Origin of the sequence: Hungatella hominis, from assembly GCF_014288005.1 — a bacterium.
GTDB classification, from domain to species: Bacteria; Bacillota; Clostridia; order Lachnospirales; family Lachnospiraceae; genus Hungatella; species Hungatella effluvii.
The window spans coordinates 288,358-346,028 of the sequence record NZ_JACOPB010000001.1; the positions used below are offsets into that span (position 1 = coordinate 288,358).

51 protein-coding genes (2 of these 51 only partly in view) are annotated in these 57,671 nt (G+C 49.3%); 47 read left to right on the plus strand and 4 right to left on the minus strand.

Features of this window, described 5'->3' with window-relative positions; translation table 11 throughout:
• From H8S75_RS01315 to H8S75_RS01335, 5 genes are all read left to right on the plus strand, one after another.
• Nucleotides 1–391, plus strand: partial view of a hybrid sensor histidine kinase/response regulator gene (locus H8S75_RS01315; RefSeq protein WP_187018728.1) — the final stretch only. The gene continues 2,216 nt to the left of window position 1, outside the view; only the last 391 of its 2,607 coding nucleotides appear in the window; its start codon lies off the left edge, out of view; it ends in the stop codon at nt 389–391.
• Nucleotides 354–1,829 carry a GntR family transcriptional regulator gene (locus H8S75_RS01320; RefSeq protein WP_187018731.1) on the plus strand — a complete coding sequence of 492 codons (1,476 nt, stop codon included), beginning with the start codon at nt 354–356 and terminating at the stop codon, nt 1,827–1,829. Before H8S75_RS01315 ends, H8S75_RS01320 begins: the two co-directional genes overlap by 38 nt.
• A 148-nt stretch (nt 1,830–1,977) precedes the next feature.
• Nucleotides 1,978–3,516, plus strand: a complete 1,539-nt coding sequence (locus H8S75_RS01325; protein WP_432764168.1) for a DUF1538 domain-containing protein — start codon at nt 1,978–1,980, stop codon at nt 3,514–3,516.
• Nucleotides 3,517–3,574: 58 nt separating this feature from the next.
• Nucleotides 3,575–4,270: a P-II family nitrogen regulator gene (locus H8S75_RS01330; protein ID WP_187018735.1), complete on the plus strand. Its 696-nt coding sequence runs from the start codon at nt 3,575–3,577 to the stop codon at nt 4,268–4,270.
• Nucleotides 4,271–4,288: 18 nt separating this feature from the next.
• A complete protein-coding gene (locus H8S75_RS01335; RefSeq protein WP_187018737.1) occupies nt 4,289–5,305 on the plus strand; it encodes a transglutaminase domain-containing protein in 1,017 nt (338 codons plus the stop codon).
• Here H8S75_RS01335 and H8S75_RS01340 read toward each other — a convergent pair.
• Nucleotides 5,302–6,057 carry a GntR family transcriptional regulator gene (locus tag H8S75_RS01340; RefSeq protein WP_187018739.1) on the minus strand — a complete coding sequence of 252 codons (756 nt, stop codon included), beginning with the start codon at nt 6,055–6,057 and terminating at the stop codon, nt 5,302–5,304. The two genes, H8S75_RS01335 and H8S75_RS01340, sit on opposite strands and share 4 nt — an antisense overlap.
• Nucleotides 6,058–6,187: 130 nt before the next feature.
• On the minus strand, nt 6,188–6,964 hold the full coding sequence (locus H8S75_RS01345; protein ID WP_187018741.1) for a GntR family transcriptional regulator: 777 nt from the start codon (nt 6,962–6,964) through the stop codon (nt 6,188–6,190).
• Nucleotides 6,965–7,293: 329 nt separating this feature from the next.
• Between H8S75_RS01345 and H8S75_RS01350 the strand changes: the two genes are divergently transcribed.
• The 32 genes from H8S75_RS01350 (at nt 7,294) to H8S75_RS01505 (ending at nt 41,977) form a co-directional block, all read left to right on the plus strand.
• A complete protein-coding gene (locus H8S75_RS01350; protein ID WP_187018743.1) occupies nt 7,294–8,949 on the plus strand; it encodes an ABC transporter substrate-binding protein in 1,656 nt (551 codons plus the stop codon).
• 10 nt (nt 8,950–8,959) lie between these two features.
• The gene (locus H8S75_RS01355; RefSeq protein ID WP_187018745.1) at nt 8,960–9,928 is read left to right on the plus strand and encodes an ABC transporter permease; all 969 of its coding nucleotides are present in this window, start codon (nt 8,960–8,962) and stop codon (nt 9,926–9,928) included.
• On the plus strand, nt 9,909–10,766 hold the full coding sequence (locus H8S75_RS01360; RefSeq protein WP_187018747.1) for an ABC transporter permease: 858 nt from the start codon (nt 9,909–9,911) through the stop codon (nt 10,764–10,766). Before H8S75_RS01355 ends, H8S75_RS01360 begins: the two co-directional genes overlap by 20 nt.
• A gap of 22 nt (nt 10,767–10,788) precedes the next feature.
• Complete coding sequence (locus H8S75_RS01365) at nt 10,789–11,790, plus strand: ABC transporter ATP-binding protein (RefSeq protein WP_187018749.1); 1,002 nt, start codon at nt 10,789–10,791, stop codon at nt 11,788–11,790.
• A 1-nt stretch (nt 11,791) separates the two neighbouring features.
• Complete coding sequence (locus H8S75_RS01370; protein ID WP_187018751.1) at nt 11,792–12,751, plus strand: ABC transporter ATP-binding protein; 960 nt, start codon at nt 11,792–11,794, stop codon at nt 12,749–12,751.
• A 118-nt stretch (nt 12,752–12,869) separates the two neighbouring features.
• On the plus strand, nt 12,870–14,090 hold the full coding sequence (locus tag H8S75_RS01375; protein WP_187018754.1) for an MFS transporter: 1,221 nt from the start codon (nt 12,870–12,872) through the stop codon (nt 14,088–14,090).
• The gene (locus H8S75_RS01380; RefSeq protein WP_187018756.1) at nt 14,090–15,322 is read left to right on the plus strand and encodes an alpha/beta hydrolase family protein; all 1,233 of its coding nucleotides are present in this window, start codon (nt 14,090–14,092) and stop codon (nt 15,320–15,322) included. Before H8S75_RS01375 ends, H8S75_RS01380 begins: the two co-directional genes overlap by 1 nt.
• A 365-nt stretch (nt 15,323–15,687) precedes the next feature.
• Complete coding sequence (locus H8S75_RS01385; RefSeq protein ID WP_187018758.1) at nt 15,688–16,689, plus strand: LacI family DNA-binding transcriptional regulator; 1,002 nt, start codon at nt 15,688–15,690, stop codon at nt 16,687–16,689.
• A 53-nt stretch (nt 16,690–16,742) separates the two neighbouring features.
• Nucleotides 16,743–17,198 carry a ribose 5-phosphate isomerase B gene (gene rpiB, locus H8S75_RS01390; protein WP_187018760.1) on the plus strand — a complete coding sequence of 152 codons (456 nt, stop codon included), beginning with the start codon at nt 16,743–16,745 and terminating at the stop codon, nt 17,196–17,198.
• Nucleotides 17,179–18,081, plus strand: a complete 903-nt coding sequence (locus H8S75_RS01395; RefSeq protein ID WP_243270148.1) for a sugar phosphate isomerase/epimerase family protein — start codon at nt 17,179–17,181, stop codon at nt 18,079–18,081. The genes rpiB and H8S75_RS01395 overlap by 20 nt, the downstream gene beginning before the upstream one ends.
• A gap of 22 nt (nt 18,082–18,103) precedes the next feature.
• Entirely contained in the window at nt 18,104–18,961 is an 858-nt protein-coding gene (locus H8S75_RS01400) for a transketolase (RefSeq protein ID WP_187018761.1), read from the plus strand.
• Nucleotides 18,942–19,871: a transketolase family protein gene (locus H8S75_RS01405; protein ID WP_187018764.1), complete on the plus strand. Its 930-nt coding sequence runs from the start codon at nt 18,942–18,944 to the stop codon at nt 19,869–19,871. Before H8S75_RS01400 ends, H8S75_RS01405 begins: the two co-directional genes overlap by 20 nt.
• A 19-nt stretch (nt 19,872–19,890) precedes the next feature.
• On the plus strand, nt 19,891–21,234 hold the full coding sequence (locus H8S75_RS01410; protein ID WP_187018766.1) for an ABC transporter substrate-binding protein: 1,344 nt from the start codon (nt 19,891–19,893) through the stop codon (nt 21,232–21,234).
• A 168-nt stretch (nt 21,235–21,402) separates the two neighbouring features.
• On the plus strand, nt 21,403–22,155 hold the full coding sequence (locus H8S75_RS01415; protein ID WP_187018769.1) for a carbohydrate ABC transporter permease: 753 nt from the start codon (nt 21,403–21,405) through the stop codon (nt 22,153–22,155).
• Between the two features lie 16 nt (nt 22,156–22,171).
• Nucleotides 22,172–22,999, plus strand: coding sequence for a carbohydrate ABC transporter permease (locus tag H8S75_RS01420; RefSeq protein WP_187018771.1), 828 nt, complete (start codon nt 22,172–22,174; stop codon nt 22,997–22,999).
• 57 nt (nt 23,000–23,056) lie between these two features.
• Entirely contained in the window at nt 23,057–23,950 is an 894-nt protein-coding gene (locus H8S75_RS01425; protein ID WP_187018773.1) for a nucleoside hydrolase, read from the plus strand.
• The gene (locus H8S75_RS01430; RefSeq protein WP_187018775.1) at nt 23,947–24,849 is read left to right on the plus strand and encodes a TIM barrel protein; all 903 of its coding nucleotides are present in this window, start codon (nt 23,947–23,949) and stop codon (nt 24,847–24,849) included. The genes H8S75_RS01425 and H8S75_RS01430 overlap by 4 nt, the downstream gene beginning before the upstream one ends.
• Before the next feature lie 5 nt (nt 24,850–24,854).
• Nucleotides 24,855–25,841, plus strand: coding sequence for a D-2-hydroxyacid dehydrogenase (locus H8S75_RS01435; RefSeq protein WP_187018777.1), 987 nt, complete (start codon nt 24,855–24,857; stop codon nt 25,839–25,841).
• 246 nt (nt 25,842–26,087) lie between these two features.
• Complete coding sequence (locus H8S75_RS01440; protein ID WP_187018779.1) at nt 26,088–26,819, plus strand: class I SAM-dependent methyltransferase; 732 nt, start codon at nt 26,088–26,090, stop codon at nt 26,817–26,819.
• 144 nt (nt 26,820–26,963) lie between these two features.
• A complete protein-coding gene (locus H8S75_RS01445) occupies nt 26,964–28,646 on the plus strand; it encodes a bifunctional diguanylate cyclase/phosphodiesterase (protein WP_187018782.1) in 1,683 nt (560 codons plus the stop codon).
• A 206-nt stretch (nt 28,647–28,852) separates the two neighbouring features.
• Complete coding sequence (locus tag H8S75_RS01450; RefSeq protein ID WP_187018784.1) at nt 28,853–30,370, plus strand: efflux RND transporter periplasmic adaptor subunit; 1,518 nt, start codon at nt 28,853–28,855, stop codon at nt 30,368–30,370.
• A 13-nt stretch (nt 30,371–30,383) separates the two neighbouring features.
• Entirely contained in the window at nt 30,384–31,178 is a 795-nt protein-coding gene (locus H8S75_RS01455; protein WP_187018786.1) for an ABC transporter ATP-binding protein, read from the plus strand.
• Complete coding sequence (locus tag H8S75_RS01460; protein WP_002603143.1) at nt 31,169–32,377, plus strand: ABC transporter permease; 1,209 nt, start codon at nt 31,169–31,171, stop codon at nt 32,375–32,377. The genes H8S75_RS01455 and H8S75_RS01460 overlap by 10 nt, the downstream gene beginning before the upstream one ends.
• 17 nt (nt 32,378–32,394) lie before the next feature.
• A complete protein-coding gene (locus H8S75_RS01465) occupies nt 32,395–33,612 on the plus strand; it encodes an ABC transporter permease (RefSeq protein WP_187018789.1) in 1,218 nt (405 codons plus the stop codon).
• Nucleotides 33,613–33,788: 176 nt separating this feature from the next.
• Nucleotides 33,789–34,217: a hypothetical protein gene (locus H8S75_RS01470; protein WP_187018791.1), complete on the plus strand. Its 429-nt coding sequence runs from the start codon at nt 33,789–33,791 to the stop codon at nt 34,215–34,217.
• Nucleotides 34,214–35,161: an ABC transporter permease gene (locus H8S75_RS01475; protein WP_187018793.1), complete on the plus strand. Its 948-nt coding sequence runs from the start codon at nt 34,214–34,216 to the stop codon at nt 35,159–35,161. Before H8S75_RS01470 ends, H8S75_RS01475 begins: the two co-directional genes overlap by 4 nt.
• Before the next feature lie 30 nt (nt 35,162–35,191).
• Nucleotides 35,192–36,064 carry a diadenylate cyclase CdaA gene (cdaA, locus tag H8S75_RS01480; RefSeq protein WP_187018795.1) on the plus strand — a complete coding sequence of 291 codons (873 nt, stop codon included), beginning with the start codon at nt 35,192–35,194 and terminating at the stop codon, nt 36,062–36,064.
• Nucleotides 36,042–37,382 carry a CdaR family protein gene (locus H8S75_RS01485; RefSeq protein ID WP_187018797.1) on the plus strand — a complete coding sequence of 447 codons (1,341 nt, stop codon included), beginning with the start codon at nt 36,042–36,044 and terminating at the stop codon, nt 37,380–37,382. The genes cdaA and H8S75_RS01485 overlap by 23 nt, the downstream gene beginning before the upstream one ends.
• 31 nt (nt 37,383–37,413) lie before the next feature.
• Nucleotides 37,414–37,677, plus strand: a complete 264-nt coding sequence (locus H8S75_RS01490) for an HPr family phosphocarrier protein (RefSeq protein WP_002603149.1) — start codon at nt 37,414–37,416, stop codon at nt 37,675–37,677.
• Between the two features lie 32 nt (nt 37,678–37,709).
• Nucleotides 37,710–39,416: a phosphoenolpyruvate--protein phosphotransferase gene (ptsP, locus tag H8S75_RS01495; protein ID WP_187018799.1), complete on the plus strand. Its 1,707-nt coding sequence runs from the start codon at nt 37,710–37,712 to the stop codon at nt 39,414–39,416.
• Between the two features lie 152 nt (nt 39,417–39,568).
• Nucleotides 39,569–40,861, plus strand: a complete 1,293-nt coding sequence (locus H8S75_RS01500; RefSeq protein ID WP_187018801.1) for an O-antigen polymerase — start codon at nt 39,569–39,571, stop codon at nt 40,859–40,861.
• Between the two features lie 102 nt (nt 40,862–40,963).
• Entirely contained in the window at nt 40,964–41,977 is a 1,014-nt protein-coding gene (locus H8S75_RS01505; protein ID WP_187018803.1) for a nucleoid-associated protein, read from the plus strand.
• Between the two features lie 40 nt (nt 41,978–42,017).
• Here the strand turns inward: H8S75_RS01505 and H8S75_RS01510 are convergent, their stop codons facing one another.
• Nucleotides 42,018–43,070, minus strand: coding sequence for a DUF4349 domain-containing protein (locus H8S75_RS01510; RefSeq protein WP_187018805.1), 1,053 nt, complete (start codon nt 43,068–43,070; stop codon nt 42,018–42,020).
• 316 nt (nt 43,071–43,386) lie between these two features.
• Between H8S75_RS01510 and H8S75_RS01515 the strand changes: the two genes are divergently transcribed.
• Entirely contained in the window at nt 43,387–44,172 is a 786-nt protein-coding gene (locus H8S75_RS01515; protein WP_187018807.1) for a choline-binding protein, read from the plus strand.
• Between the two features lie 105 nt (nt 44,173–44,277).
• On the opposite strand, the gene H8S75_RS01520 is transcribed toward H8S75_RS01515, so the two are convergent.
• Entirely contained in the window at nt 44,278–45,117 is an 840-nt protein-coding gene (locus H8S75_RS01520; RefSeq protein ID WP_002603155.1) for a helix-turn-helix domain-containing protein, read from the minus strand.
• 144 nt (nt 45,118–45,261) lie between these two features.
• On the opposite strand from H8S75_RS01520, the gene H8S75_RS01525 reads away from it, so the two are divergent.
• The 9 genes from H8S75_RS01525 to H8S75_RS01565 form a co-directional block, all read left to right on the plus strand.
• Nucleotides 45,262–46,287 carry a D-alanine--D-alanine ligase family protein gene (locus tag H8S75_RS01525; protein ID WP_187018809.1) on the plus strand — a complete coding sequence of 342 codons (1,026 nt, stop codon included), beginning with the start codon at nt 45,262–45,264 and terminating at the stop codon, nt 46,285–46,287.
• Nucleotides 46,284–47,141, plus strand: coding sequence for a diaminopimelate epimerase (gene dapF / locus H8S75_RS01530; RefSeq protein WP_187018811.1), 858 nt, complete (start codon nt 46,284–46,286; stop codon nt 47,139–47,141). Before H8S75_RS01525 ends, dapF begins: the two co-directional genes overlap by 4 nt.
• 224 nt (nt 47,142–47,365) lie before the next feature.
• Nucleotides 47,366–50,839, plus strand: a complete 3,474-nt coding sequence (locus tag H8S75_RS01535) for an EAL domain-containing protein (RefSeq protein WP_187018813.1) — start codon at nt 47,366–47,368, stop codon at nt 50,837–50,839.
• 183 nt (nt 50,840–51,022) lie between these two features.
• Entirely contained in the window at nt 51,023–52,213 is a 1,191-nt protein-coding gene (locus tag H8S75_RS01540; RefSeq protein WP_187018815.1) for a pyridoxal phosphate-dependent aminotransferase, read from the plus strand.
• 14 nt (nt 52,214–52,227) lie between these two features.
• Nucleotides 52,228–53,280, plus strand: coding sequence for a histidinol-phosphate transaminase (gene hisC, locus H8S75_RS01545; protein WP_187018817.1), 1,053 nt, complete (start codon nt 52,228–52,230; stop codon nt 53,278–53,280).
• 145 nt (nt 53,281–53,425) lie between these two features.
• Nucleotides 53,426–54,559 (plus strand): sporulation integral membrane protein YtvI, encoded by a 1,134-nt coding sequence (ytvI, locus tag H8S75_RS01550; protein WP_187018819.1) that lies wholly within the window; start codon nt 53,426–53,428, stop codon nt 54,557–54,559.
• 190 nt (nt 54,560–54,749) lie between these two features.
• The gene (locus tag H8S75_RS01555) at nt 54,750–55,703 is read left to right on the plus strand and encodes a glycoside hydrolase family 25 protein (protein ID WP_187018821.1); all 954 of its coding nucleotides are present in this window, start codon (nt 54,750–54,752) and stop codon (nt 55,701–55,703) included.
• Nucleotides 55,704–55,740: 37 nt separating this feature from the next.
• Nucleotides 55,741–57,114 (plus strand): MATE family efflux transporter, encoded by a 1,374-nt coding sequence (locus H8S75_RS01560; protein WP_187018823.1) that lies wholly within the window; start codon nt 55,741–55,743, stop codon nt 57,112–57,114.
• A gap of 135 nt (nt 57,115–57,249) precedes the next feature.
• Nucleotides 57,250–57,671, plus strand: partial view of a hypothetical protein gene (locus H8S75_RS01565; protein ID WP_187019606.1) — the 5' portion only. 403 nt of this gene lie beyond the right edge of the window; the window shows 422 of its 825 coding nt (coding positions 1–422); the start codon lies at nt 57,250–57,252; the stop codon falls past the right edge of the window.

Here is a 57,671-nt window from a genome sequence, read left to right on the forward strand (position 1 = left end):
GGAGATTGCTGTGGAATTGTTAGAGATTTCCGGCGCGCAGATTATAACCGCTGTGGATGGCAGAGATGCTGTTGAACATTTTTCTTCCTCACCGGAGGGATTTTATGATATTATATTAATGGATGTACAGATGCCTGTACTGGATGGACTGAGCGCTTCGAGGGAGATCCGGGGGCTGCCAAGGAAGGATTCCGCATCGGTGTCAATCATTGCAATGACAGCCAATTCATTTCAGGAGGATATTAAACAGTGCCTGGACAGTGGAATGGATGGCCATATTGCAAAACCGTTTATGTTGGATGATGTTTACCGGTGCTGTGATGAAGTGTTAATGAAGAAAAGCGGGGAAAAGGATGAAGAACGGCGTAGTAAAATACGAACGAGTCTATGAAATTTTGAAAAACAAAATAATATGCGGCCTGCTGTCCCCGGGTACGACGCTGCCTGGGAGGGCCAATTTATGCAGGGAATTTGATACCTCTGAACGGACCGTGAGACGGGCGGTGGAGATGTTGGAGCAGGAAGGTTTTTTGGAGGTAGTTCCAAAGAAGCGGCCTGTAGTTGCTGCTGATTATATGAACAGATGGCAGGAGGGGAAGGAAGAACGGAAACAGGTCGATGCCGTTGCAGCCAACGATATCTTAAAATCGGGTATTCTTCTATGCTATCCGGTTAACCGCCGTGGAATGTTCCTGTGTAAAGGCGATGACTGGAAAATTCCCGAGACGATAGTGGAAAACATGGATGTAGATGACCCAATTGGATTCTGGCGTTTGTCCAACCGCTTATGGCGCTTCTTTATTTCCAGAAATGAAAATGAGCTGGCACTGCGTGCTGTGGACAGTCTTGGGCTGGGAGAAGTCGATCCTCTGCCGGCTGCAAGGAAAAACAGGGTTGATTATCTGGAAGGCTTAAAAAAATTGATAGAGACAGTAAAGTGTGGCGGCAGACCGGAGGAAGTTCATTTTGATGCGCTTTTTTCGATTTATGGTATTGTTTTAGATCGAATTGAGGGAGAACCGGTCTGCCGTGTCACTCCGGATTCTCCTTTAAGAGTGGGAACGAAGAATTTTGAACGTCAGTTCAGAAAATCACAGGAACGGTATTCCAGCGTCTATTTAGACATTTTAGGCCAGATATCCATAGGGCGCTGCCAGCCAGGCGACAGGCTTCCGACACATGAGGAACTTCAGAAGATATATGGTGTCAGTATTGATACGACTATCAAAGCAATCAGAATTTTACAGGACTGGGGAGTGGTGACTGCATCACCAAGAAACGGAATTTTTGTGGCAAAGGATTTAGAGGGACTGCAGAAAATCTGTATTGAACCGGAACAGATCGCCAGCCACGTAAGACGTTATTTCGACAGCCTGGAGCTTGTGGCGATGACTGTTGAGGGAGTGGCAGAGCATGCGGCGGAAAACGCCAGTCCTGATGACGCGCGCAGGCTGTGGTCGGTTATGAACAGTCAGTGGAACGATCCTTTTTATCATCAGCTTATTCCACTTACACTGTTAGAATTTATTGCAGACCATATTCACTACAATGCTCTTAAGGCTGTTTATGATTTGCTGCTTAAAAATTACAGCATAGGGAGAGGGATTCCCAAGCTTGTACAAAAAGATAAAACCCCTGTAAACAGTGAACTGTACCGACAGTGTATGGAAGTGACCAGAATGCTGGCAAAAGGTGATAAGAAGCTTTTTGCTGCTCATGCATCCGCTGTATTTCAGAAGATTCATTGGCTGGTTATTCAGGAATGCAAAAGGCTGGGGTATTGGGACAGTGCGATGAACGTGTATGACGGAACCGCATTATGGAAGTGATTTAACTGGTCTGTTTCGGGACTGCTGTTAAAAAAATGTTAAAAAATGCTTCAAAAAAGCGATGGCTGTAATAAAAGGTTACGGCAGAAGCTGTTTCATGTTATACTGTAACAGTCAATTTATTATAGAAAGGACTGAGGTTTACCTATTGAAAAATTCCCTGCTAAAATTGAGAGAGAAACTGACGGAAGCGCTTAATTCCGTACTCCCGATCATCGGAATTGTCATGATTCTGTGCTTCACGATCGCTCCCATTTCCCCCAGTATTTTACTGTGCTTTCTGATGGGTGCTGCCATGATCATCGTAGGCACCATGTTCTTCACGCTCGGGGCGGAGATCAGTATGACTCCCATGGGCGAAAGGCTGGGCACGGCCATTACGAGGAGTAAAAAACTGAGCATTATCGTTATACTGGGATTCGTACTGGGATTCATCATCACGATTTCGGAACCGGATCTTCAGGTGCTGGCGGAACAGGTGCCGTCCATACCGAACCGGACTCTGATCCTGTCGGTGGCGCTGGGCGTTGGTGTATTTCTCGTCATTGCACTTCTGCGTATGCTGTTTAGCATTGCGCTGCCTCACATGCTGATTGTATTTTACATTCTGGCATTTGTTCTTACACTGTTTGTTCCGCAGAGCTTTCTGGCAGTGGCCTTTGATTCCGGCGGCGTGACGACGGGCCCTATGACGGTGCCGTTTATCATGGCTTTTGGTATCGGTATTTCCGCCATACGTAATGACCGGCATGCGTCGGACGACAGCTTTGGCCTGGTGGCACTCTGCTCCATAGGCCCGATTCTTGCAGTACTTATCCTTGGAATGATTTACAGGCCCAATGAAAGTGCCTATATTCCGCCGGTCCTTCCGGAGATCAGCAATTCCGTAGAATTATGGGAGCTGTTCCGCGTCGGACTTCCTGCCTATATTAGAGAAATTGCCGTATCGCTTTTTCCCATAATCCTGTTTTTCGGTATTTTCCAGATCGCAGTTCTCAAACTTTCAAAGAGAAATTTAAGAAAAATCATTGTAGGTCTCGTCTATACGTACATCGGCCTCGTGCTGTTTCTGACTGGTGCCAATGTGGGCTTTATGCCGGCCGGTAATTACCTTGGACAGGTGATCGCCTCCCTGGATTACAACTGGATTATTGTTCTGATCGGTATGCTGATTGGATTCTTTATCGTCAAGGCGGAACCGGCTGTTTACGTATTGAACAAACAGGTGGAAGAGATCACGGATGGCGCCATTCCGGCCAGAGCGATGAGTATCAGCCTTTCCGTTGGCGTGGCCGTATCCATCGGAATCGCCATGCTGCGGGTTTTGACGGGAATCTCCATCCTGTGGTTCATTATCCCGGGATATGCGATTGCGCTGGGACTTTCTTTCTTTGTGCCGAAGATATTTACGGCCATCGCCTTTGACTCCGGGGGGGTGGCTTCCGGCCCGATGACCGCCACATTTCTTCTGCCGTTTGCGCAGGGAGCCTGTACCTCGGTGGGCGGAAACATTGTCACTGACGCCTTCGGCGTGGTCGCCATGGTTGCCATGACTCCGCTGATTACCATACAGATTCTGGGCATGATCTATCAGATGCGGCAGAGATCCGCACCGAAAGACCAGACATTTTCCGAGCCGGCACTGGACTTCGACCAGCTTGACGATGATGCGATCATCGAACTTTAATGGCAGTATAGCTGCAATAAAGCAGCACAGATAAGATTCCGAAAGAAAGGACTGCAGTATGAGCGAACTGTATTTAATGGTTACAATCACGGAAAGAACCGCGGTAAAAAAGTTTCATACTCTGTACGGCCATCACGGGGCGGATGTCGCCTTTATAACCGTGGGTAACGGGACCGCGGTCAGCGATACCCTGGACTATTTAGGGCTGGAGGAGACGGAGAAGGCTGTCATACTGTCTGTGGTGACTGGCTCCGTATGGAAAGAAATAAAATCAGATCTACAGAAGCATTTAAAAATTGACGTTCCGGGCACGGGCATAGCCTTTATTATTCCGCTCAGCAGCATAGGAGGCAAGAAGCCTCTGCTGTTCCTGACGGAGAATCAGAATTTTGAAAAAGGGGAGGAAAGCTCATTGAAAGACACGAAATATGAACTCCTGATTGTGATTGCCAACCAGGGATATACCAACATGGTTATGGACGCAGCCCGGGAGGTGGAGGAAGTCGGAGGAACCGTGATCCACGCCAGAGGCACAGGCTTAGAGCGTGCGGAGAAGTATCTCGGCGTCTCCCTCGTGGCGGAAAAGGAGATGGTGTTCATCGTCGTAAAGAGTGGCATGAAGAGCCTTGTCATGAAAAATATCATGGAAAAAGCCGGTCCGGCAAGCAAAGCACGGGCCGTAGCGTTTTCGCTCCCCGTGACGAGCACGGCGGGCATGCGCCTCATGGAAGAGGCAGAGGACGATAACGATTAGGCAGGAGAGCGAAAGACCATGGAACCATACTATTACAGCCAGATGAACAAGACAGAGCAGAGCGCATATCACGCCATGAAAACCGGTCTGACGGCGCTCGCTCCGTCCTTTGCGGTTCCGCGGCTGGAAAACCGGGAACTGGCGGATATCTTTTTCAAGCTCCGCCTGGACCGCCCCGAACTGTTTTACGGTACCGGATTCCACTACCGTTTTTACCAGAATTCCGGCAGCGTGGAGATGATACCGGAATACTTATTTGACAAGGGAAAGGTGAAAGAACATCAGAAGGCGATGAACGCCAGAACGGCCAAGCTGGTTCGCCCGGCCGAATCTATGACAGAGTGGGAGAAAGAACGGTATATTCATGATTTTATCTGTACCAGCGTCCGCTACGACAAGCTGAAGAAGCCGTATTCCCATGAGATCATCGGCCCCCTGGGTCAGGGCGTGGGCGTCTGTGAGGGGATCGCCAAGACGGTGAAGATTCTCTGTGATGCCCTGGGAATCTGGTGCATGATAGCTATATCCGAAGCCAATCCGGAAAAGGGTATCAAATACCGCCATGCCTGGAATATCGTGAAAATCGGCGGCCGGTATTACCATCTGGATGCCACCTTTGACAACAGCCTGGGCCATGGAGAGACCATCCGCTACGACTACTTTAACCTGGGGGATAAGCAGCTGTTCCGCGACCACGAGCCGGTGCTTTATCAGGCCCCGCCATGCGGCGACGGAGACCATTTCTATTACAGGGAAAATAAGCTTTCCTTTACAAAGACGGAGGACGTGGCCAAACGCGCCGCGCAGGCAGTCAAAAAAGGAAAGCCGCTTATTTTCCACTGGAGAGGCGGTTATCTGACACGGGACACGGTGACGGAACTCTTAAATCTGATGGAGGAGGCCGCAAGGCAAAAGGGGAAACACGTCCGGGCGGGACTCAACTGGCCCCAGGCGGTTTTTTTTGCTGAATTCACCGAGGTATTGCCGGAAGAAGAACTGCTGATGGAGAATGCGAATGAAGGGGAGGTACTCTAATAATAAGAATTCGGCGAAGACGCAAAGCTGTCTACCACCAGCTCCAGAAGATCTCCGCGGTTGATACTTTCCGAGTATTCGAATGGTATGCCGCGCTGGTACGTCGTTCTGTTAAAGATCAGCAGAGGGGCTCCCGGATTGACATTCAGCAGCCGTGACTCCATGAAGCCGGCGATTCCGGCCGAGATGATGTCTTTGCCGTTTTCAAAATTGATATCATATTGTTCCTTCAGAAACCGATATAAAAAGTAGATTTCCCCGTTGTGCCGCTCCAGGCCGGGCGCGATCTCCGGCAGCACGTAGCTGACCACATAGGCGAAAATCGTATCGTTTACCATCTTGACGCGCTGGAGACGGTACACGTCGCTTCCGTTCTCGATGTTTAAGGCCCTGGCCACTTTCAGTTCGGCCGGAATCATGTCGATCACGGCGCCCTGGGCGCTGACGGAACAGTCGCCTTCCAGACGGAACTGCGTGGTCACGGAGGCCTGGTTTTTAACGCTGAGAAACTTATAGGGTGTGATGGATTTTGCCGCCTGGAGTACCTTTGTGCCTCTCCCCTGATGAACTTCCACGATATGCTCGTCCCTGAGCAGGTTGACGGCGTTCCGTATGGTGGTCCGGCTGACGCCGTAGATCTCCATCAGTTCATTTTCCGGAGGAAGAAAGGAATCCGTCGGATATTTTGACGACAAGATATCTGCCTTGATCGCATTGTAAACCGATACATATTTTGGTGCGTTTTTATCCAAGATCATTGCCTCCTGTCTGTGTTTTCTACCGAACAAAAAAGCTGTCCATCAGGTCATTATAAAAGACGTACCAGGGAAAGTCAATAGATTACGGGAATAAAAGATATGTTTTGAATACCTTTGCAGCGCTCTAAGAAAGCTGATCTGCGCTTGTCCATTCAAACGGTCCCTCCATGGTCACCGCGATTTGATAGACGTCCGGCCGGAAGCTGGACTCGGAATACTCCATAATCCCACCTTCCCAGTAGGCGGTCCGCTGAAACGTAAGGAGCGGAGACCCGGGAGCGACTCCCAGCAGACGCGATTCCAGAAAGCCGGAACCAGCCGAGGATATCGTTTCCTCCACCTTCGCAACAGTGAGTCCGTAATTTTCCTGCAGACAGCGGTACAGAATGAAGAATTTCCCACTGTGCTGCTCCAGGCCCGGGGCCAGAGGGCGCGGCACATAGCTGGTGACGTAGGCAAACACCATATCATTTAAGCTTTTTATACGCTGAATCCTGTAGACTTCGGAGCCGACGGCTACGGAGAGGACCCCGGCGATCTTTATTTCCGCAGGTACCACATCAACGAGGGCTTCCTGAGTGATGATCTCCCCCTCCACCAGCGGAGCTCCCCGAAAATCGGTTATGTGATTAAAATTTCTGAATTCCTGGAAGGGATAAGGCCGCGACCATTTCTTGGGACTGATCACCTCAGTACCCTTTCCCTGCACGGATTTTACAAGCCCATCCTCCTGAAGGAGGGCGATCGCTTTTCTTATCGTAGTGCGGCTCGCCGAATACAGCTGCGTGAGCTCACCCTCCGTGGGAAGAAGACTGCCTGCACCATAGTTTTCGGAAGCAATCCTTTCTTTTATATCACTGTAAATTTCCATATATTTTAATTTGTTCTTAGTCTGTATCATCAAACAATACCTCCATAAAATAAAACATGATGAATTACATGGAAACAAAAAGGTATGATTTTAATACCTTTTATAATCCTATACATATCACAAAATAAATACAAATACAAGAAATAAGAGGAGAAAACCGTGACAAAATCGATAAAATAGCAAATTACATAAAAATAAACCGGCATAATTGTGAAAAAATACCATTGAAAAATGGCGTTAATATGGTAATCTTGTGTAAGATGAATTAGATATGAATTTGTATTTGAAATGTATCTTGAACATCGGAGAAGCCAAACACAGGCGGTCACAATCGTGATCAGAACAAGGAGGAAGGTATAATGAAGCTGAAAAAAGTATTGGCAGCGGCTATGGCGGTGACCATGCTGGGCAGTCTGACAGCATGCGGAGGCAATGGGGGGAGTGGTGAAGCAGCGGCGGCAAAGGCTCCGGCGGGGAAGGAAGCTTCCACAGATGGATCTAAAACCGTCAACATTGCAATGACAACTACAATGGGGGACTTAGACCCGTTTGCACCGCCCACACAGGGGCGCAATTTCCTGCGGTATGCAGTCTATGACAATATCGCCATATTTAAGGATTTCGGAACCAGTTGGGATCAGATGCAGTGGGTTTTGGCAAAGAACATCGAGCAGAAGGATGATGTAACCTTCGAGATCGAGCTTTACGACTACATACACGATGCGTTGGGGAATCCGATTCATGCGAGTGATGTGGTGTTCTGTTTAAACAGCATTTCCGAATCGGGCAACTTCACGAGGTTTACAAACTACATGGAATCGGCCACTGTGATCGACGACAATCATCTGGAGGTCAAGCTAAAGACAACTACCGTTGGCGCCTTTGAATATATGCTGGCCCAGTGCTGTATCGTGAGCCAGAAGACGTATGAGGAACATAAAGATCAGTTTTCCACAAAGCCTATCACCTCAGGAGCCTACCAGGTGACAGAATGTGTCTCTGGTTCCTATTACATGCTGGAGAAAAATCCGGATTACTGGCAGACGGATAAGAACTTAAGGAGCTATACAGCCAACGCGTATGACCAGGGCGTGGACAAGCTTGTTTACAATGTTGTCACAGAGGCCAGCCAGGCGACCATTGCCCTTCAAATGGGAGAGAACGACATCATTACCGTCTGCAATAACGCGGAGATCGGTTACTTCATGAACCAGGACGGCACGCCAACCGATGGCTATAGTGTAAACAAGGTATTATCCTCAGCCCCTATGCTTCTCGCGTTCAACATGGATGAAGGCCAGATGTTTGACGGTAACCTGGCGCTGCGTCAGGCCATCTGCTACGCCATCAATCAGGAAGATATCATTGCCGGCGGCTTAAGAGGTAACGGCGAGGCAATCAAGGATTTAGGGGATAAGCTGTGCGGCGATTACAATCCGGAATGGAATGAGGAAGATTACTATGATTTCGATCTGGACAAAGCGAAAGCCATGCTTGAAGAGGCGGGATATCCGGGAGGAATTGATCCGGCGACGGGAGCGCCTCTCCATATCCGCCTTATGATCGACCAGCAGTACAAGGACACCGCTGTGGTGATCCAGAGCCAGTTAATCGCAGCAGGACTGGATGCAGAAATCAATGCCTACGATAACTCTCTGCTGGCAGCGTATCAGTATGACCCGGCCCAGTGGGATTTATACGTATTCATTCAGGGAACCGAGTGCTACGTAACGAGTATTTACGATGGAATTTTTGACGCGGGCGCGGATGGGAAAGCTCCGAAGTGCTTCGTAAAGGATGAAACACTGCAGGGGCTGGTAGAAGCGGCCCATGAAATCAGCACGCACGGCGACGAGACGGTAGAAGCGCTCCATGATTACGTCCGTGACAATGCATACGCATATGGACTCTATCAATCCTATACCTTCTCCGTAGGACGCGATACCATCGGTCTCGTCAATCACCCGTGGGGACAGCTGGTAGGACCGGCGTGCGACTATACGAATTTTAAGTGAGGTCTATTCTATGGGTAAATATATTGCAAAAAGAATTCTGTGGCTGATTCCGGTTGTTGTGGGCGTGACCTTCCTGATCTTCACGATTATGTTCTTCATTCCCGGCGATCCGGTGGCCATCATGCTTGGGTCCAGTGCAACACAGGCGGAGATTGAACAGGCGAGGGAGATGCTGGGCTTAAACGGCTCGTATCTCCACCGGTTCTGGAATTACGCCAGCGGAGTATTTTTACGCTTTGACCTGGGAACGTCCTTTCAGTACGGAACCAGCGTGACAGCCGATATGCTGACGCGCTTTCCCAGAACATTTACGCTGGCCGTGGCCAGTATGCTGATTTCCGTCTGTGTGGGGGTGCCGCTTGGGGTTATCGCGGCAACCCACCAGAATACGGTTTCCGACCGTGCTTCCATGATCGTCGCTATGTTTGGCGTATCCATGCCATCCTTCTGGCTGGCGATTCTGCTGGTACTTTTATTTTCCATGAAGCTGGGGCTGCTCCCCTCTTATGGAATCGGAGGATTGAAATTCTATATCCTTCCGGCTATCGCCAACTCCTTCGGCGGAATCGCCGGATTCGCCAGACAGACGCGGTCCAGCGTGCTGGAGTGCATCCGGGCGGATTATGTAACGACGGCGAGGGCCAAGGGAGTAAGTGAGAAGAAGGTCCTTATGGGGCATATTCTTCCGAACTCCATGATTCCGATTATCACCTACGCAGGCACACAGTTCTCCGGACTTTTAGGAGGTGCTATTGTCATTGAAAACGTATTTACAATTCCCGGAATCGGCACCTATATGGTGCAGGCAATCAATTACCGCGATTACGGGGCGGTACAGGGATCCGTCATCTTCTCGGCGATCACCTTCAGTGTGGTCATGCTGATCGTGGATGTCATCTACGCCTATGTCGACCCCAGAATCAAAGCCCAGTATGAGAATAAGCAGAGGAGTACAAAGAATGGGAAAAATAAAGAGTGAATCCATGTTTTCGATCTTTTTGAGAAGAATGGTAAAGCGGAAAGAAGCCATGTTCGGCCTGTCCATTCTGATTATCCTGGCGGTCCTGGCTATCCTGGCCCCCTATATCTGCCGCTATAACTACGCGGAAATGAATCTGCAGAATGCCTTTGCCCCGCCTTCAAGGGATCACTGGCTGGGAACGGATTCCATGGGCAGAGATATGCTTTCGAGAATTTTATACGGCGGACGCTTCTCCCTTTCTGTCGGTATTGTATCCGTGGCCATCTCGGGAACCGGCGGCTTGATTCTGGGCTCCATTGCCGGGTTCTTTGGAGGAAAGGTGGATAACTTAATTATGCGTTTCCTGGATATATTCCACTCCATTCCCCAGGTGCTCATGGCTATCTGCGTGTCCTCCGTTCTGGGAGCTGGGTTCTTTAAGACGGTTCTGGCAGTGGGAATCGCGGGAATCCCCAACTTTGCCCGGACGATCCGCGCCAATATCTTAGCCATCCGCGGACTGGAATACATAGAGGCGGCGGAGTCCATCAACTGCGGAAATGCGAGAATCATCTTCCGGCACGTCATCCCCAATGCTATCACGCCGTTCATCGTCCACTGCACCCTGGCGATCGCCGGCGGCCTGATCGTCTCAGCGACCTTAAGCTATATCGGTCTTGGCGTTCAGCCGCCGCTTCCAGAATGGGGAGCCATGCTGTCCGATGCCAGATCCTACGTGCGGCAGTACCCGTATCTGATGATCTGTCCCGGCGTGTTTATTATGATTGTCGTCATGTCGTTTAACCTGATCGGGGACGCGGTCCGTGATGCACTTGATCCGAAGCTGAATAAGTAACTCATAACAAAGAGGTGTTTATATGAAAAATGAAAAGATCGAAACAGATTCCTTCCTGTCGGTAAAGGATCTGGTCGTGGAATATACGATGGAGGGAGAAGTCGTACATGCGGTGAGCAGCGTCTCCTTTCATTTGGAAAGGGGGAAGACGCTGGCGCTGGTCGGAGAGACGGGAGCCGGCAAGACTTCCATTGCAAAGGCAATCCTGCGCGTCCTTCCCGATCCGCCTGCCAGAGTGCCGTCCGGAAGCGTGTATTTAGACGGCGTGGATTTGCTGCAGTTGAAAGAGGACGAGATGCGGAAGGTCAGGGGAAATAAGATATCCATGATCTTTCAGGACCCGATGACAGCGCTTAACCCGGTCAAACGGGTGGGAGAGCAGATCGCCGAGGGAATCCGGCAGCATCAGAAGATAAGCCGGGCGGAAGCTTTAAACCGTGCTTGTGACATGCTGAACATGGTAGGCATCTCAGATGACCGCGTAAACGATTACCCGCACCAGTTTTCAGGCGGAATGAAGCAGCGGGTGGTCATAGCCATGGCGCTGGCCTGCAGTCCAGACCTGCTGCTGGCGGACGAGCCGACAACGGCTCTGGATGTGACGATTCAGGCCCAGGTTCTGGAGATGATCAAGGCGCTGAGAGACAAGATGAATACGGCCATGATCATGATCACCCACGACCTGGGAGTCGTCGCCGATGTGGCGGACGACGTAGCGGTGGTCTATGCGGGGGAGATCATTGAGTACGGATCGAAGGAAGCTGTTTACGACAATCCTTCCCATCCCTATACGCAGGGGCTATTTGGCGCGCTGCCGGATTTGAGCAAGGAGGTCCGCAGGCTGAATCCCATCGAGGGCCTGCCGCCGGATCCCGTCCATCTGCCCGAAGGCTGTTCGTTTAACCCAAGATGCCCCCATGCCACAGAAGAATGCAGTAAGCATGCGGTTCCCCTGAAAGAAATGGAACCTGGCCATTTGACGCGCTGTTTAATAGCGGGTGCAGTTCAGAAAAAGGAGGATTGACATGGAAGCATTGATCGAAGCACGAAATTTAAAAAAACATTTTGATTCTCCAAAAGGAAAAGTACACGCGGTGGACGATATATCCTTCAAAATTATGCCGGGCCGTACCATGGGGGTGGTCGGTGAGTCAGGCTGTGGTAAATCCACTCTGGGGCGGACGATGATCCATCTTCTGCAGAGCACGGAGGGCTCGATTTACTTCGAGGGAAAAGACGTGACAAAGGTGAAGGATAAGGCGCTGATGCAGCTCAGAGAGAAAATGCAGATCATTTTTCAGGATCCGTATGCTTCCTTAAACCCGCGTATGACAGTAAAAACCATTATCCAGGAACCATTGATTCTGTCGAAACGTTTCTCGGACAGAGGCTCCTTAGAGGCGGAGACCGTCCGGCTCATGGATCTGGTGGGAATCGAAGAGCGTCTTAGAAATGCATATCCCCATGAATTGGACGGCGGACGCCGCCAGCGTGTGGGAATCGGCCGGGCGCTGGCCCTAAATCCGAAGTTTGTGGTATGTGACGAGCCGGTATCCGCCCTGGATGTGTCCATCCAGGCGCAGATTCTGAATCTGCTCATGGATTTACAGGATGAATACCATCTAACCTACATGTTTATTACTCATGACTTGTCGGTCGTACGCCATATTTCCCATGATATCTGCGTCATGTATTTAGGCCAGCTGGTAGAGACGGCACCGTCGAAAGAGCTGTTTAAAAAGCAGCTGCACCCATATTCCAAGGCGCTGCTCTCCGCGATTCCGTCGGTGGATATCCATGCGAAGAGAGAGCGGATCATCTTAAAAGGGGAGATCACCTCCCCGGTTAATCCGAAACCAGGCTGCAGATTCGCTTCCCGATGCCCCTACGTGTGCGGCAAATGCCACGAGCCGCAGCATCTGGAGGAACTGCTGCCAAACCATTTCGTTTCCTGCTGCCGCGCCGGAGAAATCAATGGTCTTTAACGTTACTGGCAGAAGGGACGGTAACCTTTTCGGATCAGTATCAGCAGAACAATATCAGCAGAACAATATCAGCAGAACAATATCAGCAGAACAATATCAGCAGAACAGGAGACTTGAAATGAGCAGTAGTATAGCACTGAAAACAGGCAAAACAGAAGAAAAGGTCCCTGATAAAATATGGAACGCTTCCTTTATCAGCGTATTTATCGCCAATATGCTGATGTTCATGGGGCAGCAGATGATGAATACCCTGGTGGCGAAGTACGCCAACCATCTGGGAGCCGCGCCCATTATCGTGGGTCTGGTGACCAGCGCGTTTGCTTACACGGCGCTGATATTCAAGATCTTTGCAGCGCCTGCCATTGATACGTTCAACAAACGGTATATTCTGGTATGCGCCATGCTGGTCATGGCGGCGTCCTATGCCGGATATAGCTTTTCCGGGTCCATCCCGGTGCTTCTGGCCAGCAGGCTGCTTCAGGGGGCGGGGCAGGCGTTTTCGGCTACGTGTTGTCTGGCGCTGGCTACGGACACGCTGCCTCCGGATCGTCTGGGAACCGGTATATCCTATTTTTCCCTGGCCCAGGTGATCTGCCAGTCCATAGGGCCCACCATCGGTTTGTCGCTGTCCAGAACGATCGGCTACCATTACACGTTTATGATCGGCGCGGTTACCATGTGCCTGGCGGCGGTGGCGGCCAGCCGGATCCGCAACAAGCATGTCAAAGCCGTGAAACGGTACAGTATTTCCCTGGACAGCATTATCGCCAAGGAGGCCATACTCCCCGCCGTGCTGATGTTTTTGCTCTGTATGGTTTATTACAACATCACAACCTTTCTCGTTATTTACGCGGAGGAAAGGGGATGCGGCATGAACATCGGGTATTTCTTCACTGTCTATGCCGTAACGCTCCTGGTGACCAGACCGGTGATCGGCAGATTCGGCGATAAACACGGTCTGGTAAAGATATTTATTCCCGCCATGTTCTTCTTTGCGCTGGCATTTTTACTGATCAGCTTTGCAACCAACATCTGGATGTTTTTGCTGGCGGCCTTTGTCTCGGCGTTCGGATACGGCGCCTGCCAGCCGTCGGTACAGACGCTGTGCATGAAATGTGTACCAAAGGAAAAGCGGGGAGCCGGCAGTTCCACCAACTACATCGGCCAGGACCTCGGAAACCTGGTGGGACCGCTGATTGCAGGATCTCTTGCAGGCCGTTTCGGCTATGCGGCCATGTGGAGAATCATGATCATCCCGGTAGCATTGGCACTGCTTATCGTGCTCGTGTTCCGAAACAGTATTCATTCAGCCGGTCAGGCGAAAGAGGAGGCAGTTTGATGAATCGAAAAGATTACTGGTCTCCGGAGACGAATCCGGAGACAGGGGAGAAGTTTGCCAGAGTGCTGGAATATTTCCATACAGCCCATAATGGCAGCGCGGATATCGACAGCATGATTAACAGTCCGTACGGGGAAGAATGTGCCAGACGGATGCAGCTCCGTTTTAAATACGAACACGACGCCATGGGCGAGGCCGCAATGGAGTATTACAGGGCCTGCGGCCTGAAGAAAGAGATGTACGACGGTGATGATTACTACGCCCGCTGGGTGATCCTGACACCTCTGGAAATGGAGACAGAGGAAGGCAAAAAGAAGAAATATCCGATTGTCTTCTATAACCACGGCGGCGGCAATTCCATTGAGTGTGAGGAATTTTCCCTTGGCTTTGCCGAGCTGGCGGGAAGAGATAAATTCATGGTGGCCTATTTGCAGAATACCAACTGGGAGAATTTTGAACGCGTGCTGGATTTCATCGGCGGGAAATACCCCCTGGACCGGGAGCGTGTCTATCTCTGCGGCTATTCCCAGGGCGGTTACCAGGTTACCTCCACCTATTTTCGGATTCCTCAGAAGCTGACGGCAGTGGGACCATGCGGCAATGATATCTACAGGGAATATGATAATTTCAACGTCCCCTACACACCGGAGGAAATACAGAACTTAAAGGACGCCCTGGTACCCCTCATGCAGGTGGTAGGCGTGTGCGAGGCCTCCAGCTTCGTTCCGGTCAATGACTGGAGGCCGAGAAAGGACTGGGGAAGAGAATGCAGCGGGGAAACGTATCTGGATGACCGCCGCGACGACTCCAAGGACCCGACCCGGATTCACGGCGGCCGCCGCAGATTCAGCGACATGCCGGTTCCGCCTGAGGGCGAGGACAAGCACGAATGGATGATACGCCGGCTGAACATGCGCATGGATACCCTGAACTGCGAACCAAGAGACGCCGGGACGTGCCTCTCTTATCTAAATACGCCGGAGGATGAACTCCACCACGTCCTGGGATTCTACGGAGATGAAGAGGAGATCACCTGGCACTACGGCTATAAATACTACACACTGAATATCTGGAACCGGGATAACTTAAACGCGTTCCGTTATGTTGCGGTGGAAAACAATCCCCACTGGCCGCCTGTTCTCATGGCGGAGCTGCTGTGGGACTTCTTCAGACAGTTCCGGAGAGACAGTGGGACGGGGAGGATTGTGGAGGAGGAGTATTGCTGCTCCTGAAGTGAACTGTACGGTGCTGCAGATTGTTAATAAGTAGAAAAAGGAACGGAGGTTGTGCAACTGCCGTTCCTTTTAAATATTGTTCTAGTATCTGCTCTCGTCTGAAAATCTGTAATATCTCTGGCATTTCCCAAATGAACAAGCCGAAATAATATTAGAAATGAAACATTTCATATCTGTAAGCGAAAAATGTCAAAAAAACAGGTAATACTGCACAAAATAAGGTCGATATAATGACCTTAATATAGAAAAAATAATGCAGTATTGACTGCAAAATCAGAGTGAGTTACACTTATTTCATAAATAAATGAAACGTTTTAAAAATACATTGTATTGGATAGTTTGTCAGTCCAGAGGTGGAGTTTATGTCTACGATAAAGGATGTAGCAAGAGAAGCTGGTGTATCGTTAGGAACGGTCTCCAACGTTTTAAACGGCAAGCCCAATGTGAAAAAAGAAAACAAGGAGAAAGTTCAAAAAGCAATTCGGAAAGTAGGGTTTCAGTATAATATGGCTGCGAGCTTCCTTCGAACGAAGACGTCGAAAAATATTGGACTGATTATTCCCAGTATAACGAATCCATACTATCCGGAGCTGGCGCGGGGAGTGTCGGATTCGGCACGGATCGCATCTTTAACAGTTTTTTTGTGCAACGATGACAGAGATGTCAGCAAGGAACATCGGTATGTGGACGAACTTTTGAGCAAAGGGGTTGACGGTATTATTCTGGTGAAGCCTCAGATGAACCTGACGGAGCTGCAGGAATTAAACAGACACACAGCCCTGGTTCTGGTCGATGTAGGAGAAGACATAGGCACAGAGTTTCATGTGATTAATGTCTGCGACGAACAGGGGATTATTCAGGGAATGACTTTGCTTCGACAGTATGGACATAAAAAAATTGCATTTGTCAGCGGACTTCTGGAATCCTATTCCAGCAAATGCAGGGTGCAGACTTATCGAAGATGTCTTGCGGATTATGGGTTTGATTATCGGCCTGAATATGTGATCAGCGGGAACTATGACTGGCAGAGCGGATATACAGCGGCCAGGCAGCTGATGCAGTTGGATGATCCGCCCACCGCAATTTTTACTTCCAATGATTTGATGGCCTTGGGAGCAATCAAGTCTACTCTGGAAAAAGGGATTCGTATACCGGAGGAACTCTCAATTCTTGGGTTTGATGATATAGACATGAGTAATTTGTGCACACCGGCACTCACCACAATTCATCAGCCCAAGTATGAAATTGGAATCGAAAGCATGAATATGCTGCTTGCCTGTATGAATGGAGAAACACCGAAAAATGGAATGAAAACAATTTTGGAGACGAGACTGGTTTTCAGGGATAGTGTGGGATATGCATAAAAGATTTTATTTAACTTAAAAATGAAACGTTTCATTTTAAGAAGGAGGGTGTCATGCAAAAAGAATTAATTTACATTGGTAGTGATCATGGCGGTTATCTTCTAAAGCAGGCGATTAAAGACTGCCTTGATCATAAAGGGATTCCATATAAGGATGTGGGATCAAATTCCGCGGAGATCGTGAGATATCCCACATATGCAGAAGCGGTGGCTGTGGCGGTATCGGAACACCGTGCATCAAAAGGAATACTGATCTGTTCTACTGGAATTGGCATGAGTATTGTGGCAAACCGTTTTAAAGGGGTTCGGGCTTCACTTTGTACTGACAGTTATATGGGGAGAATAACCAGGGCACATAATGATTCCAATATACTGTGCTTAGGAGGAAAAATAACCGGAGAATTGGAAGCACTGGATATTCTGGAGAACTGGCTGAGTACAGAATTTGAAGGGGGACGTCACTCGATTTCTCTGGGGATGATTGAAGCGCTTGATAACGACAGAATTTAAGAAGAAATGGAGGAAGCGAAAAGAAGAAATGGAGGAAGCGAAAAGAAGAAATGGAGGAAGCGGTGTGAAGATTGCAGTAACCGTTGGCAGTGATCAGGCAGGAGATTCTGCGTTTGTAGTTTGGCGTGGATTTGAAAAGTCGATACGAAAGGCCGCAGAATTTGGTTATGATGGGGTAGAGTTGGCAATGCGGTCCGCGATGGATGTGGCCGCCGGCGATTTAAAAAGATGGTTGGCTGAAAGCAGGATGGAGGTAAGCTGTATTACCACCGGTCGGATGTTTGCAGAAGATCATCTGTATTTTACACATTCCGACCCGGATATCAGGAAAAAGGCTGTTTCTGCTTATCAGCAGCTTATCGATATGGCATCTGATTACTGTGAGTTAATCAACATCGGACGGGTCAGAGGGGGGGTGGGGGAAGGACAATCAGAAGAGGAGGCAGAAAAACTCTTTTCAGATGCTTTTCAGCAGTTATGCAGCTATGCTGAAAGAAAGAAAATTCAGGTTCTGATAGAACCGGTGAATCGGTACGAGATGAATTTTATTAATAACCTGGATCAGGGGGCGGCGTTTTTGTCTCGTTCTGGCTACTCAAATGGGGGGCTCCATGCGGATGTCTTCCATATGAATATTGAAGATGACCGGATTGGTGAAAGTTTTATAAGAAACAGAAAATGGCTGAAGTATGTACATATAGCCGATTCAAACAGGCTTGCTCCCGGTTTTGGTCATCTGGATTTTGAAGAGATATTCGGAGCACTGAAAGCGGCGGATTACAATGGGTGGATATCGATGGAAATACTGCCGGGAAATGATCCGGACATGGCGGTTAAGAAGGCGATAGAATACGTTTTGCCATGGTGTGTTCCAGTAAATTGAGAGAAAGGGGGATATAAAAACAATGGAGAGGGTCCGTAGTGTAGCGGATTTGGACCAACTGTGCAGGCATTTCCGCAGGGAGTTAATTGAACTTCTGCACAGCAAAGGAACTGGGCATCCGGGGGGATCCCTATCCTGTGTGGAACTGTTGACAGCCCTGTACTATGAGATCATGAGAGTGGATCCAAAGAATCCCGAACGAGAAGGGAGAGACCGTCTAATACTTTCCAAAGGACATGCGGCACCGATTCTGTACTGTGTTCTGGCAGAAAAAGGGTTCTTTCCTGCTGCGGAGCTGACCACATTTCGTCAAACCGGAAGCCGTCTGCAGGGGCACCCGTGCCGTCATAAGACTCCAGGTATTGAATGCTCTTCCGGACCGTTAGGGCTGGGACTGGGAGCAGGTCTTGGGATGGCACTGGCAGAAAAATTGAAGAAGAGTGATGCCAGAATTTATGTAGTCATGGGGGATGGGGAAATACAGGAAGGTGCTGTCTGGGAATCAGCAGCGGCGGCAGCCAAGTACAGACTTGATAATCTAACCGCTATTCTCGATTTTAATGGTGTTCAGCTGGATGGCACATTGGAAGAAATTATGCCGCCTGGAGATTTAACGAAACGGTGGGAGGCGGCCGGATGGAATGTGGTAAACTGTGATGGTCATCAGATTTCTCAAATTATTGAGGCCATTCGGATTGCAGGAGAGTGCAAAGAGAAGCCAACAATTGTCATTGCAAAAACCATAAAAGGAAAAGGGATATCCTTCATGGAAGGCAGGCACCAGTGGCATGGAAAAGCAATCAATGATGAAGAATTCGAACGGGCGATGCAGGAACTGGGTATAGAGAGGGGGGAGTGGAATGGGGGATTCCATTCGTGATGCTTATGGAAATGCACTGGCAGAACTGGGAAGAACAAATGAAAGAGTAGTTGCTCTGGAAGCTGATGTGGGAGGCTCTACAAAATCCTCTGTTTTTGGAGGCGAATTCCCGGAACGATATTTTAATATGGGGATTTGTGAACTGGGGATGGTTAATGCTGCTGCAGGACTGGCGATAGAAGGATTTGTTCCATTTGTGAATACGTTTGCGGTTTTTATGACCTCCAGAGCACTGGATCCGATTCAGAGTATGTTGGCGTATGACAGCTTGAATGTCAAACTGGCTGGAGCATACTGTGGCTTATCTGATTCTTTTGATGGAGCCAGTCACCAGGCAATTACGGATCTTGCTGTTATGAGAGCGATACCAGGCATGACGGTGGTATCTGTCTGCGATGCGGCAGAGACGAAGGCAGCAGTTCAAATACTGGCGGAATATCAGGGGCCTGTCTATTTAAGACTCAGCAGGGCCGAGGCGCCTGTAATCTATAAAGATGGCTGCAATTTTCAGCTTGGTAAAGGGATTGTATGCCAGGAGGGCTGTGATGTGACTTTGATCGGAACCGGAACCGTTGTATCACGCTACTTAGAGGCGGCAGAAAGACTGAAGGAACAGGGAATCAGTGCTGCTGTGATCGATCTGCATACAATAAAACCGATTGATGAAGCATTAATTCTTAAGTATGCAGAAAAGACGAAAGCCATTGTTACAGTAGAAGAACATTCTGTTTTTGGGGGGCTGGGCAGTGCAGTGGCAGAAGTCATAGTAAGAAAATATCCCGTTCCCATGGATTTTATCGGAATTGAGACATTTGCCGAATCGGGAGCCTATGAGGAATTACTGGATAAGTTTGGATTAGGAATAGCTAAGATAACAGGAGTGTGTAAACAGATAATTCACAGAAAGTGAGAAGGAAAGAGGTTTCGTTATGAGAAAAAGCGGAAAAATGAAAATCGTGGCAGTTGCATTATCACTATGCTGTACGGCCGTTTTGGGAGCATGTGGTTCGGGAAGCAGTCAGACAAAGGCGAGCGGGGAGACGACTTCTGGCAGTCAGGTTGTGACAGAGTCAGAAAATAAGACAGTAGGAGCCAAAAAGCAGGAAGAAGGGCTTACCGGAGAACTGAATATTTTTGTGCATGTTGGATCAATGGATATAAATCCTGTCGTAGAAAAGATGAAGGAAGAAAATCCAAATTTGAAGATTAATGTAGAACTGGGTTCGGCAACCCAATACGAGACTGTACTTAAAACAAAACTTTCAGCCGGAGAAGCGCCGGATATTATGACGGTCTGGCCGGGAAGCCGTACGTCTGACTATGCACAAAAAGGTTATTTGGAAAAATTGACGGATGAGCCATGGGTTTCCAGAATACCAGGAACCATTAATTCTGAATTCTCTTATGAAAACGACCTGTACGCCATGTGTTTTAACGTAGGCGGAGAAGGACTTCTTTATAACCAGGACCTGTTTGATCAGTTGGGGTTATCCGTGCCGCAGAATTTTGATGAGCTGCTTGCAGTCTGCGAGACATTCCAGAAAAATGGAGTGCAGCCATTCGCATCAGGTTTCAAAGATGACTGGGTAATTATGAGATATACGAATTCAGCTTTTGCAACACTGGGATATGGCAGAGAACCAGATTTTGATAAAAAGCTTGCTTCTGGAGAACTGGACTTCTCTTATCCGGGCTGGGTTGAACTGTTTGATAAATATGGTACTCTACTGGACAAAAAATATTTTGGAGATGCAATTCTGTCGACAGACAGTTCCCAGGCAATTGCCGATTTTGCAACGGGAAAAACGGCAATGATGATTCACACATCTTCCACAATATCGGAAATCAGAAAGGTTGCTCCGGACATGAATCTGGGGTTGACAGCTACACCCGTTAATAATGCAGGTGAAGAACTGTATGCCAACTGGAAGAGTGGTCTTGGATTTGCAGTGAGCAGCAAATCGAAAAACAAGGAGGCGGCGAGGCGATTCATGGAAATATGGTCTGATCCGGAAGTCAATGAGGCTTTGTATCGCGACAATGCGCAGCCTACAATTTTGACGGATGTGCCTGCAACTGGAACGGATCCTGCTTTACAGGATTTCTACAGTAAATTTGTGAGTACGGAAAAATTTGCGCTGGGCGCTCATGACCGGTGGCCGGCGGGAATGTCTAACAACTGGAAAAAGAAACTTCAGGAATTTGTAGGCCGTCAGATTGACACAAAACAGATGATTGACTGGCTTAATGAAGAGTATCAGAGCATGAAATAAATCTGAAGAGAAGGAGTATGAATATCTATGGTCAGGCGAAAAAGAATTTTTTATCAATCACTGCTGTTTATGTTGCCTGCCATCCTGCTTGTTGTTTGCGTGGACATTATTCCTATTTTTCAAAATTTTTACTATTCGCTGTTTTCATGGGACATTCTGGAGCCGTCCATGAAGTTTGTCGGGTTTGATAACTTCATAAACTTTTTTAAAATGGACGGCGCCAGAGGCGCCCTGAAAAATACGCTCATTTATGCGGTGCTGGCTGCAGTGTTCAAGAACGTTGTGGGTCTTGCTCTTGCCCTCGCTTTAAATTCCGGATTGAAGACTCAGAAGCTGTTAAGAACCTGTATTTTAAGCACGACGATGATTAGTCTTGTAATCAGCGGATATACATGGACATATCTGTACCACCCGGAATATGGCGTAGGATATTTAATTGAAAAATATACAGGAATCTCCTTTTTAAATCAGGATTGGCTTGGAAATCCAAATCTGGCTCTTTATGCGGTACTTGTCGTATCAATCTGGCAGATAGCAGGAAAATATATGGTTATCTATTTAGCCGGTCTGCAGACGGTACCAAAGGATTTATATGAAGCCGGAGATATTGACGGTGCATCAGGCTTCAGCAAATTTAAATATATAACAGCGCCTCTGATTATCCCGTCTTTTACTGTCGGCATCTTAAATGCGATAATTCAGGGACTCAAAGTATTCGATGAAATCTATTCCATGACGAGGGGAGGTCCCGGTTTTGCTTCAGAGACACTTACCACACTGATGTATTCACAGACTTTCTTCTATAGTGGAAAAGCCGGTTTTGGATCCGCGATCTCAGTTATTTTATTTGGAATTGTATTGGTTGTCTCTTTGCTCATCTCTTCTTATTTAAGAAAGAAGGAAGACGCGGTATATCAGTAGGACGGAGAGGAGTATTATGCAAAAGCTTAGGCTGCGAAAAATTTTATTAGAACTGGTTATGATTCTTTTTACCGTTATTTATATGTTTCCGGTGATGAATCTGGTGTTCTCGTCGCTAAAGTCGACCGGTGATCTGATGCGCAATCCGGTTGGACTACCCTCTGTACTGGAATTTGGAAATTACGTGGTAGCATGGACAAAAATGGATTATCCCAGAGCATTTTTTAATACGGTGGTAATATGCGGCGGATCGATTTTGTTTATTGTCATAATTGGCTCTATGGCAGCATATCCCATAGCCAGATACCGCACTCACTTTAATCAGGCAATGTATCTTTTTTTTCTGGCTACGATTATGATTCCGGGACAGGCAATTATGATTCCGCTGGTACGGCTGTTCTATAAAACCGGACTAGTAAATACTCACATCAGCCTGATTGTATATTATACGGCTGCAGCAGTCCCGTTTGCTGTGTTTCTGTTTACTGGTTTTATAAAAACAATTCCTGCAGAACTGGAAGAAGCAGCCGCTATAGACGGAAGCGGAGCATTTCGAACATTTTGGAAAGTTATTTTTCCCTTGATGAAATCTTCTGTTACGACTGTCATTATTTTAAACATTATGTGGATATGGAATGATTTTATGATGCCGATGGTGCTGCTGCAGAGTGAAAAAATGAGGACCTTGACTCCATCTATCTTTAATTTCTTTGAAGAATTTGTCACACAGTGGAATTATGCGTTTGCAGCCTCGGTGCTGGTTATGGTACCGGGAATACTGGCGTTTCTCCTGCTTCAGAAGCATTTTATTGAAGGAATGGTTGCCGGAGGTGTAAAATCGTGACAGGCTGTGTATGTTTAAGACTTTGTCCTCAAAGGACAGGAAAGGATATTGATTATTATGAATTATCGTATTATACCGCAGATCCCTCCCAGAGGAGAGATCGTGAGAATCCTGATTGACTCAGATGTAGCAAACGAAATTGATGATCTCTACGCTCTGGCAATTGTTTTCGGCCATCCGGAGCGATTTAAAATTGAGGGTATTGTTGCAGCTCATTTTTCCGGAAATGGCCCTTCCGATTCCAAGGAACAATCTTTTAAACTGTTGAAAGAGCTGCTTGAAAAGGCCGGTATGGAAAATAAATTTCCAATAGCCGAAGGTTCTCACCCAATGCAGTATCGTAATACACCGGTTGATAGTGAAGGCGTTAATCTGATTATCCGGAAGGCCATGGAATCAACACCGCAGGATCCGTTATGGGTTGTTGGGATCGGAGCTGCCACAGATCTGGCCTGTGCACTGTTAAAGGCACCGGAAATTATATCCAGAGTTCGTTATGTGTTTCATGCAAGAAGCGAACATACATGGCCGGAGCGAAATGAACAGTTTAATGTATATGGAGATATCATAGCAACACAGACTCTGCTTGAATCAGAAGTCCCTCTTATCTGGTTTGATACGGGAACCTTTATTTGTGCCTCTTATGAGGAGACAAAAGAAAAACTTGCACCGTTGGGAGAATTGGGTAAATTTTTGCATGAGTTCAGGGACAGGAAGAAATGGTTTGGCCAAAGCGACAAAGGATTCTTTGATATGGGAGATTTCTCTTTCCTTTACCAGCCCGCCTGGGCGATGTATGAGATTACAGACGTGCCGGAGATGACTAGATTTATGTATTTTCAGCATACTCACAAACATGGACAGATGGTGAGGGTATATGACATTGATGTAAAGAAAACATGGGATTTGTTTTACGAAGGTATGGAATATTTAACAGGAGGCAGTGTATGAAAGATCCAATACAAAAGTATTTTGACGTTGGAACAATAGCGTGGATGTCATATCCGCCCCAGTCATATCCGCTTTTAGAAGCAGTGAAAAAGATTGCATGTGACGAATATTTGAGCGCCATTGAAATTACACACATAGAAGATGCAAAAGTGCGCGGGCAAGTACGTGATATGCTTGCACAATCCCATATGAAAGTCTGCTACGGAGCGCAGCCAGGACTTCTGGGAGCAGGGAAAAATCCTAATGACATAGATGAGGAGAAGCGCCTGGAGGCTCAGAAAATTCTAATGGATGCTGTCGATGAGGCACAGTATATGGGGGCTGGGGGTATTGCTTTTCTGGCTGGAAAGTGGGAGGAAGAGACGAAAGGGGAGGCTTTTGGGCAGCTTATAAAAACCTGTGAGAATGTCTGTCTTTATGCTGCGGAAAAAAAGATGACAGTGGAATTGGAAGTGTTCGATTACAACATGGATAAGGCAGCTCTGATTGGACCGGCACCTCTTGCGGCAGAATTTGCTGCTGAAATGAGGAAACGCTGCAGCAATTTTGGCTTGTTGGTAGATTTGTCCCATTTTCCGACTACATATGAGACCTCAGAGTTTGTGATTCGTACTTTGCGCCCGTATATTACGCATTTCCATATTGGGAACGCGGTTGTGAAGGAATCATTGGAAGCCTATGGAGACCAGCATCCACGATTTGGCTTTCCAGGCAGTGCCAATGACACGCCGGAACTTCTGGATTTCTTCCGGATTTTGAAAAGTGAGGGATTTTTCAACTCCAGGAAGCCGTATGTTCTGTCATTGGAAGTAAAACCATGGAATAACGAGGACGGAGAGATTATTCTGGCGAACACGAAACGAGTGATTAACCGTGCGTGGGCATTGTTGGAGGAATAATACTTATGAAAATTGTAGTATTGGATGGTTATACAGAAAATCCCGGTGATTTATCCTGGGAAGACTTAGCTGCATATGGTGAACTGACAATATATGACAGAACACCGGTTTCGGAAATTGAGGAGCGGATAAAGGACGCGGAAGCAGTATTTACAAATAAGACACCAATATCACGCAAAACGATTCAGTCCTGTTCGTCTCTTAGGTATATTGGTGTACTTGCGACAGGATATGATGTTGTTGATACAGCGGCTGCATGGGAAGCAGGAGTCACAGTTACAAATGTTCCAGCCTACGGAACCGATGCAGTTGCTCAATATACCATAGCGCTTCTGCTGGAATTATGCCATCATGTAGGAGATCACTCTGACTGTGTAAAATCAGGCGCATGGGCACGAAGTGAGGACTGGTGTTTCTGGAATTATCCCCTCATCGAGCTGGCGGGCAAAACTATGGGCATTATAGGATTTGGCCGGATTGGACAGAAAACGGCCAGAATAGCAGAAGCGCTCGGTATGGAAGTGAAAGTATTTGATGCAGTCCATAGAAAAGAACTGGAGACAGAACATTGCCGTTATGCGGAGTTTGAAGAAATGCTGGCGAAAGCAGATGTAATTTGTCTGCACTGCCCTTTGAACTCCGGCACCAGAGGAATCATTAATCGCGATACGATTTCCAGGATGAAGGACGGTGTCATGATTATCAATGATTCCAGAGGTCCTTTGATTGTGGAACAGGATTTAAAAGACGCTCTTTTAAGCGGTAAAGTGGCAGGAGCAGCGGTAGATGTGGTGTCTGAGGAACCGGTCAGAGAGGATAACCCTTTGATGACAGCACCGAACACTATTATCACGCCGCATATTGCGTGGGCTTCCAGAGATTCGAGAAAAAGGCTGATGGATATTGCGGTAGATAATTTAAAGCATTTCCTGGAGGGGGCGCCTCAAAATGTGGTAGCAGCGGCATTAAATGGGGCTGGCAGTAAAAAGTAAAATAAAACAGAGCCGCCATTAGTACAGAAGATAATTGAATAAAATGCAGCCTTGGAGATTTGCAGTGTCAATCTCTGGAGCTGCATTTTTATTATTTCAATATATCTTATCAGCCGGGCAGAAAAATCTTTTGATAGTAAAATTATTACAAATATGGTAAAATAGAGCAACCATAGAATGTCCCGGATCCCTATAACAGACCAGGACAAAGAAGGACAGCATGGCAGAAAGGCAGGAAACCGGACTGTGAAGGAAAATAAATACGATGATGAGTTATTTTTTAAGAAGTACAGCGAGATGGACCGCTCGAAGCAGGGCTTAAAAGGGGCCGGTGAGTGGTCTGAGTTACAGAAAGTTCTCCCTGAATTTAACGGCAAACGGGTCCTGGATCTGGGCTGTGGTTATGGCTGGCACTGTCTGTATGCCGCTCAGAATGGAGCACAATACGTCCTGGGAACAGACATTTCCGAGAAGATGCTGGCCGCCGCGAAGCAGAAAAACAGCCATGAGGCGATTGAATACCGCTGCAGTGCCATGGAGGATCTGGATTTTCCGGCCGGATCCTTTGACGTCGTGATCAGCTCATTGGCGTTTCATTACGTCAGAGACTTCAAGCAGCTTGTCCGAAAGATAAACGGCTGGCTGGCTCCGGAGGGAGCATTTGTATTTTCCGTGGAGCATCCGGTGTTCACTTCGCGCGGGGATCAGGATTGGTGCTATGATGAAGAGGGCAGGATTCTTCATTTCCCAGTGGACCGCTACTATTATGAAGGTGAGCGGGAGGCAGTATTCCTTGGCGAGCACGTGACCAAATACCACCGGACACTGACCACATATTTGAATACACTGCTTTTCAACGGATTTGCGTTTAAGAATATTATCGAACCGCAGCCGCCGGAAGAGATGATGGACATTCCGGGGATGGAGGACGAGATGAGGCGGCCAATGATGCTGATTATAGCAGTGCAGAAAAAGTAAAACAGCCTGTATAGTACAATGTATTAAAGAACGCGGGAAGAATTCCACAGAAAACATCATATAGAAAACATCATAGAGAACACCACACAGTATAGACATAAAGAAATCATATAAGGAAACCGTACACAGGAAGAAGGGGAAACAATGGCTTCAGAGGATGAACTTTTTGCCGAGTTTGGCGCAGATGCCGGTATGTTTTACGGCGCTCTGGTCAGAAGCACGGATAATTATATTTATATTATTAACATGAAGACTGATGTCGCACTGGTATCCCCGAATATGCAGAAAGATTTCGAGCTGGAAGGAAGACTTGTGCCGGGACTCGTTTCTGTTTGGGGGGATCTGATCAACCCTAAAGACTTCAAACGGTATTCCAGATCGATCGAGGTGATGCTGAATGGTGAGACCGATGTGCACGACGTGGAATACCAGGTGCTTAACCGAAAGGGAGAGTACGTCTGGGTATGCTGCCGCGGTGTGCTGAAGAGAAATGATGAGGGCGAGCCTGTTATTTTTGCCGGAGTGGTCACAGATCTCGGCAGCAAAGGCAAGATTGACTATACGACAGGGCTGTTTACCAACCGGGAGTGTGAGAAGGAAGTCGGCCGGATATTTGAAAATGAGGAAAACGCAGAAGGCGGTATCCTTCTTTTGGGACTGGACGATTTCGTGAGAATTAATGATTTAAACAGCCACATCTTTGGTGATGCTGTACTGCGCCAGTTTGCACAGAGCGTTCAGCAGCTTCTGCCCTCTGAGGCGGCCATGTACCGGTTTGACGGCGATGAGTTTGCCATCGTTTATCCCGGCGCGGGGGAAGAGGAACTGCGGGCGTTGTATCAGAAGATACATGCATACTGCAACAGGCCCCATAAGATCGATGACAGTTCGTATTTTCTTACGGTGTCTGTCGGCGTAGCTATAATGGGAAAAGATGGCAGTGGCTATCAGGAACTTCTGACCTGCGCGTTAAGCGCTCTCGAGGTGTCCAAACAGAATGGAAAAAATACGGTCACATTTTTTTCTCAGGATATGATGCGCATCAGAAGACGCGCGCTGGAGCTTTCCAGCCGTCTTCAGCTCAGTGTGATGAACGGGATGGAAGCATTTCACCTCGTCTATCAGCCGTTTGTGCATTCGGAGACGCTGCGGGTCTCTGGCGCCGAGGCGTTGCTTCGATGGTCCTGCGAGTCTTACGGAGTAGTTTCGCCGGTTGAATTCATACCGCTTCTGGAAGCCTGCGGCCTGATTGTGCCGGTCGGAAAATGGGTTCTGGAGGAGGCGGTGCGAACCTGCAAAAAGTGGCTCCGCTATCAGCCTGATTTTATTATGAATGTAAATATTTCCTATCTGCAGATGCTCGACGAGTCTTTTATTGATTTCGTGAGACAGATTCTGAATCAATATGATCTTCCGCCCGCCCACATCGTGCTGGAACTGACGGAGAGCTGTTTCGTCACGGATATGGAGGCGCTAAAAGAAGCCTTTAAGCTTCTGCGGAATTTGAATATACAAATTGCCATGGACGATTTCGGAACCGGATACTCTTCTCTGGGTATGCTGTCCCAGTCGCCGGCTGATATCGTGAAGATCGACCGCCTGTTTATCACCGCCATCGGGGATGAAGAGAATGAATTTAACCGGTCATTTATCGGTTCGGTCATCCAGCTCTGTCACAGAGTGGGGATTTCCGTATGCGTGGAAGGCGTAGAACGAAAGAATGAGCTGGACACGGTCTGTTCCCTGGAGGCCGACTGCATTCAGGGATATTACATATCAAAACCGCTGCTTCTGGAGGACTTTGAAAAGAAATTCTGGGATGTGTGATTTATTTAACGAACGGTAAGAAAGAGGGGGCCGCTGGCAGGTCTCTTCTTTTTTTATCGGATCAATAAAAATTTATTTTACAAAAATAATGGTAAATTTGGTAAAAACTTTAGAAAATTATAAGAATTTATTGTTGTAAAAGATTATGAGATGCCATTATAATGGGGGAGAATGGAGCGAGATATTAATCAGGAGGAAAGAGACGTATGAAAGACGAATTCAACCACGTGGAAATAGACGGTAAAGAGGCGGACGATATCCAGGTAAAGATGGATGATGTCGTGGCCGATGCTGAGGCCTTTGCAGCGGAAGAGAAAACCGTTCAGCCGGAGCGCAGCCGGAGGGGCGGGGCGAAGCCTGTACCGGTGATGGAAGATCCGATGAGCGACGAGGATTTTAACGAAGAACTGAAAGAGCTCATGGAAGAAGACACTTCCGGCAAGAAGAAAAAAAAGAAGAAGAAAAACGGAGAAAGAGGACGCCGTAAAAAATGGAGCGGCAAGAAAAAAGTCCTCGCTGGCGTCGCCATCGCGGTGGTGGTTATTTTCGGAGCCTCCAAAGTGATGGGCGGAGGCAAGGCGCCCCAGATGATGGCATCTACATTCCCTCTGACCAGGGGCGAAGTGGTGGAGATGCTTTCCGTAAGCGGTCCCGTCGAGGGAACGGACAGTGTGGAGGTGGTATCCAATTTACACGCAGAGATTCTGGAGATCCCGGTAAAAGAGGGAGACCGTGTGGAAAAGGACCAGCTGCTGGCCACTCTGGATGAGAAGGATGCGAAAAAAGAGGTTGATATCGCTCAGAATGCCTATGACCTTGCAGTTACTACATATAATGAGAAACAGATCGAGGCTGAGAACGGCTATGCCAAGGCAAAGCAGGATTACGATGCCGCCAAGGCCAATTACGACAGAACAAATGTACTGTTCCAGTCGGGAAGTGCCTCCCAGCTGGAGCTGGAGACCGCTTCCGACGCACTGAACAATGCACAGCGCGATTTAAAGACATTTACATTAAAAGACGGCAGACCAGTGGCCAATGAATCGTATTCCCTTCAGATTGAGAACGCGGCTTTCGAACTGGACCAGAAGAAGGAACTGCTGGAAAATACGCGTGTGACCAGCCCGATCGCCGGTACGGTGGTACGGGTCAACTGTAAGGTAGGCCGTTTTGCGGATAAGACAGATGACGACAAGCCGATGTTCATTATCGAGAATCTGGACGTACTGGAGATGAAGATCAATGTCAGTGAGTATTCCATCGGTAAAGTCCAGATTGGCCAGCCGGTAGAGATCAGCGCGGATATCTTAAACGGCGAGGTTGTGAAGGGCGAGGTGACAGCCATTTCCCCGACCGGTGAGGAAAAAGGAAACGGTTCCACGGAGCGCGTGATCCCGACGACGGTCCGCATTATTGACCAGAATACACGGTTGATTGCAGGCATTACTGCGAAGGCAAAGATCGAACTGCAGAAGGCGGAGGATGCGTGGGTCGTTCCGGTTTCCGCTCTGCTTCAGCAGCCGGATGGCAGCACCGCAATCGTAACGATAGAAGACAACATCGCCCATATGATCCCTGTGACCACCGGAGTTGAGAGTGATATTCAGGTGGAAGTGATCCCGGCGGAAGAAGGAAAACTGACCGAGGGAATGCAGATCGTTGAGACACCGGCGGCAAATCTTACAGACGGCATGACCGTTGTAGCTGTTCCGGCCGCACAGTAAAGGAGGAAGCAATATGTGGAAAAGGGAAAAAAGGCTTCCTTCCTACATGACCGAGAATGTATCGGATGACCTGATCCGGCTGGTGGATATGGTGAAGATATACGATACCGGATCCATCAAGGTTCTGGGCCTGAAACGAATCAATCTGACCATTAAGCGGGGAGAATTTGTGGCGATCATGGGACAGTCCGGATCCGGAAAATCCACCCTGATGAACATTCTGGGGTGCCTGGACCGTCCGACTATGGGCCATTACTATCTGGATGGAATCGATACGGCCGACATGAGTCCCGACGCGCTGTCTGCGATCAGGAACAGAAAGATCGGCTTTGTATTTCAGTCCTTCAACCTGATTTCGAGAACATCGGCACTGAAGAACGTAGAACTGCCCATGACGTATGCCCATAAATCAAAGAAAATGCGGGAACAGCGCGCGCTGGAGCTTCTGGAGCGCGTGGGCCTGGGAGAGCGGTATGAACACATGCCGAACGAACTCTCCGGCGGACAGCGGCAGAGAGTCGCCATCGCCAGGGCGCTGGCTAATGAACCGCCGCTGATTCTGGCAGATGAGCCAACCGGTAACTTAGACACCGCGTCTTCCGTGGAGATCATGGAACTGTTTTCCAGGCTGCACAAGGAAGGCGCCACGGTCGTTGTGGTTACCCATGAGGAAGACATCGCCGCATTCACGGAGCGAATTATCCGGTTCCGGGATGGCCAGGTGGTGAGTGATAAGAGAAATATTCCGAAGGAGCTTACGGAAGAGGAAGCAGTGAAAATGCAGAAAGAAGGGACGCCATGCTGCTAGAAAATATGACCATGGCGCTCCACGCCATCCGGTCTAACAAGATGCGCTCTTTCCTTACCATGCTGGGAATCATCATCGGTATCGCGTCGGTGATCGCCATCGTTTCTGTCGGTGACAGCATGCGGTCCCTCTACGCGGATGCCTATAAAAACATAGGTGTGAACCGGGCGATCGTGATGGTATCCTGGCGTGTCGATGATTTTCGAATGAGCGATTATTTCACCCTGGACGAACTGGACCGGGCGAAGGAAGTGTTTCATGACAAGATATCCTATATGGACAGCGACGCCTATGCCAGCACCGAGGCAGTTTATGGAAGAAACAAGGTAAAATACGAGTTTCAGGGGATTGATTACAATTATACGAAGGTGCAGCCCACGAACATTATTTACGGCCGTGAATTGAGCGAGGCCGATGTAAGAGGGCGCAGGAATAACGTGGTGCTGGAAGATAAGGGTGCGGAGCAGCTGTTCGGGACAGCCAATTGTGTCGGCAAAACATTCCGTATGACAATCAATAAAACCACCGAGGAATATACAGTGGTAGGCGTCTACCGCAAGGATTTGTCGCCTCTGGAGGCGATGATGATGGGGAACGGCCAGACGCAGTCGGGCTTTATGCCCTATACGATTCTCACCCGCCCCAGCGATTATTTTCAGGATTTGAACTTCTATGTGAAGGACGGCGTGGACATGAAGACATTTCTGCCTGAGATTGCCCGCTACGTTGCAAAGATAAAAGGAAGGCCGGTAACGGATATCATGACCCAGTCTGTCGTGGAACAGATGGGAAGCGTGGACAGCGTGCTCGGCGGTATGTCTGCCGCGGTAGGCGGCATTGCAGCGATTTCCCTGCTGGTAGGCGGTATCGGTATCATGAATATCATGATGGTATCCGTGACGGAGCGTACCAGGGAGATCGGAATCAGGAAGGCTCTGGGGGCCCGTACCGGCGATATCATGATGCAGTTTTTGACAGAGTCGGCGCTTATGTCGGCCTGTGGAGGCGTGATCGGAATTCTGCTGGGAGTGGGGATTGTCATGATCGGCGGAAGCGCCATGGGGATGGTCCCTGTTGTGAAGGTGTCCGTAATCATTGTGGCGGTCGGATTTTCCGCCCTGGTTGGAATCTTCTTTGGCCTGTATCCGGCATCAAAGGCGGCAAAGGCCGATCCTATCGATGCGCTGCGCTATGAATAGGGAAGGGAGAGACCATCATGCTGCTTGAAAATATGTTTATGGCACTGCATGCCATCAAAGCGAATAAGATGCGTTCCTTTCTCACCATGCTGGGAATCATCATCGGTATCGGTTCGGTGATTGCGATCGTGTCCATCGGCGACACCATGCGTTCCATGGTAGCCGATTTATATGCCAATGTGGGTATGACGCGGGCGATCATCTATATCTGGCCATCCGACGGCGGAGATATGCGGGACAGCGATTACTTTAATTTAGAGCAAATGGAACGGATTAAAGAAGTATTTCATGACGATATTGAGTATATGGATACCAACGCCTACTACAGCAGTGAAGCGCTGTTTGGCCGGAAAAAAGTGAAATTCCAGTTCCAGGGTATCGATTACAATTATCCTGACGTACAGAAGATCAATATTCTATACGGACGGAATTTAAATGAGGCTGATATTAAGGGGCGTAAAAAGAATGTGGTTCTGGAAGCGCAGGGCGCGCTGGAGCTCTTCGGAACGGAAAATGCCGTTGGCAAGACGCTGCGGACCACGGTCTATGGCGAGACGGACGATTATAATGTAGTCGGAGTATATAAAAAAGAGATGACACCGTTCGAAGCGATGATGATGTCCATGATGCCGGGGCAGACGAAGGAGGGATTTATCCCGTACACAATCCTTTCGTGGCCCAATGATTATCTGTTCCAGCTGAACTTTTATGCGAAAGAAGGGACGGATATGAACGAACTGTCTGGGCGTATGGTCCCTTATCTTGCAAGGCTTAAGGATCGGCAGCCGGCGGATGTGACATTTTATTCTGCACTCGATGAGATGAAGGGGAACGACAGCATGATGAGCAGCCTGTCCGCCGCTGTAGGCGGGATAGCGGCCATTTCTCTGCTGGTCGGAGGAATCGGAATCATGAATATCATGCTGGTGTCTGTAACGGAAAGAACCAGGGAAATCGGAATCAGAAAGGCCCTTGGGGCGAAGACTCGGGATGTTATGATACAGTTTTTGACGGAATCCGCGATTCTGTCCGCATTGGGAGGCATTCTCGGCGTGATGATCGGCGCGGGGCTGGTCATGGGCGGCGGCGCGATGTTCGGAATTTCTGTGGTAGTGAAACCCCAGGTCGTCGTCGTGGCGGTTGGCTTTTCCGCTCTGGTCGGCCTGTTCTTTGGCCTGTATCCGGCGTCAAAGGCGGCGAAAAAAGACCCGATCGACGCGCTGCGGTACGAATAAAAGTTTTCGAAATCATGAAGAAATAAGTGTATGTGGCCGGGGATTTTCCTGTATTTTACAGGGGTGTCCCCGGTTTTGAACTTTACAAAATTATAAAAATCTCCAGATGGGTCTCGCCAAGTAAAAAGTTCTATGCTATAATAAGATGATATGTTATGGTGTATTGAGGAGAGCCTATGCTGAGTGAAGAAAAAATCAAAATCATGACGAACCTCGCCATGTTCGAGAAAAAAGAGGGGAACAGGATATTTCCCGTAAACCGGTATTTTAAAAGTGATTATATCAGCAGCAAACTGCTGCGTTCCTTTTTCAGTTATACCCTGAGTTTTCTGTTGGGCCTTGTCTTGTGGGTGCTCTGTGATATTGAAAAGTGGCTGAATGTCATGCGGATCGAGAGTCTCATTGAACTGGGTATGAAGGTGGGCTTGATCTATCTGGCCGGACTGGTGGTCTACCTCATCATAAGCCTGTGCATTTATGCGAGGCGATACGACTACGCGAGCCGTGGGATGAAGGTCTATATGGCAAAACTTAAGAGGCTGGACAAACGTTATGAAGGTAATTCCAGACCCGGAGCGCGGACTAAAGGAGGACGGACCCAATGATGAGTCTTCTTGTTTTCAAGGAACGATTAAAGGAATTTTATGCAAAGTTTGACATTTATATTACGCCGGTAATCAAGTTTGTATACAGTTACCTTGCGTTCTGGCTGATGAACCGGAATATCGGTTTCATGACAAAGCTAACGAATCCGCTCGTTCCTCTGGTGCTGGCGCTGGCGTGTTCGTTTCTGCCATACAGTGCGATCAGCTTTCTGGCGGCGGCGTTTATGCTGGCTCACTTATGGGCGGTATCCTTTGAGGTTACACTGGTTATGGCGGTGTTTGTCCTGGTGGTTGCACTTTTATACTACGGCTTCCATCCCGGTGACAGCTGTCTTCTGATCCTCACACCGATCTTTTTCGTACTGAAGATTCCGTACGCGATTCCACTGATTGTCGGCCTTTCAGGCGGCATGATTTCCGTGATTCCGGTGGGGTGCGGCATTTTTATCTATTATACGCTTCTGTATGTCAAACAGAACGCGGGGGTTCTGACCAATGAGATATCAGCCGATATGATGCAGCGCTTTTCCCAGATCGTGAAGAGCCTCTTCGGGAATAAGCTGATGTTAGTGCTGATTGCGGCTTTTGCGGCTGCGATCATTGTAGTGTTCATTCTTAAGAATATGTCTTTCGACTACTCCTGGATCATCGCTATTGTGGCGGGTACCATCGCCCAGCTGGTGGTGATTTTTATCGGAGATATTACCATGGATGTATCAGTTCCGGTAAGTGAGCTCATTATAGGAGTGGTGGTTTCTTTAATCTTGTCGGGGATTTATACGTTTTTCGTCTTCGCAGTGGATTATTCGCGGACCGAATACGTTCAGTTTGAGGATGACGATTATTATTATTACGTGAAGGCGGTGCCGAAGATGACGGTGAGCACGCCCGACGTAAAGGTTCAAAAAATAAATGCCAGAAAACTCCAGAGACCACAGCGTTAGGCGAAACTGGAAAAAGGGAGGTGGACTTTCGTGGCAGATATTATAGATGGATTATATTCCTGGGTTTCTTTCTTACCAAGGATAACCAAGACGAATCTCGTTGAGATTATTATCATAGCGATACTGCTTTATGAGCTGCTTGTCTGGATTATGAATACGAGAGCCTGGACTCTCTTAAAAGGAATTCTGTTAATACTGTTTTTCTATGTGCTGACCTATATCTTCCGTCTTGATAATATCAAGTGGATTTTAAATACGATAGCGACGCCGGCAGTGACGATGGCGATCGTGATCTTCCAGCCGGAGCTTCGAAAGGCGCTGGAACAGCTGGGAAGCAGAAACCCGCTTACAGGAATTCTTACCTTTGATGACGGAAAGGACAATTCCGCATTTACCGACCGGACGATCAACGAGCTGGTGAAAGCTACTTTTGAGATGGCCAAGGTAAAGACGGGAGCACTCATGGTGATAGAGCGCGGCGACTCCTTAAAGGAGATCGAACGAACCGGCATTGAGATTAACGGTCTGGTGTCAAGCCAGCTTCTGATTAATATATTCGAACACAACACACCACTCCACGATGGGGCGGTGGTCATACACGGTAACCGGGTGGCGGCTGCGACATGCTATTTACCGCTGTCCGACAACATGTCCATCAGCAAGGAACTGGGAACGAGGCACCGTGCCGCGGTTGGCGTCAGCGAGGTAACAGACAGTCTGACCATCGTGGTCTCTGAGGAGACGGGGCGTGTCTCTGTCGCTTCGGAAGGCGGATTAAAGCGCGCGGTTGACGCGGATGCGCTGCGGGAACTGCTTATGGATATCAAACACGTGGAAGGAGAAGGCAGCAGATTTAAGATATTGAAGGGAAGGCGGAAAAATGAAGGAAAAATTGCTAAATAATCTCGGCCTGAAAGTCGTTTCTCTCGTTCTTGCCTTTGTTATCTGGATGGCGATTGTCAACATTTCTAATCCCGTTGTTTCCGGACAGCCGTTTACAATCCCGGTGGATGTCCGTAATAAGGAAATCCTGGATAATGCCAATCTGACGTATGAAATTATCGGCAAGGACAGCGTTACAGTAAGTTACCAGGTAAACACGAGAAACAGCTCGCTGTTCCGGGAATCCGATTTCAGCGCGTATATTGATTTAAAGGACTATAACGATGTGACAGGCGCGGTGCCGGTCACCATAGAGGTGAATAAAAACAAGGTATCCCTGATCAGAAACGGGGAAGTGACGGCGAAGCCAATGGTTCTCCATGTGAAAACGGAAGCCATGCAGAATAAGAAGTTTGACTTAAAGGTGAATTACGTAGGAGAGGTGGAAGACGGCTACGCGTCAGGAATTACCACCCTGTCCTCCGATTACGTGGTGGCGCGCGCGCCGGAATCCGTGATTGGCAAGATTGCGTCGATCGGTATTGAGATTAACCGGGAAGGAGCCAACGCGGACTTAGATGGCTACGTAACGCCCAAGTGCTATGACGCGAACGATAAAGAACTGACGGATCTCGGAGATGAACTGACGATTACTCCGGAAAACATCCATTATAACATGGCGATCCTGAAGGCCAAGGAACTGACACTGAATTTCGAAGTGAAAGGAACTGTGGCCCCCGGCTACCGGTTCACAGGAGTGGAGAGCGACTTGAAAGTTGTTCCTGTGGTTGCGACGAAGTCAGTGCTGGCGTCTGTCAATGCGCTTTCTGTTGTCGATGACAAGCTTACCATCGACGGAGCGACTACAGACAAGGTGATCCATCTTGATCTGAACGATTATCTGCCTCCGAGCACGACGATCGCACCGAATGCCCAGAGCCAGGTGACGGTTACCTTAAAGGTAGAACCGCTGACGACAAAGTCCTACACTCTTAAGCTGGCCGATTTAGCCAGCAGTGGTTCAGACCCTGATTATGAGTATACCTTCAGCAAGGACAGCGTGGATGTGACGGTCAGGGGGCTGAAGGAAGATTTGGATACACTGGATATTAAGGATTTGAATGCCGCGCTCGATATGACCGGACTGGAGCCTGGAACCCATGCAGGTAAGCTTACCTTCGAGGTGGGAGAAGGGTTTGAAGTGGTGAATTATTCTGACTTTGAAGTGACTGTTGTCTCTGATAACGAGGATGAGAGTGAAGGTCCTGGACAGACGACAGCTGACCAGGAGACGGATGAACCAGCAACCGCCGGTACTTCAAAAAAAGCAGCAGAATAAGAATCAGTAACGATGTGTGGAGGGATAGAATATGGTCAGTGCTAAAGTTGTCATAAAGAATCCTACCGGCCTTCATTTACGGCCGGCGGGGATTCTTTGTAAGGAAGCTATGAACTTCAAGTCTTCGGTGAATTTTCGTTTTAAAAATACCACCGCCAATGCAAAGAGCGTGCTCAGCGTATTGGGCGCCTGCGTAAAAAGCGGCGATGAGATTGAATTCGTCTGTGAGGGAGTGGACGAAAAAGAGGCTCTGGCTGCCATGGTTCAGGCTGTCGAAGACGGACTGGGCGAATAAATTTATTTTATAATTAATAAGGAGGTCTTGTTATGATGAAAGGAACAAGCGCATCTGCGGGTATCGGCATTGGGAAAGCCGCTATCGTGGAAGAGACAGAACTGGTGATTAAGAAGGAGACGATCTCCGATGCAGCGGCTGAGAAGGAACGTTTCCGTGCGGCCCTAAATCAGGCGATGGAGGAGACGGATGCTCTGGCTAAGGATCTGGCTACGAGAGTGGGAGAGAAGGAGGCCGAGATTTTAAACGGTCATTTAATGCTTCTTTCTGATCCGATGCTGACAGGCGAGATAGAGAACACGATCGCAGGGGAGAATGCGTGCAGTGAATACGCGATCGAGAACGTCTGCAACATGTATGCCGATATGTTCGCGTCCATGGGAGACGAGCTGATGCAGCAGAGAGCAACCGATATGCGTGATATCAAGACACGTATGCAGAAGATATTACTCGGTGTCAGTTCCGTGGATATCGCCTCACTGCCGGCTGGCAGCATCATCGTTGCAAAGGATTTAACTCCATCCATGACGGCCGGTATCAATCCGGACAATGTATGTGGTATTGTAACGGAATTAGGCGGAAAGACCTCTCACAGCGCGATTCTGGCAAGAGCCCTGGAGATCCCGGCGGTGGTTGCGGTAGAGGGGTTCATAAACAATGTAAAGGACGGAGATACTGTGGTTCTGGACGGATCGGAAGGAATCGTATTCGTGAATCCGGAGGAAACGGTCACTGCGGAATATGAGACAAAGAGAACCGCTTATTTAAAAGAAAAGAAGGAACTGGACCAGTACATCGGAAAGCCAACCGTAACGAAGGATGGAGTGACCATCGAACTGGTTGCCAACATCGGCAAACCGGAAGATGTGGACAAGGTTCTTCAGTACGACGCAGAAGGCATTGGCCTGTTCCGTACGGAATTCCTGTTTATGGACCGGAATTCCATGCCGACTGAGGACGAGCAGTTTGAGGCGTATCAGAAGGTAGCCATTGCCATGAACGGCAAGCCTGTGATTATCCGTACACTGGATATCGGCGGCGACAAAGAGATTCCATATATGGGATTAAAGAAAGATGAAAATCCATTCCTGGGCTACCGGGCCATCCGTTTCTGCCTGGACCGCAGGGAAGATGTATACAGACCGCAGCTTCGTGCGCTTCTGCGCGCAAGTGCGTTCGGCAATATAAAGATTATGGTTCCGATGGTAACATGCCTGGAGGAATTCCGGGAAGCGAAGGCTATGATCGAAGAAGTGAAAGCAGAGCTGGATTTAAAGGGAATCGCCTATAAGAAGGATATCCAGGTGGGTATCATGGTGGAGACCGCAGCCGCGTCCTTAATGGCCGATGCGTTCGCGAAGGAAGTGGATTTCTTCAGCATCGGAACAAACGACTTAACACAGTACACCATGTCGGTAGACAGAGGAAATGACAAGGTATCCTACCTTTACTCCCCGTTAAACCCGGCTGTACTCCGCAGCATCCGCCACATCATCCAGTGCGGCCGCAAGGAGGGCATCATGGTAGGCATGTGCGGCGAAGCGGCCAGCGATCCGCTGATGATTCCGCTGCTGCTGGCCTTTGGCTTAAATGAGTTCAGTATGAGCGCTTCCGCGGTCTTAAACGCAAGAAAGCTGATCACAGGCTACAGCATCGCAGAACTGCAGGCAATTGCAGATAAGGCAATGTCGTTTGTGACAACCAAAGAAGTTGAGGCATACATGCGCGAACTGCAATGAGCGGAGCGTAGTCGAGGTGCACTGCGGGGTTGAACGAAGCGCTCATAGGCTGCACTGCAATCTCAAGCTGAATTTACGAATTATAAAATCCTGAAAGGAAGGCAGCTGTCGCATTGGCGGCTGCCTTCCTGTGATGAAGGAGACAAACTAATATGGGTGTATATCTGATTTGTTACGCAGCCAGTTATCTGTTTGCGAGGGCGGGGTATTACTGGCTTTCGGGCCTTGTTCTTATCCTGGCGGCTGTCTGGCTGTACTGGTACGATTATAAGAGGACGGAGAATATCATTCATCTTCGCGGGCTTTTCTCCCTGTTCTGGGTTGGAGGACAGGGGATTGCGTGTCTGAAGCTGTCTGAGCTGTCGTCGGACTGGAATATAGTCACATGGCTCTGTTTCCTGGTGGCGCTTTTAGGCTTCTGGGTGACGTATGAGTTCCTGATGAGGGCTCAGGGAGAGTCGGGAGGCCAGCGTTCCAGATGGTTTAATTTTCAGGGCTATGAGAGGCCGCTGTTCTGGTCCATGGTCATCGTTACCGCGGTGTCCCTGGGGGCGTTTCTGGCAGAGGCCCTGATCCTGGGATTCGTTCCGTTTTTCGTACGGGGCGTGCCGCATGCGTATTCGACCTTCCATATCACGGGAGTTCACTATTTTACGGTTTCATGCGTCCTGGTGCCGGCGCTGTCCGTGCTCTATTTCTGTATCGAGCAGGGGCGGAACGGCGTGCGTATGATGCTGGTGATCCTCATGGATCTGATCGCCTGTGCGATTCCGGTTCTCTGCGTGTCCCGTTTCCAGCTGATTCTGGCTGTAGGGCTGGCAGTACTTACGTATATCGCCATGGACAACCGGCTGAAGATATCTTACGCTATAGGCCTCGTGCTGGGAATGATTCCCATCTATGTGCTGCTGACCTATGCGAGAGGCCATGACGTTTCGTATTTAAATGGAATCTTCCAGATGAAGAACAGCGAGATGCCGATCTTTGTCACACAGCCTTATATGTATATTGCCAATAACTACGATAACTTTAACTGTATGGTGGAATGGCTACCATCCCATACCTTCGGCCTTCGGATGCTGTTCCCCCTGTGGGCGCTGACCGGACTGAAGTTCCTGGTTCCCTCCCTGGTGGATTTTCCAATCTATGTGACGAAGGAGGAGTTGACGACGGTCACGCTGTTTTACGATTCCTTCTATGATTTTGGAATCATCGGCGTTGTTCTGTTTGCCTGTATTCTGGGCGCGGTTGCATTTCTGCTGGTCCGGATGATGAAGCGGATACGCAATCCGGTGGGCTATCTGTTTTATGCCCAGTTTGCGATGTATCTGGTGCTGTCCTTCTTCACCACATGGTTCAGCAATCCGGCCACCTGGTTTTATTTGATTATTACAGGCCTGCTATGGGGCTTCTGCTCCTGGCGTAATGACGGAAGACACGGGTAATCCTGAGAGGCGGGATAACCCCGTGTCTTTCGCCTGTTCTCCGGCACTAAGTGCCTTCGAACAATTTTGTATTGCAGATATTTACAGAAAGAGGAGTAAGCAATGGAAAAAGAAGATATCAGAGTAACACACGTCATCATACATATTCTGGATTCCACCGTGGGGACGGCGGTGATGTCAGGGGGCCTTTTGGAGCACGGATCCGATTTTTCCGATTTTGTGAGAAGCCATATTTACCGGGTCATGACCAGCGACGAGGGAAAATCCTGCCAGTTTGACGGGGATTCCCCGGTTTACCAGATGGTCTCGGAGATGGATGAGGACACGTTTATCCAGAAGTCTCAGGAGATCGCCCAGAAGCTGTTTGACATCATGTATTCCAACATTGAGATTCCGTCCGCGGATTTGATGGTAGTGCGGTACGACGCGGGACAGCAGTGCGGAATCGCCCTGCTTAAGATGAACTATAAGTCCTCCTATACTCATATGACGAACTATACGGAAAATGGAAACTGCAACGACATTATCCGCCAGAACGCCATTCTTCCGGCGGAAAATCAGAAGCTGACAGAGGCGTGCCTGATCGACTTAAATGATTACTCACTGCGTGTGATGGAAAAAAAGTATGAGGTCAACGGGGTGAAGACCAATTACTTCTCCCAGATGTTTTTGCAGTGCCACGGCAGCATGTCTCCGAAAACGGAGCTCTCGATCGTAACCAAGGCAGTGGAACAGGTGCAGAAGGGATATTATGATGAGTCTGAGCAGTGGGAAGCCCACATGGAGGCGAAGAGCATCTTAAGCCAGGAGCTGGCGGAGCAGGGCAGCATCGACATTCCAACCGTAGCGGAAAAGATTTTCCACGAAAAACCGGAACTGAAGGAAGAATTTACGGAGAAGATGGAAAAATACAATCTTTCGGAAAAACAGGTGACACCTCAGAACCCATCCACCACCAAAAAATTCGAAAAACAGTATCTGACCACCGATACCGGTATCGAGATTAAGATTCCCATGGAGGAATATCAGAACAGAAACTCTGTGGAATTTATTACGAACGCGGATGGGAGCATATCCGTGCTGATTAAAAACATCGGGAGCATTACCAGCAGGTAATGTTCCCGACGTTTTATAATGTCATTTATGTATTTATTGTTTACGAATCCATATTCTCGTCCGATCCCTTACCCGATTTGCGATCTTCCTTATCCGATCCCTGATCCGTCAAATCCCCGGTCTTCTGCGCGGTGGCTCTCTTTGCCTTTTCTTCCGCATAGATCCTGTCGACCTTCCGGTTATGGCGCCGGACGATGGAAATAACAATAGCCGTGAGTAGGGCTAACGGAATCCAGAAAGGACATGTGGTGATGAAGAGGATCAGTAGATTCGTCAGGGCTGTGACGATGGACTCGAAATTCTTTGCGAGCCCGTTTTTAATTCGTGCTCCGGTTGTCTCCGGTGTGACAGGCGTGTAGGCCGTCACTTCTGAAATGCTTAAATAGACGGTACTGTAATCCACCTGATTGTCGTAGAGGCGAAGCTGGGACTCCATGGATTCCAGCTGGTAGCGGATATCAGAGAGCCGCTGTTCCAGCGTGATGACCGTATCGATGGACTCGGCCTTCTCCAAAAATTGCCAGATGCGTTCCTGCTCGATCTCCAGTGACTTTTTCCGGCTTTCCACGTCACTGTACTGGAGTGTTACGTCCTGCGTGGACTCTGATTTGTTGGTGACGTTACCGCTGTCACTGACTGCTCCCACGAAACGGTCCAGTTTATCGTTGGGGATGCGCGCGGTGATGTTGCCGTACCGGGGAACAGGCTCTCCGCGATAGTTCAAGCTGGTGCCGGAGATATCGGACTGTTCGATGTAGCCGCCTGCTTCAGACAGTTTGGCATTGATGCCGGAGATCATCTTGTCGAATTCTTCCGTCTCCACCTGCATCGTGATGTTGCGGATCAGTTTGCGCCCTTCTGGCAGGAGCGGAGTACCTGACGCATCCATCTCCAGTTCGCCGCCAGAACCGCTTTCGGATTTTTGAGATGCAGAGTCATAGGTCACAGAGGTGTTTGACACGGTTTCGGCGGCTGCCTCTGTGTATGCCGCTGTCGCTTCTGCTACCATTGAAGATTTGCTGCCCGAGCCGCATGCGGTGATTCCGATCACAGCGGCAAAGAGCGGAATCATAAGTGAAACCACTTTTTTCATAATAATTCTCCTCCCTGAGAATGGATTAAATTTGGTTTCAGGGCGTACAGATGACAGAAAGTAATTTTCCGCTACGCCCTAGTAAGAGAATACCATGGCAGAAAATGGATTGCAACGAAAGTAATAAAGGATTAAGAAAACATTAGATGTTTGGAAACAATATTAAGAAAAAATGAAAAACAAATCTGCAAAGACGAAATAAAAGAGAAAGAAAGCATACTTGACAGTCTATATAAAAGGCGGTACCATAGACTTATAGAAAAAGGAATCGCGCTGGGATTATCGGAAGGTTCCGGTGCGGGGAAGGGAGTAATATATGGGGAAGAAGTGGAGGACCGCTGTTGTTGCCGCGGCGCTCAGTGCGGTAATGGCATCATCGGCATTTGCCGGAACCTGGGAGAATCAGGAGGGAAGATGGAAGTATCACAACGATGACGGCAGCTATGCGGCAGCCCAGTGGGTAGAGGACCAGGGAACCTGGTATTACGTGGAGCAGGACGGCTTTATGAAGACCGGCTGGTTCCAGGATGGCGCCGGAGTATGGTACTATTTTGATGAGAATACGGGGGCCATGGTTTCTGGCACAACCCGGAATATCGGGGGAACCGATTATACGTTTGACGGTTCCGGAGCGTGGGTACAGCCGCAGGTACGGCTGAATGACGGCTGGAACGGGACGACCTACGTGAACCGGCTGGTTGGATACCAGATTACACTGCCGGATTCCTATCAGGCTGTTTCGGGGAATACCGTCTCTCTGCCGGAGGAGGCACAGTATGACATGGTGGCGTCAGCGCCCGACGGCAACAGTATCATCGTCACCGCCATTATCAATATGTCTGAGCTGGACGGGGAAAACTGGTCGGATGAGGAACTGGCCTATTACTTTAAATATATTTATAGAAGCGAAAGCGATGTCATCGGCGCTTCCTTCAACGATCTGGGGTTCGCAAAGATCACGTTAATACAGAGTGAAGAGGGAATTGCTGATGTCTATTTCAAACGCTGCGGCTCCTATGTACTGATGATTGAGACCGTGTTTATTCCATCGAGATGGCAGGAGATTGACGATATTCTTCACACAATGAAGATTCCAAACTGATGGATTCCAAACGGCTGGATTCCAAACAGAAGACAGGATAAGAATTACGCACGGGCGAAGCGGTATGCCCTTTTGGCAGGCAGCCTGTTATCCAGGCTGCCTGTTTTACGTCTTTTTCGCATCGGAGGGGGTGGATTCAAAGTATTTTTTGTACGCCCTGGAAAATGTAGAATAGTTTTTAAAGCCGCAGTCAAAGCATACACTGGTAACGGGCGTCCCACTGCGAAGCAGATCCCGCGCCAGTAAAAGGCGCTTTTCGGTTATGTAATTACCAAGGGTATAGCCTGTGGCCTGTTTGAACAGGTGCATCAGATGGTAGCGGCTCAAATAAGCGGCGTCGGCGATCTGATCTACGGTCAGATCCTCTGTCAGATGCCCGGCTATGTATTCCATGACTGCGGAGATTCTGCGGTCGCCGGTGCCGGGGGAGATGTATTCCACCCGTCCGGTCAGGGCGGCGCGGTTTAATTTGATCATGAACTCCAGAAATACCACCTGGCAGTACAGCTCTTTGGCGTATCCATCGTGGGCGCAGGCGTATTCTAAATCGGTGATAGTCTTAAAGAGTCCGCTCTTCTCCAGCGAATGAATCCGCAGCACGTTGGAACGCAGCTCCTTCGCCTTATGGAAGCAGTCGCTTAAGTCGTAGGTGTCGGAACGGTAGGAGGTGATGAAGCGGGGGGAGAGATAGACGATGATCCGTTCATAGGGAACCGACGGGTCGATGTCCGGCCTGTGAATATCGTTATGGCTTACAAGTACGATATCGTAAGGCTGCAGCTCATACGCCTGGCCTTCGATCCGGTATGTCACACGGCCCCGGATGAAGATGATAATTTTATCGAAATCGTGGTAGTGGTATTCAAAATCCTGTTTTTTTGTATCGGTCAAATGGAACAGCCGAAAGTCGCTGTTTAAGTACCCTCTTTTTTCGTAGCCGGTCATAAGTTCTTGTTTCCTTTCCTCAACGGTTCTATTATACAGCAATAGACACAATATGCAATAAAAACAGCATAATATCGATAGAATTGATAAATAATGCTGGCTATAATAGAGAAAAAGAATGAATGACAAAAGAGGGAATTAATCATGAAGATTATTGTTTTAGCAGGCGGATACAGTCCGGAGCGGGATGTGTCCCTGTCCTCGGGCTCTTTAATTGCCAATGCGCTGATGGAGCAGGGCCATGAAGTCTTTTTCCTGGATCCCTGGCTGGGAATCAAGGCAGGGGAGCGGGTTCATTACAGGACCAGGGAAGAAGGGCTGGGCTTTGCTTACGAAATCGGCGGGGAAGCCCCTGACTTAGAGCTGCTCGGAACAGAGACCGGTGCGAAAAAATCACTGATTGGCCCTGGCGTTCTGGAGGCATGTCGGGAGGCGGACATGGTGTTTATCGCGCTCCACGGCAGCACAGGAGAGAACGGACAGATCCAGGCAGTACTGGAGGCGTACGGAATTCCCCATACGGGCAGCGGTTATATGGGAAGTTTACTGGCAATGGATAAGAATATTTCCAAGATTTTGATGCGGGCGGCCGGAGTGGCTACTCCTGACTGGTATCTTGCAGAAAAGGGAAAATGCAGTCAGCCGGAATTTCTGCCCTGTGTCGTAAAGCCTCTGGACTGCGGTTCCAGTGTGGGAGTCACAATCGTAGACAAGGAAGAAGAATGGCATACGGCTCTGGAAGCAGCATTTTCCTATGGCGACCGCGTACTGGTGGAGAAAAAGATTACGGGACGGGAGTTCTCTGTAGGCGTACTGGGCGGAAGAGCCCTGCCTGCTATCGAGATCATACCGGAAAAAGGATTTTACGATTATAAAAACAAGTACCAGCCCGGCATGACCAGAGAGATCTGTCCGGCCGGGATCGATGAAAAGCAGGAGTCAAGGCTGGAAGCCGCCGCTCTGACGGTCCATCGTATTCTGGAACTGGGATACTATTCCAGAGTCGATTTTCTGATGGCTGGAGACGGCGCCATCTACTGTCTGGAAGCCAACACACTTCCGGGTATGACGCCTTTCAGCCTTCTTCCGCAGGAGGCGAAGGCAGCCGGAATCACATATCAGGAATTATGCGAAGCAATTGTCAAAAATGGGAAAGGAGCCGCATTATGAAGATTACATTAGAGAAATACCATGGACTCGGAAACGATTACCTGATCTTCGATCCGAATAAAAATGAATTAAAGCTCACAAAGGAGGCGGTACGGCTGATCTGCAACCGCAATTTCGGCGTCGGATCGGACGGCCTTCTCGTCGGCCCGATTCTGGGGGAAGACAAGATGACGTTGAAGATATTGAACCCGGATGGCAGCGAGGCGGAGTTAAGCGGAAACGGTGTCCGGATATTCGGCAAATACTTAAAGGACGCGGGCTATGTGCAGAAAAATCATTTTTCGGTCAACACCTTAAGCGGGGAACAGCAGATCCACTACCTGAATGAGGAAGGAACGAGAATCAAGGTTTCCATGGGGCATTTAAGCTTCTGGAGCGACGAAATCCCGATGACGGGGCCGAGGCGTGAAGTCTTAAATGAGACGATGATGTTCGGCAGCATTCCGTACCGGGTGACCTGTGTCTCCATCGGCAATCCTCACTGCGTGATCTGGCTGAGTGATATATCAAAGGATCTGGCCTGCCGCATCGGCCGCCACTCCGAAGCGGCTGAGTGTTTCCCGGAAAAGGTAAACACCGAACTCCTCAGAGTGGTGGACAGAACCAACATCGAAATTGAGATCTATGAGAGAGGCGCAGGCTATACTCTCGCATCCGGAACCAGCGGCTGCGCCGCCGCCGGAGCAGCCTACAAGATGGGCCTCACCGATCCCAAGATGTACGTCCATATGCCGGGCGGAGTGCTTGAAGTGGAAATCGAGGAGGACGGTTCCGTCCTGATGACCGGAGACGTGGGCTACGTCGGAAAATTTACCTTATCCCACGAAATGGTGGAGCAGCTGCGCAGCCTGTGAGTCCTGGTATTGACAGCTTGAAAAGCGGGTGAAACTTGCCGCAAGGATGTATCCTGTATACACCTTTATGCGGGCAAATTTCACCCGCTTTTTCGTTATGTACCGCAATTTTCCCCGCCCAACATCAATTTCGTTTTGTTGACGTACCTCCTCCCATAGCTTATAATAGATAATAATTGCGATAGAATGCCGGCGGTATTAACTGCGGCAGAGAGGCGGAACGTATGGATCAATTGCCAGTGGCTGGAGAAGGTACCGGCATTTATGTTATAGACGAAGATTACAGGATTGTCTACTTCAATGAAACAGCAAAGATTGTCTGCCCTAATTTAAGAACAGGGAACACCTGTTATCAGGGAGTTTGTAATGGAGATTCTCCTTGCAGCGGCTGTCCTGCTATGAAAGAAGACTGCAGCCGTATTCTGTTTTACGACGCGGTGAACCGGCAGTGGCTTGAATTGTCGTCGGGACAGATTGAGTGGCCTGGGCGCGGACGGTGCTGGCTGATGCTCTTTAAGGTTGTGGACAGGCAGAGCAGAAGCCTGTTTTACGATTTGACGGAGACCAGTGTCTATGAAGAGCTGTTCGAGTTAAACCTGGCAGAGAATACCTATAAGATACTCTTCCATCAGAATGGGAAATACGTGATTCCCGCCATGGAGGGAAGCCTGGATACCATGTGTATGGAGGTTGCGGACCATATGATTGATCCGGAGGACCGGGAGCGTTTCCTGGAGTTCTGGAATTTTGATACGCTGTCGCAGCGCCTGAGCGGAAATAACCACACCATAAGAGGGGAATTCCGGAAGCTTCTTGTGTCCGGGGAGTACTGCTGGGTGGCCCAGACTGCCGTGCTGCTGCGGACGGGGGAGCAGGAGAAGACGGTTATCATGGTTTTTATCCAGGACATCGATCAGCAGAAGAAGCAGGAGACTGCGGCCCCGGACAGAGGCGGAAGCAGGCTGGAAGAGAAGGATTCCATGATGGGGCTGTACCGGTACGGCCCGTTTCTGGAGAGAGCGGAACAGTTTCTCCGGGAAAAGCGCGGCACAAAGTTCAGCATGGTCGCCATCGATATTGAGCATTTCAAGCTGTTTAACGAATGGTTCGGGGAGGAAGCCGGGGACCGGTTCCTGATCAGTATTGCAGAGCAGTTAAAAGAAGTCGAAAAGCAGTGCGATTCCATGGCCGGCTATATGGGCGGCGATGATTTTGCCATCATCATTCCGAGAGATGAGTCGGTTCTTGGGAATCTGGAGTGGGGAATTAAGCATTTTGTGAAGCAGTACGGGGGAAGCGCCGGCTTCCTTCCGGCCTTCGGTGTATACGAGATAGAGGATTGGAATCTATCCATCAGCATGATGTACGACAGAGCCTCCATCGCCCTTTCCACGGTCAAGGGAAATTACTTAAACCGTATGGGGCGGTACGACGCGGGAATGAAAAAGAAGATGGAGGACGACCAGGTGCTTCTGTCGGAGGTTCAGAGGGCCCTGGATAACCGGGAGTTTATCTTCTATGCCCAGCCCCAGTGCAATATGCTGACGGGAAAGATTATCGGACTGGAATCGCTGGTCAGATGGAACCATCCCGTAAGGGGCATCGTACAGCCGGGAGAATTTATTCCCCTTCTGGAGAGCAACGGCTTTATTACCAATCTGGACCTTTACGTCTGGGATATGGTGTGCGGAAAGCTTCATGACTGGATCGCGGCGGGGCATAAGCCGATTCCGATCGCGGTCAATGTCTCCAGAATCGATATCTATTCCATGAACGTTACGAATACGTTTGCAGAGCTTACGAGCCGATATGAGATCGATCCGGCGCTCCTGGCCATTGAGATCACGGAAAGCGCCTACGCCGAGGATTACAATCTCATTCGCCAGGTGGTGATCGATCTGCGGAATGCGGGCTTTACCGTCTTTATGGACGATTTTGGAAGCGGATACTCCTCGCTCAACATGTTAAAGGATGTAAATGTGGATGTCATCAAGATCGACACTAAATTTCTGGATATGAACGAGTACAGCCAGAACCGCGGCATGGGAATCCTGGAGACCATCGTCCGCATGGCAAGACTGACGCAGCTGCGGGTGATTGCGGAGGGCGTGGAGAAAAAAGAACAGGTGGATTTCCTGAGAAATGTAGGCTGTATTTACGGGCAGGGCTATTACTACTACCGTCCGATGCCGATCGAACAGTTTGAACCGCTGCTTCTCCATGAAGAGAATGTGGATTACCGCGGCATTCAGGCCCATCAGCTGGAGGAACTCCGCCTGGAGGACCTGGTCAATAAGGATGTGACCAGCGAGGCAATCCTCAATAATATGCTGGGCGGAATGGCCCTTTACGATGTCTGCGGGGAAAAGATCGAGCTGCTTCAGGTGAACGAGGGGTATTACCGGGTGACCGGCTGTAATCCCATCGATCTGGAGGAACGCAGAAAATTTATTATGGCGCAGATACACGAGGATGACCGGGGCAAGGTGCTGGAACTGTTCGAAGCGGCCTACAGAAATCCACTGAAGGGATCGGAAGGCATCATACGGCGCTACAGACTGAGCGGAGAGCTGATGTGGATTTCCCTGCACATCTTTTTCTTAAAGGAAAGGGATGACCACAGGCTGTTCTATGGATCGGTCAGCGACGTGACAAAGGTAAAACGGCAGGAAGAGAGGCTGGCTTCCTCCCAGCGGATTCTTGCGGATGTCCTGAATATCAATGGAGATGAAGGTGCATTTGAGCCTCAGACGCTTAAGACGGCCGGAGAACCCATTGAGCTGCAGAACGACGAACTGGACTTTCTGGATTCCGGCGTTCCAGGCGGTTTTCATTGCTGCCGGTGGACGGAGGACATGGAGCTTCTCTACGTGAGCGGGCGTTTCCTGGAAATTCTCGGAATTACCGGTCGTGAGCTGGAGGAGAAGTATCAGAATCAGATGGTTTCGCTTATCCATCCCGGCGACCGGGACCGGGTGCTGTTCGCTGTTATGGCAGAGGAACAGACGGTATACAGCCTGGAATTCCGTATGCGGGCGAAGGCGGGATATGTATGGATCCGCTATCAGGCGAGGCGAAAACATTGGAACGGCAGCACATTTTTATATGGAGTCATCCTGGATATCGATGAGGTCATGGCATTGCGCCAGGAGATAAAAGAATGCAGAAAACGGTTGGAAGAACTGGAGCGGAGCAGGCCTGCACAGACGGATCTGCTGACGGGTCTCCATAACCGGGAGACAGGGATTCCCCTGATGAAGGAGTGGATATCCAGGCGCAGAGGCCAGCCGTCTGCGCTGGCACTGTTTCGGTTTTACGGGTTTCCAGAGGTGAATGAGGCGCTGGGACAGATGAGCGGGGAACGGATCCTGGTGAACAGCGTGGAGAAGCTGAAGAGCTTTTTCCGTGAGGAGGATATCGTCTGCCGGATCAGCAGATATGAGATCCTGGTGCTCTGTAAAAATATCGGGAGCAGGGACATGTGCAGGAAGCTGGAACAGCTGATGGCGGATATGAAGATGGAGTTGTCCCTGGAGCCGGCAAAGATCCGGCCTTCCATCAACGCGGGATATGTGATGGCCGCGGACGGAAGCGCAGACTTTGCTGATCTTTACAAAAAGGCGGAGCAGGCGCTTGAAATGGCGTCTTCCCAAGGGAAAGGCATCTGCCTGCGATGCGGAGAAGAAATCGTGGATTAGTCGGAAATGAGACCGGGAGCCAGGGAATTGTCAGGTGTGAAAAGCCGCCTGAAGCTGTCCCTGGCTCTTCATTTTTGTTATAGACCTTAAGTTCCTGGTATGGTATACTATGAGCACTTGGCGAGGTAGTTTACGCAATGCAGTACCAGCCATAAATTCAGAAAAAAGTGAGGGAATGAGGATATGATAGCTGAGAAGATGAGGCCCCTTGTTGAGAATAATTCTGCCATTCGGGCCATGTTTGAAGAAGGAAAACGCCTGGCCGCCATCTACGGACCGGAGAATGTCTATGATTTCAGCCTTGGCAATCCCAATGTGCCGGCGCCGGAGGCGGTGAACCGGGCGATTACGGATATTGTGGCGGAAGAAGCGTCTACCATGGTCCATGGTTACATGAGCAACGCGGGCTTCGAGGATGTCCGGGATACGGTTGCACAGTCGCTGAACCGGAGATTCGGCACACAGTTTCATCTGGAGAATATTCTGATGACAGTGGGCGCAGCCAGCGGTATGAACGTTATTTTAAAGACGGTTCTGGATCCGGGAGACGAAGTGATCGTATTTGCCCCTTATTTTATGGAGTACGGCGCCTATGTGAGAAATTACGACGGAGTGCTGATGGCGGTATCCCCGGATACCTCCTCATTTCAGCCGAATATCTCGGAGCTGAAAGAGAAGATTACGAAACGGACGAAGGCGGTTATCATAAATACACCGAACAATCCTACCGGAGTGGTCTATTCGTCGGAGACGTTGGAACAGATTGCGGCAGTTATGAAGGCAAAGGAGGAGGAGTACAGGACTTCTATCGTGCTGATATCGGACGAGCCCTACCGGGAACTGGCGTATGACGGGGTGGAGGTGCCTTATGTGACGCCGTTCTACCATAACACCGTTGTCTGCTACTCTTACAGCAAGTCCCTGTCGCTTCCGGGAGAGCGGATCGGGTATCTGGTGATTCCGGATGAACTGGAGGATTCGAAGGCAGTTATCGCTGCAGCGACCATTGCCAACCGTGTTCTCGGCTGCGTGAACGCCCCTTCTCTGATGCAGCGGGTGATCATGCGCTGTATAGACGAGAAGGTAAACGTGGAGGCCTATGACAGTAACCGGAATCTCCTTTACAACGGCCTCACGGGACTCGGCTTCGAGTGTATCCGTCCGGAAGGCGCATTCTATCTGTTTGTAAAATCTCCGGAAGCGGATGACAGGGCTTTCTGTGAGGTATGCAAGAAGCACCGCCTGCTGGTGGTGCCGGGAACCTCATTTGCCTGTCCGGGTTATGTGAGAATTTCCTATTGTGTGTCTTATGAGCAGATTGAGCGGTCTCTGCCGGCCTTTGAAGCGGTTGCCGGAGAGTACGGACTTTCATGACGGGAGGAAGAGCGATGAAACCATGGGAGGCAAATATCAGAAAAGTAGTCCCTTACGTGCCGGGAGACCAGCCGAGGGGCAGCCATTTAGTCAAGTTAAATACGAATGAGAATCCCTATCCGCCAGCGCCGGGCGTAAGCGCAGCGCTTAAGGAGATGGATTACGATCTGTTCAGAAAATATCCGGATCCTGCATCCTCGGTTCTTGTAGACGCACTTTCCGAATATTATAAAGTGGATAGAGATGAAATCTTTGTAGGGGTGGGATCTGACGACGTGATCGCCATGGCGTTCATGACCTTTTTCAACTCCGATAAGCCGGTGCTTTTCCCGGACATCTCCTATTCCTTCTATCCGGTTTGGGCGGAGCTTTTCGGCGTGCCCTATGAGAAACCGGCTCTGGATGAGAATTTCAAGATTGTGAAGGAAGGGTATTACCGTGAGAACGGCGGAATTATTTTCCCTAATCCCAACGCGCCTACCGGGCTTTATATGCCGCTTTCGGAGGTGGAGGATATCGTTTCCCATAACCAGGACTCTGTGGTGATTGTGGACGAGGCCTACATTGATTTTGGCGGAACCAGCGCGCTTAAGCTGACGAGGAAGTATGAAAATCTTCTGGTTGTGCAGACTTTCAGTAAGTCGAGATCCATGGCGGGCATGAGAATCGGCTATGCTATCGGAAATCCGGCCTTAATCCGCGCCTTAAATGAGGTGAAATACTCTTACAACTCCTATACCATGAATATGCCGTCCCAGATTCTGGGGGCGAAGGCCGTGGAAGACCGGGTGTATTTCCAGGATACGGTGGAGAAGATTATCCGTACGAGAGAACAGGCGAAGCTAAGGCTTCAGGAACTTGGCTTTACCTTCCCTGAATCCATGGCAAACTTTATCTTTGCTACCCATGAGACCGCCATGGCGAAAGACATCTATGAGGCACTCCGGCAGAACAGCATCTTTGTGCGGTACTTTAATCAGCCGCGGATTAACAACTATCTGCGCATTACCATCGGAACAGATGAGGAGATGGATGCCCTGTACCGCTTTTTGAAAAAATATCTTTAGATTTTCTTCAATCCCGCGGGCAACGAGCCAAACGGACACGCTGGCGCGTCCATTTGGCGACTGCCGCGAGGGTCAAAAAACCGCCTTGCGCGGCGGTTTTTTGACTTGTAATGGTTCCGGCCGGGGAGTATAATGAGGACAGGTGATGATTATGAATAATTGGAAGAAGTACTGCAGGTTAATTCTCAATATTGTCATACCCCTGCTTGTTATCTGGCTGGTCTGTTTTATAGGACCGCGTTTTTTGAAGTTTTTCCTGCCGTTTGTCATCGGCTGGATTATTGCGATGATAGCCAATCCGTTGGTGAAGTTTCTGGAAAAACGGGTGAAGATCGTGAGAAAGCACAGCTCCATGCTGATTGTGGTGGCGGTTTTGGCGCTTATTATCACGCTTCTTTACTTTGTAATTACGAAGCTGGTATCGGAAGCTGTCGGTTTCGTGGGCGACATCCCGAAGTATTATGAATCGGCTTCCGTGGAAGTCCAGAAGATGCTGATTCAAGTAGAACGGCTCCTGCAGTTCCTGCCCCAGAGTGTTTCAGACTCCGTAAACCAGTTCTTCGGACATATCGGGGAGTATTTGAACCTGGCAGTGCAGAAGATCGCAAGCCCTACCGTGACCGTCGCCGGCAACGTGGTTAAGAGTATTCCTGCGGCACTGGTATATACGATTGTCACGATCTTTTCGTCCTACTTATTTATCGTGGACCGCGATAAAATACTGGAATTCTTTAAGAAATACATGCCGGAGGGCGGATCGAAGTATTATAAGTATTTGAAAAAAGATGTAAAGCATCTGGTGGGAGGCTATTTTCTTGCACAGTTCAAGATCATGTTTGTGATCGCAGTGGTGCTTGCTGTCGGCCTTCTGGTTCTGAGAGTCGATTACGCTCTTCTGATCGCCGTTATTGTGGCTTTTCTGGACTTCCTTCCAGTGCTGGGAACCGGGACGATCCTGATTCCCTGGGCGGTGATCAGGCTCTTTTCAGGAGATACTGCCTTTGCAGTGGGGATGCTTGCACTCTATGTGCTCACACAGGTACTGAGGCGTGTCATAGAACCGAAGATTGTAGGCGATACCATGGGGCTGGATCCTCTTGCAACGCTGTTGTTTCTGTATCTGGGCTTTAAGATCAGCGGAGTCGCAGGTATGATCCTGGCGGTGCCCATCGGCATGCTGTTTCTGAATCTGTATGAGTTCGGGGCCTTTGATTCCCTGATCTACAGTGTGAAGACACTGCTTCACGATATCAATGTGTTCCGCAGGGAATCGGACTGACGGAAAGCTAGTACAGCATTGCATAAATTCCTAAGTAATAGCACCCGCTATCTACGCCAGGAGCACGCCTGTGAAGCTAGCCGTAGGTCCACTAAGCCGTCGCTTCGCAGACGCGCACCTGACGCAGATATCAGGCACTATTACTCAGTTATTTATGCAATGCTGTGCTAGTAACGAATTGGAGGAAGGAATGAGTAAAATCAGGAATGAGAAAAAAGGAATCCGTCTGGCGGCGGGACTGATGGCCGTCATGATGATGGCTGCTGTGCCGTTTACGGCGGCAGCGGCAGAGCCGTGGGATAAGGAAAACGGTCAGTATGTGGACGCGTCGGGGGCGCCCATAGCGGGAGCGCTGGAGAAAGGTATTACCGTGACGAAGTATCAGAACCGGGCGAATGCGGACAAGGGAGGCATCGACTGGGCAAAGGTCGCGGCCGACGGCGTGAATTTCGCCATGATCAGAATCGGATACTACAAGGACATGGATCCCTACTATTCCATGAACATGCAGGGCGCGTCGGAAAACGGGATTAAGACCGGTGTATTTTTCTACACACAGGCACTCGACACCCAGAGCGCCATAGACGAGGCGAATTACGTGCTAAAGATGGTGCGGGACTATCCGGTGTCGTACCCGATCGCGTACGATGTGGAATCGCAGCACCTTCTGGACAACGGTCTGACGAAGCAGCAGATTACCGACAATATTAACGCATTCTGCAAAGTGATATCCGATGCGGGATACCGGCCAGTCGTCTATGCGAACAACGAGTGGCTGACCAATCACATGGATATCAGCCAGATTCCGTACGATATCTGGTATGCGAGGTACGGAACCATCAACAACTGCCAGAACAGAACCATATGGCAGTGCACGGATAAGGGAAAGGTAGATGGAATCATCGGTGACGTGACTATCGAATTTTCCTTTGTGGATTACGGAACACTGATTCCGGCGGAAGGCTGGAAGCATGTGGACGGTAACTGGTATTATACGAAGAATTACGTGAAACAGACCGGCTGGGTCTCAGTAGACGGTAAGTGGTACTACTTAGATTCCAATGGCGCCATGATTCACGACACGACTATGACCATCGACGGGGCATCTTATACCTTTGGCCCTGACGGAGCGATGGCAGAATAAGCGAAAGAAAATTGGGATACAGGATGGATAACAGAAGGTGAAGGCAGAGAATAATTTAGATTCAGATGATATGAGAGGACTGGTATGGAGGCTTGCGTTTCCCTCCATGCTGGCCCAGTTTGTGAGTGTGTTTTACAGTATTGTGGATAGAATGTATATCGGTAATATCGCCGGAACAGGCGAAATCGCATTGGCAGGAGTAGGAATCTGCGGCCCGATTGTGACCCTTATTTCTTCTGTTGCTTTTTTAGTGGGTGTCGGCGGCTCCCCCCTCATGAGTATACGGCTGGGGGAGAAGAATGAGCGGGCGGCCAGACAGATTCTGGCAAACTGTTTTCTGCTTCTGACCGTGCTGTCAGCGGCGATTACAGTGATCGCTCTGCTGATGAAGAACCATCTGCTCATGTGGTTCGGAGCCAGCGAGGCCACGTTTCCTTATGCAAACGCATACATAACGATTTATCTGCTGGGGACGGTATTTGCGCTCCTGGCAACGGGGATGAACCAGTTTATCATTTGCCAGGGCTATGCCAAGGTGGGCATGAAGTCGGTCTTAATCGGCGCGGTGTGCAATATTATATTGGACCCCGTGTTTATCTTTGTGTTTCACATGGGAGTGCGCGGCGCGGCCGTGGCTACGGTGCTGTCCCAGATGGCTTCCTGTGCTTACGTGCTTAAGTTTCTTTTCAGCGAGCGGGCGCCGGTGCGGATTACCTTCGGGGAATACGACTGGCAGATCATGAAGAGAGTCCTTTTAATCGGCTTAAGTCCGTTTCTGATCATCGCGTTTGACAATATTCTGATCATCGCATTGAATACTGTGATTCAGAAGTACGGCGGCGCGGAGCAGGGAGATATGCTGTTGACCTGTATGACGATCGTTCAGAGCTTCATGCTGATGGTCACCATACCGCTTGGCGGGATTACCAGCGGGACCCAGACGATCCTGGGCTATAATTACGGTGCGAGAAGGCCGGAACGAATCAAGAAAGCGGAGGTTCATATCGCGGTTCTGGGGCTTGTGTTTACCACGGTCATGTTCCTGATCGCCCACACCATTCCCCAGTTTTTCGTCCGGATCTTCACACAGAATGAGACGTATGTGGAACTGACTGTCTGGGCCATTAAAATCTATACATTAGGCATAATTCCTCTGGCTGCGCAATATACTGTAGTGGACGGGTTTACCGGTATGGGGATCGCACGGGTGGCGATTACACTGTCCATGTTCCGGAAGATAATCTTCCTCGGCGGCGCGTTTCTGATTCCTGCAACCATGGGAATCAAATACATATTTTACACGGAACCTATTTCCGATTTTGTCAGCGCAGCCGTATCGGTGACTATCTATTTCCTGGTCATTGACAAGATCATCAACCGGAGACCGGTATTTAGTAAGCAGAAAGCCTAGTGCCACCTGACGCGGATATCAGGCACTATATACCGGCGTATTTACGCCGGGAGGCACTAGTACTGCATTGCTTTACTCAGAAACTTATGCAGCGCTGTACCAGGAGCACGTCCGGATAGGAGGAACAAAGCAGTGATGCGAAAATGGATTGCCGCAGCCGCTGTGCTTTTGTTTGGCACATTGGGTACGGGACAGGCCTGGGCAGGGACATGGCAGTATCAGGCCGCAGAACAGCCGGGCCCCGGTACGAAGGAAATCGGCTGGCAGTACCAGGAGGATGACGGAACATTTGCCCCGGAAGGCTGGATTACGGATCAGGGCAGATGGTATTACATAGGAGCCGATGGATTTATGAAAACCGGCTGGATAGAGCTTCAGGGGATCTGGTATTATCTGGAGGATTCCGGAGCGATGGTCTGTGGGACAACCCGTGTGATCGACGGGAAGGAGTATACCTTTGACGATAACGGCGCCATGGTGGAAGGACCCGGCGTCACACCGGCGGCGGGGAGCTGGAACGGAATGACGTTTACCAGCCCCCGGCTGGGCTATCAGGT

Coding starts and splice junctions, on each gene's coding strand:
- H8S75_RS01350 (WP_187018743.1), top strand. CDS start 7,294: ATGAAGCTGAAAAAAGTATTGGCAGCGGCTATGGCGGTGACCATGCTG.
- H8S75_RS01460 (WP_002603143.1), top strand. CDS start 31,169: ATGCTGCTAGAAAATATGACCATGGCGCTCCACGCCATCCGGTCTAAC.
- H8S75_RS01380 (WP_187018756.1), top strand. CDS start 14,090: ATGAATCGAAAAGATTACTGGTCTCCGGAGACGAATCCGGAGACAGGG.
- H8S75_RS01415 (WP_187018769.1), top strand. CDS start 21,403: ATGAAGTTTGTCGGGTTTGATAACTTCATAAACTTTTTTAAAATGGAC.
- H8S75_RS01455 (WP_187018786.1), top strand. CDS start 30,384: ATGTGGAAAAGGGAAAAAAGGCTTCCTTCCTACATGACCGAGAATGTA.
- ptsP (WP_187018799.1), top strand. CDS start 37,710: ATGATGAAAGGAACAAGCGCATCTGCGGGTATCGGCATTGGGAAAGCC.
- ytvI (WP_187018819.1), top strand. CDS start 53,426: ATGATTATGAATAATTGGAAGAAGTACTGCAGGTTAATTCTCAATATT.
- H8S75_RS01330 (WP_187018735.1), top strand. CDS start 3,575: ATGAGCGAACTGTATTTAATGGTTACAATCACGGAAAGAACCGCGGTA.
- H8S75_RS01430 (WP_187018775.1), top strand. CDS start 23,947: ATGAAAGATCCAATACAAAAGTATTTTGACGTTGGAACAATAGCGTGG.
- H8S75_RS01510 (WP_187018805.1), bottom strand. CDS start 43,070: ATGAAAAAAGTGGTTTCACTTATGATTCCGCTCTTTGCCGCTGTGATC.
- H8S75_RS01420 (WP_187018771.1), top strand. CDS start 22,172: ATGCAAAAGCTTAGGCTGCGAAAAATTTTATTAGAACTGGTTATGATT.
- dapF (WP_187018811.1), top strand. CDS start 46,284: ATGAAGATTACATTAGAGAAATACCATGGACTCGGAAACGATTACCTG.
- H8S75_RS01355 (WP_187018745.1), top strand. CDS start 8,960: ATGGGTAAATATATTGCAAAAAGAATTCTGTGGCTGATTCCGGTTGTT.
- H8S75_RS01335 (WP_187018737.1), top strand. CDS start 4,289: ATGGAACCATACTATTACAGCCAGATGAACAAGACAGAGCAGAGCGCA.
- H8S75_RS01365 (WP_187018749.1), top strand. CDS start 10,789: ATGAAAAATGAAAAGATCGAAACAGATTCCTTCCTGTCGGTAAAGGAT.
- H8S75_RS01435 (WP_187018777.1), top strand. CDS start 24,855: ATGAAAATTGTAGTATTGGATGGTTATACAGAAAATCCCGGTGATTTA.
- H8S75_RS01515 (WP_187018807.1), top strand. CDS start 43,387: ATGGGGAAGAAGTGGAGGACCGCTGTTGTTGCCGCGGCGCTCAGTGCG.
- H8S75_RS01540 (WP_187018815.1), top strand. CDS start 51,023: ATGATAGCTGAGAAGATGAGGCCCCTTGTTGAGAATAATTCTGCCATT.
- H8S75_RS01410 (WP_187018766.1), top strand. CDS start 19,891: ATGAGAAAAAGCGGAAAAATGAAAATCGTGGCAGTTGCATTATCACTA.
- H8S75_RS01385 (WP_187018758.1), top strand. CDS start 15,688: ATGTCTACGATAAAGGATGTAGCAAGAGAAGCTGGTGTATCGTTAGGA.
- H8S75_RS01525 (WP_187018809.1), top strand. CDS start 45,262: ATGAAGATTATTGTTTTAGCAGGCGGATACAGTCCGGAGCGGGATGTG.
- H8S75_RS01500 (WP_187018801.1), top strand. CDS start 39,569: ATGGGTGTATATCTGATTTGTTACGCAGCCAGTTATCTGTTTGCGAGG.
- H8S75_RS01465 (WP_187018789.1), top strand. CDS start 32,395: ATGCTGCTTGAAAATATGTTTATGGCACTGCATGCCATCAAAGCGAAT.
- H8S75_RS01555 (WP_187018821.1), top strand. CDS start 54,750: ATGAGTAAAATCAGGAATGAGAAAAAAGGAATCCGTCTGGCGGCGGGA.
- H8S75_RS01450 (WP_187018784.1), top strand. CDS start 28,853: ATGAAAGACGAATTCAACCACGTGGAAATAGACGGTAAAGAGGCGGAC.
- hisC (WP_187018817.1), top strand. CDS start 52,228: ATGAAACCATGGGAGGCAAATATCAGAAAAGTAGTCCCTTACGTGCCG.
- H8S75_RS01520 (WP_002603155.1), bottom strand. CDS start 45,117: ATGACCGGCTACGAAAAAAGAGGGTACTTAAACAGCGACTTTCGGCTG.
- H8S75_RS01360 (WP_187018747.1), top strand. CDS start 9,909: ATGGGAAAAATAAAGAGTGAATCCATGTTTTCGATCTTTTTGAGAAGA.
- H8S75_RS01505 (WP_187018803.1), top strand. CDS start 40,964: ATGGAAAAAGAAGATATCAGAGTAACACACGTCATCATACATATTCTG.
- H8S75_RS01405 (WP_187018764.1), top strand. CDS start 18,942: ATGGGGGATTCCATTCGTGATGCTTATGGAAATGCACTGGCAGAACTG.
- H8S75_RS01425 (WP_187018773.1), top strand. CDS start 23,057: ATGAATTATCGTATTATACCGCAGATCCCTCCCAGAGGAGAGATCGTG.
- rpiB (WP_187018760.1), top strand. CDS start 16,743: ATGCAAAAAGAATTAATTTACATTGGTAGTGATCATGGCGGTTATCTT.
- H8S75_RS01470 (WP_187018791.1), top strand. CDS start 33,789: ATGCTGAGTGAAGAAAAAATCAAAATCATGACGAACCTCGCCATGTTC.
- H8S75_RS01345 (WP_187018741.1), bottom strand. CDS start 6,964: ATGATACAGACTAAGAACAAATTAAAATATATGGAAATTTACAGTGAT.
- H8S75_RS01490 (WP_002603149.1), top strand. CDS start 37,414: ATGGTCAGTGCTAAAGTTGTCATAAAGAATCCTACCGGCCTTCATTTA.
- H8S75_RS01370 (WP_187018751.1), top strand. CDS start 11,792: ATGGAAGCATTGATCGAAGCACGAAATTTAAAAAAACATTTTGATTCT.
- H8S75_RS01445 (WP_187018782.1), top strand. CDS start 26,964: ATGGCTTCAGAGGATGAACTTTTTGCCGAGTTTGGCGCAGATGCCGGT.
- H8S75_RS01375 (WP_187018754.1), top strand. CDS start 12,870: ATGAGCAGTAGTATAGCACTGAAAACAGGCAAAACAGAAGAAAAGGTC.
- H8S75_RS01320 (WP_187018731.1), top strand. CDS start 354: ATGAAGAACGGCGTAGTAAAATACGAACGAGTCTATGAAATTTTGAAA.
- H8S75_RS01535 (WP_187018813.1), top strand. CDS start 47,366: ATGGATCAATTGCCAGTGGCTGGAGAAGGTACCGGCATTTATGTTATA.
- H8S75_RS01485 (WP_187018797.1), top strand. CDS start 36,042: ATGAAGGAAAAATTGCTAAATAATCTCGGCCTGAAAGTCGTTTCTCTC.
- H8S75_RS01400 (WP_187018761.1), top strand. CDS start 18,104: ATGGAGAGGGTCCGTAGTGTAGCGGATTTGGACCAACTGTGCAGGCAT.
- H8S75_RS01475 (WP_187018793.1), top strand. CDS start 34,214: ATGATGAGTCTTCTTGTTTTCAAGGAACGATTAAAGGAATTTTATGCA.